This window comes from Shigella sp. FC1544 (assembly GCF_001722145.1).
Taxonomy (GTDB): Bacteria; Pseudomonadota; Gammaproteobacteria; order Enterobacterales; family Enterobacteriaceae; genus Escherichia; species Escherichia coli.
The window spans coordinates 1-57,671 of record NZ_MECT01000333.1; the positions used below are offsets into that span (position 1 = coordinate 1).

Consider the following 57,671-nt stretch of genomic DNA (forward strand, 5'->3'; position numbering starts at 1 on the left):
CTCGCCGTTGTTCTCGACCTGTTCGCAAGAAAACCAGTGGGCTGGGCCATGTCGTTCTCGCCGGACAGCAGGCTCACCATGAAAGCGCTGGAAATGGCATGGGAAACCCGTGGTAAGCCCGGCGGGGTGATGTTCCACAGCGATCAGGGCAGTCATTATACGAGCAGGCAGTTCCGGCAGTTATTGTGGCGATACCAGATCAGACAGAGTATGAGCCGGCGCGGAAACTGCTGGGATAACAGCCCAATGGAACGCTTCTTCAGGAGTCTGAAGAACGAATGGATGCCGGTGGTGGGTTACGTAAGCTTCAGCGAGGCAGCTCACGCCATAACGGACTATATCGTTGGATATTACAGCGCACTAAGACCGCACGAATATAACGGTGGGTTACCCCCAAACGAATCGGAAAATCGATACTGGAAAAACTCTAACTCGGTGGCCAGTTTTTGTTGACCACTTCACACCTCCTTCGGGTTTGCCAGATAGCCAGTGGTATCCCCGGTCGGGCGGCTATTGGCATTGGGTTTGATCACAATATTCGGTTTGGTAAAGTGAGCTCGCGGCAACGGCGCAACGGCCGCCAGATCGCCATGTTTTTTACGCAGCTCGTCGATAGGGCCGAAATCCAGCGCCCGCAGCGGACAAGATTCAACACAGATCGGCTTTTTACCCTCCGCAACACGGTCATAACAACCATCGCATTTGGTCATATGGCCTTTCGTTTCGTTATATTGCGGTGCGCCATACGGGCAAGCCATATGGCAGTAGCGGCAGCCAATGCACACATCTTCATCGACCACAACAAAACCATCTTCACGTTTATGCATCGCACCGCTCGGGCAGACTTTAGTACAAGCCGGATCTTCGCAGTGGTTACATGAAATCGACAGATAGTAGGCAAACACGTTCTGGTGCCAGACACCGTTATCTTCCTGCCAGTCGCCGCCAGCATATTCATAAATGCGGCGGAAGCTGACTTCTGGCGTCAAATCTTTGTAGTCTTTACAGGCCAGCTCGCAGGTTTTGCAACCGGTGCAACGGCTGGAATCAATAAAAAATCCATACTGGGTTGTCATCGGTTACTCCTTACACCTTTTCAACCTGAACAAGGTTTGTATGTGACGGATTCCCCTTAGCGAGAGGAGACGGACGTTGAGTGGTCAGTACGTTGATACAACCGCCCTTATCGACACGTTTTGTATCCGGGTCATACCAGGCACCTTCACCCGGTGCGACCACACCCGGCATCATTCGTGGCGTCACTTTCGCCTCAATATGAACCTCACCACGATCGTTAAAGATCCTGACTTTATCGCCGTTGTTGATACCGCGTTTTTGCGCATCAAGCGGGTTGATCCACATTTCCTGACGGCAAGCTGCTTTCAGCACATCAACGTCGCCGTAAGTTGAGTGAACGCGAGATTTATAGTGGAAACCCGTAAGCTGCAGCGGATACTGTTTGTTCAACGGATCCTGATAACTTTCAAAGCCTGGCGTGTAGATCGGCAGTGGATCGATCACATCGCCTTCTGGCAATTCCCAGGTAGCGGCAATGTCAGCCAGCGCCTGCGAATAAATCTCAATTTTGCCCGATGGCGTGGTCAGTGGATTTGCCTGAGGATCTTCACGGAAAGCTTTATAAGCAACGTGGTGCCCTTGTGGGTCGCGCTTTTTAAAGATCCCCTGCTTGCGGAACTCTTCAAACGTTGGCAGTTCAGGAATCGCTTCCCGCGACTGGGCATACAGATGCCGCATCCACTCTTCCTGTGTACGGCCTTCAGTAAACTGTTGCTCAACGCCAAGACGTTTTGCCAGTTCGCTGGTCATTTCATAGATGGTCTTACATTCAAAGCGCGGTTTAATCACCTGATCGTTGAAAATCACGTAAGACATATTCCCGCAGGATGCATCCAGCGCAAAGTCCATCTGTTCGGAAGCGGTGCAGTCAGGCAGCAGGATGTCAGCATATTTCGCCGATGAGGTCATGTGGCAGTCGATAACCACAATCAGCTCGCACTTCTTATCATCCTGAAGGATTTCATGGGTACGGTTGATTTCAGAATGCTGGTTAATCAGGCAGTTACCGGCATAGTTCCAGATCATTTTGATCGGCACATCCAGCTTATCTTTCCCGCGTACACCATCACGCAGCGCCGTCATTTCCGGGCCACGTTCAATGGCATCGGTCCACATAAACATCGAAATGCTGGTCTGGATCGGGTTTTCCAAGGTCGGCATACGGACAAACGGTAAGCTGTATGAACCTTCACGCGCGCCGCTGTTGCCTCCGTTAATACCAACGTTACCGGTCAGAATCGCCAGCATCGAGATAGCACGGGTTGCGATTTCACCGTTAGCGTGACGCTGCGGGCCCCATCCCTGGCTGATAAACGCCGGTTTGGTACTGCCGATTTCACGAGCCAGTTTGATGATTTTGTCTGCCGGAACACCGGTGATTTGTGAGGCCCATTCCGGTGTTTTAGCCACGCCATCTGGCCCTTCACCCAGAATATAAGCTTTATAGTGGCCATTTTTCGGCGCACTGGCTGGCAGGGTTTTCTCATCGTAGCCAACGCAATATTTATCGAGGAATGCCTGATCCACCAGGTTTTCAGTGATCATGACGTACGCCAGACCGTTAACCAGTGCGGCATCTGTTCCCGGACGAATAGGGATCCACTCATCTTCGCGCCCGGCACCGGTGTCGGTATAGCGCGGATCGATGATGATCATGCGGGCATTAGATTTCTGGCGTGCCTGTTCAAGATAGTAAGTCACCCCACTGCCACTCATTCGCGTTTCGCCAGGGTTATTACCAAACAGCACTACCAGCTTACTGTTTTCGATATCCGACGGGCTGTTGCCATCTGCCCAGCCGCCGTAGGTATAGTTCAAACCTTCCGCAATTTGCGCGGAGGAGTAGTCGCCGTAATGGTTCAGATAGCCGCCGCAGCAGTTCATCAGCCGCGCGACCAGGGTATTTCCCGGCGGCCAGGAGCGGGTCATGGTGCCGCCCAGCGTACCGGTGCCATAGTTCAGATAGATAGACTCGTTGCCGTACTCTTTGATCAGGCGCTGCATATTGGTCGCGATGATGTCGTAGGCTTCTTCCCAGCTAATGCGCTCGAATTTGCCTTCACCGCGCGCCCCGACTCGTTTCATCGGATATTTCAGGCGGTCCGGATTGTAGACACGGCGACGCATGGAACGCCCACGCAGGCAGGCGCGAACCTGGTGCAGGCCGTCGTAATTGTCATCGCCGGTATTGTCCGTTTCGACATATTTGATTTCACCGTCCACGACGTGCATACGTAGCGGGCAGCGACTACCACAGTTAACTGTACAGGCGCTCCAGATAACCTTTTCGTCTGATTTTGTTGGAATGGCGCTATCGACAGCGTGCGCAATCCGACTAAAAGGTAATGTTAATGCGCTGCTGGCCATTGCCAGGCCGCCGATCGCTGTCGTTTTTACCAAACCACGGCGACTCACCTCAGCAGCCAATACCGCATCAGGGATTTTCGTTTTCATAATGGCTCACTCAAGCTTGCTCACGATTGATTCCAGTAACAAACCGTATTGTGTAATTATTTCTATAGCAGCTCGCTATATAGGCTTGTATACATAGAATAATTTGAAAATCAAAGAGATAGGTAGATTTTCACTCGAAAGTAGTATTACGTGTAAGTGAGGAGTAATTATTGTTCGGTATCAAAGGGAGACAAAAAAAGCGCCCGCAGGCGCTTTTTAGATTCAGAAAAATTGGGTATTAGCCAATATATTCCAGTCCGTTCATATACGGACGCAGAACTTCTGGTACTTCAATACGACCATCAGCCTGCTGATAGTTTTCCATTACTGCAACCAGCGTACGACCAACAGCCAGACCAGAACCGTTCAGGGTATGAACCAGACGGGTTTTCTTGTCCGACTTGCTGCGGCAACGTGCCTGCATACGACGTGCCTGGAAATCCCAAACGTTGGAGCAGGAAGAGATCTCACGGTAGGTGTTCTGTGCCGGGATCCATACTTCCAGGTCATAGGTTTTGCAAGCGCCAAAGCCCATGTCGCCGGTACAAAGGATGATTTTACGGTACGGCAGGCCCAGCAGCTGCAGGACTTTTTCTGCATGACCAGTCATCTCTTCCAGCGCCGCCATTGAGTCTTCCGGGCGCACGATCTGCACCATTTCAACTTTGTCGAACTGGTGCATACGGATCAGACCACGGGTGTCACGACCATATGAACCGGCTTCAGAACGGAAGCATGGGGTGTGGGCGGTCATCTTAATTGGCAGATCATCTTCATCGATGATTTCACCGCGCACCAGGTTAGTCAGCGGAACTTCTGCCGTTGGGATCAGCGCATAGTTACTGGTGTCTGCTTCTTCTTCCAGCGGACGAGTATGGAACAGATCGCCAGCAAATTTCGGCAGCTGACCCGTACCGTACAGCGTGTCCTGGTTAACCAGGTACGGAACATAGTTCTCACTGTAGCCATGCTGTTCGGTATGCAGATCCAGCATAAACTGCGACAGTGCGCGGTGCATGCGAGCAATCTGCCCTTTCATTACCACAAAGCGGGAACCAGTCAGCTTAACTGCAGCTGCAAAGTCGAGGCCAGAGTGCATTTCACCCAGCGTCACGTGGTCACGAACTTCAAAGTCAAACTCACGCGGGGTACCCCAGCGGCTGACTTCAACGTTGTCATTTTCGTCTTTACCTACCGGCACTTCATCTGCAGGCAGGTTAGGGATGGTCAGCGCGATATCGCGAATTTCAGCCTGTAAAGCATCCAGCTCGGCTTTTGCTGCATCCAGCTCTTCGCCCAGTTTGTTCACTTCCAGACGTAAAGGCTCGATATCTTCCCCGCGCGCTTTCGCCTGGCCAATGGATTTCGATCGGGAGTTACGCTCCGCTTGCAGGTTTTCCGTTTTGACCTGCAATACTTTACGACGCTCTTCGAGAGCGCCCAGCTTATCTACATCCAGCTTAAAGCCCCGGCGTGCCAGTTTTTCAGCGACTGCGTCTGGCTCATTACGCAGCAGATTGGGATCGAGCATGCTTATCCTGTGCTTATCGAATTAAATGGGAGATGTGGCCACAGCCTGCGACCACAGGGATACAGTAACAACATTACCGCAACGATAACATTAACGGTAGCGTTTTATGGGGCTATTTTGATCCTGTTCAGCCAGCCAGGCGAGCTTTTCGCCAATCTTGCCTTCAAGGCCCCTGTTTGTCGGGAAATAATAGCGTGTTTGTGCTATTTCCCGCGGGAAGTAAACCTCACCGGCAGCATAAGCGTTTGCTTCATCATGAGCGTAACGATATTCCTGCCCGTAGCCCATTTCCTTCATTAATTTCGTCGGCGCATTACGCAAATGAACCGGCACGTCATAATCCGGACGTTCGCGAGCATCCGCCAGCGCAGCTTTAAACGCAGTGTAGACAGCGTTGCTTTTTGGCGCGCAGGCCAGGTAAACAATCGCCTGAGCAATGGCGCGTTCACCTTCCGCCGGGCCAACGCGAGTAAAGCAATCCCAGGCTGCAATTGCCACCTGCATCGCTCGTGGATCAGCATTACCCACATCTTCAGACGCAATCGCCAGACAGCGACGCGCAACATATAACGGATCGCCACCGGCAGTAATAATTCGCGCATACCAGTACAGCGCCGCATCGGGTGCGCTACCACGTACCGATTTATGCAGTGCGGAAATGAGATCGTAAAAGCGATCACCTTTGTTATCAAAGCGGGCACTACGTTCACCTGCGATTTCGGTCAGTAATTCAGGCTTCAGGACCCGCTTACCGCTATCATCGACTTCGGCCATATCCGCCATCATTTCCAGCGTATTTAACGCCCGGCGCGCGTCGCCATTCACCAGTTCAGAAATGGCGCGTCGTGTTTCATCTGGCAGAACAATATCCTGACCACCATAGCCACGGGTTTTGTCTTCCATCGCCTGAGTTAGTACTTGCTCAATATCCTCTGTACTCAGGGATTTCAACAGATAGACACGGGCACGGGAAAGCAGTGCCGAATTAAGCTCAAACGACGGGTTTTCAGTGGTTGCGCCAATAAAAGTGATGGTGCCGTCTTCAATATGTGGCAGAAATGCATCCTGCTGGCTTTTGTTGAAACGGTGAACTTCGTCAACAAAAAGAATAGTGCGGCGACCTGCATTGCGGTTTTGCCGGGCGCGCTCGATCGCCTCGCGAATCTCTTTCACGCCAGAGGTGACGGCAGAAATACGTTCCACATCAGCGTTCGCATAGCGGGCAATCACTTCAGCGAGAGTTGTTTTGCCGGTACCCGGTGGCCCCCAGAGGATCATAGAATGCAGATGCCCGGCTTCGATAGCGCGCGGCAACGGCTTCCCCGCAGCCAGCAAATGTTGCTGGCCGATATACTGTGCTAAATTTTCTGGCCGCATACGCGCGGCCAGAGGTTGAAAAGTATTATCCGAAAAATCGAGCGACAGATTGCTCACTCAGGTGCCTCTACTTACGTTGATCATCTACCGTGACGCCTTGCGGCGGGGTGAAGGTAAATTTCGCTGCATCCACAGCCCCATTTTGCTGGGATTTCAGTTGATAACTGCTGCGCTGATCGTCCTGCTCCACCGCGCTAAACTGATGGATTGTGCCATCACGTCCCACGTTAATGGTGAACTGCTTCAGATTGCCATTGCTGGCTTTCGGCGTCAGGACAAAGTCATCGCCATTCTGTTTGATATTGTACTGCTGCCAGTCGCTGGACTGGTTGCGGGCAATCAGCATAAACGGCGTATTACCGGTGGCATCTTTCAGCCAAGTTGCCGTAGCTTGCTCAACGAACGGGTTATAGAACCACAGTGTTTTACCGTCAGAAACCAGAATGCTTTCATCAGGTTGTGTCATATGCCAGTTGAATAAGTTTGGACGTTTCACCCACAGATCGCCCTGACCTTCCTGCACCGCCGCGCCGCTACCGTCAGTCACTTTTTGTGTGAAGCTGGCGTGGAAGCTGCTGACTTTATCCAGGCGGCTTTTCAGATCGCTTGCGGCATCAGCCCAAACGCTGCTTGCTACTAAGCTTGAGAGTAATGCACAGGTGATGGCAATTTTTTTCATCATTATTCCTCAAATTACGTCACTCCCGATCGGGAGTTCCCTCTACTCTCTATTCCAGGCTAATAATCAGCTTGAGGAAAAAAGAAAATACTGAATTTTCAGTTGATAGAGTGCCGGATGCGACGCTACCGCGCCTTATCCGGCAATGCATTAATTAGTCAAACGGCGGTGGGGCCAGCACTTCACGATTACCGTTGTGCCCCTGTTCGCTGACAATCCCCTGCGCTTCCATCTGTTCGATAATACGCGCTGCACGGTTATAACCAATGCGGAACTGACGCTGTACGCCAGAAATTGACGCTTTGCGTTTTTCAGTGACAAACTGCACCGCCTGATCGAACAACGGATCCAGTTCTTCAGCGCCATCGAAACCGCCCGCGCCACCTTCGCTTTCACTGTCGGAAGTGATGCCATCAACATACTGTGGGCGACCACGCGCTTTCCAGTCCTGCACCACGGCATGAACTTCCTGATCGCGAACAAAAGCACCATGGACACGTACCGGCAACGTGGAGTTCGGCCCAGAGTAGAGCATATCCCCCATCCCCAGCAGTGATTCCGCGCCAGCCTGATCAAGAATGGTACGTGAGTCAATCTTACTGGATACGGTAAAGGCGATACGGGTCGGAATATTCGCTTTAATCAGACCAGTAATAACATCAACCGATGGACGCTGAGTTGCCAGTACGAGGTGGATACCCGCGGCACGGGCTTTTTGCGCCAGACGTGCTATCAGCTCTTCCACTTTTTTACCTACCGTCATCATCAGGTCGGCAAATTCGTCAACCAACACCACAATGTATGGTTCTTTTTTCAGCACCGGATGCTGGGCATCCATACTGTCACCCGGCTTCCAGTACGGGTCTGGAATCGGACGCATCATGCGATCGGCTTCAGCAATTTTTTCGTTATAACCCGCCAGATTACGCACACCCAGCGCAGACATCAGTTTATAACGACGCTCCATCTCGTTAACACACCAGCGCAGCGCGTTGGCGGCATCTTTCATATCAGTAACGACTTCCGTTAACAGATGCGGAATGCCTTCATAAACCGAAAGCTCCAGCATTTTCGGGTCGATCATGATGAAACGCACATCTTCTGGCTGTGCTTTATAAAGCATGCTCAGGATCATCGCGTTCACACCGACAGATTTACCGGAACCGGTAGTCCCCGCAACCAACAAGTGCGGCATTTTCGCCAGATCGGCAACCACCGGCTCACCGGCGATATCTTTACCCAGCACCACGGTTAATGGCGACGGATTATCGCGGAATTTGGCGTTATCCAAAACTTCGCGCAGATAAACGGTTTGTCGTTTTTTATTTGGTAACTCCAGACCTACATAGGGTTTGCCAGGAATAACTTCAACGACACGCACCGCCACCGTCGAAAGTGAACGGGCAAGGTCCCGTGACAAGTTAGAAATGCGCGCCGCTTTTACGCCAGGAGCCAGGTTAAGTTCAAAGCGAGTGATAACCGGCCCCGGAGAGTAATTGACGACATCGGCTTTAATACGGAAATCAGCCAGACGCGCTTCCACCAGGCGAGCCATTTGTTCAAGCGCAAAGGTATCTACCGGCTCCACTTCGCTCGGCGGCGGTGTCAGCAAATCCAGAGAAGGCAGCGGCGTCGTCGGTTTATGCAACGGACGGCTGTCGCCATTACGCATCAACAGCGGATGAAGCAGGGTATCCTGCTGCTGCGGTGCAACCGGTTGTTGCGGCTGCTGATATTGTGGCTGCGGCGCAACCTGCTGTTGTGGCTGCTGATACTGCTGCTGCGGCGCAACCGGCTGTTGCGGCTGCTGATATTGCTGCTGTGGCGCAACCGGCTGTTGTGGCTGCTGATACTGCTGCTGCGGTGCAACCAGTTGTTGCGGCTGCTGTACAGGTTCAACAATTGGCGTAAACAACGGTTCGTGTGGACCATCATCCAGCAACGCTTTCATTGGCGAAAATTCAAAATCATCCAGCGAGAACGGATTCGCCCCAGCCGGTTGTTCGCCGGAATAACGTTGTTGTTGAGTTTGCGCAAACTGACGAGCCAGTTCAGCCTCTGCCGCAGCATCTGCATCTTCTGCGTTTACGGGCACATCATGTTGATACTGTTCGCCATAGCGTTGCTGCTGTGCCTGGGCGAACTGACGTGCCAGTTCATCCTGCTGCATCGCATCGATTTCATCATCGTTATACTGATCGCCAGAATCATACTGATTGCGCCGGGCTTCACGGGCTTTCTCTTCCGCCGCACGCTGTGAGGGCAGCTTAATACCGTAAGACGCCAGTTCACGACGAGTTGGCACGCGGATACGTTTCGGTCGTGGCAACTGCGGGCCAATTCCCTCTTTGACTTGCGGACGCGGTCCACCGCTATTTGCCAGACTGAAGACTGGCGCGGCAACGGTTGCGGCAGCCCCCGTCGCCAGTGTCGCTTTTTTCACGCCAGATGCCAGCGGAGAAACAGCGGCAGCGGCTTCTACTGGAGGTACTGCTGCAACAGAAGGCGCTTTCAACGAAGATTTGATCGGTTCTGGTTCTTTAACCGGTTCTGGAATCGGTTGATACCAGGCCGCAAGTTGTTCACGTTCACGGGCTCGCTTCTCTTCCACTTCTTCAAAATAGTAAAGCGGCGGACGCGCGGGTTTTGTCTCTTCTACAACGGGTTCAGGCTCCACAACAGGCTGCTGTTCAACGGGTTGCGGCTGTTGGTACAACGGCTCCTGAGCGGCTGGCTGCTGATAAGTTTGCTCAGTCTGGTATGTAGACTGTGGAGCAAAAGTGGATTGCTGCTCTTCGGCTTGCCAGGCGTTACCTGCCACCGGTTGTTCTGGCGCAGGGGCATAATACGGCTGTTGCGCAGGCTGTTCCGGCGCAGTTGCGTAATACGGTTGCTGAACAGGTTGTTCCGCCGCAGGAGCGTAGTAAGGTTGTTGCACAGGTTGTTCAGCTGCAGGCGCATAATACGGCTGCTGTGGCTGTACAGGTTGTTGCAGCGGCTCATTATATTGCACTGCAGGCTGCGCATATTGTGGCTGCTGTGGGTAACCTTCCGGTGCAGGAGCAATAACCGGCTCTCCCGTTTGTGGACCCGGTACAGGCTGCCAGGCTACTGTAGGTTGCGAAGGTGGAACATCAACAGAAGTAACAGGCGGCGTCTGGGTCACAGGTTCAACCGGCGCAGCCCAGCTTTGTGTCGCCGTGGTAGCAGCAGCTGCTACAGCAACAGGTTCGGTAATTGGCGCACCGTTTAATAATGGATCGTATTCGTCATATTCTGGCTGCGTTGCACGATTGCCCGAAAATAGGACGTCGTCCGGGTCGGCAGCCACACCGCGTGCAGTGTAGATAATCTCTTCTTCATCATCCATCCGCTTACCGGAGAACAACGCTGCGTCTGTTTGCCGCCCCATCGGATTAATGAATTTTTCCGCCAACCGTTTACGACGCGCTAGCGCGCCGCGAAGAATACGGGCACGGCGTGATTCATGCTGTTTGCCGTGGTTTTCATCTTCATACTCTTCGTCATCTTCATATTCATCTTCATCGACCCAGGTATCATCGCGACGGGTACGATTACTGGCGAAGGTGAGAATGTTTAAAATCCAGCCGCCGAGTTTTTCAGCAATGGTCACCCATGACCAACCGGTGAACAGCGTCAGGCCCGCAGCCCAAACGCAGAGCAGCGCAATAGTTCCCCCGCTACTGTGTAGCAGTGGTTGTAACGTAGTGCTTAGTAAGCTGCCAATGACGCCACCGGAGGCAAAATACCAGATATCGTCAGCGTTGATTGCCGCCAGACCACAGGAGGTAAGGATGAGCGCCAAAACGCCAATGATGCGTAACGAAACGGCAAAATAATCAATGTATTCGTCACTGGACTGATGACGCCAGGCAAACCAACAACCGCCGACAATAATGACGGGAATGGTGTAAGCCATCACGCCAAAAATAAAGAACAGCGTATCTGCCAGCCACGCACCGGGCATCCCACCTAAATTATGGATAGGTTCATGCCAGGCCGTTTGCGACCAGCTGGGGTCCGAAGGGTTAAAGCTTAGTAAGGCAGCCATCAACCAGACGGCAAACAGGACAATAAGGATCAGCAACGCTTCCAGAAGGCGACGGCCGCTACTTAACTTTGTCAATGTGACTTCTTTGTCTTCAGTGTATTCCTGGCTCAAGAAAGGCTCTCCAGGTTACAGGCTTTTCCTGCCCGATGCTAAAACGGACAACAGTACCAGGTTACCCCAGTACTGTTGCTGTATGGATTAACAGGAGTGTAATCAAAATACGCCGATTTTGCACCTGTTCCGTGTTAGCGCGTCTTAATAACCAGACGATTACTCTGCTTGACTTCTTCCATAACAACGTATGTCCGTGTGTCATTGACGCCAGGCAGACGCAGCAGGGTTTCCCCCAGCAACTTACGGTAAGCTGACATATCCGACACGCGTGTTTTCAACAGGTAGTCGAAATCACCAGATACTAAATGACACTCCTGAATTTCTTCAAGTTTTTGTACAGCGGTATTGAATTGTTCAAACACATCCGGTGCGCCACGATTCAGAGTAATCTCAACGAATACCAGAAGTGATGCATCCAGATAATGGGGGTTAAGCAGCGCCGTATAGCCCTGAATAAACCCTTGTCTTTCCAGCCGACGCACACGCTCAAGGCACGGCGTTGGGGAAAGTCCCACACGTTTAGAAAGCTCGACGTTAGAAATACGCCCATCCTTTTGCAACTCATTAAGAATGTTACGATCGATACGGTCGAGATCTTTGCCAGGGCGCTTCTTGCTATCTACCATTATTATTGTCTCTCTGTATTCCTTCCCTACTCCTGTCTGACCCTGAAACATCACTGCTCAGAGTCGCTACCCGTCACGATAGACCGAAATCATGAAGATTCACGGCGCGCAATGCCTGGGTCTACGGTGAGAAGACCGTTGCCTTGTGGCAGCTATCGACATCACGAATGGCGTCTGTCCACGCCATACGTAGATTTCACTAGCACGGTAAACATGGTATTTACATGCATGGTTATGCGCATATAAGAATACTGTTTTTTTTCTTCCTCGAATGTTTTCGCAAAACACTAGGGGATTGTCAAAGCAAAACATCGATTTTTAGTACAACATGCCAGATATTCATTAACAGGGGCGTTTATTCATCATTTAATCAGCTTATAAAGCGGGAAATTTAAGTAGCAGAGGTGATAATGACGGGAGAATTTGACCTGCTTATCGATGCTGCCGATTGCACAAATTGTTAACAAAATCGTCATACTCTTTTTTTACGTCAGTAAATTCCCTACAATCCTGCCCATTGTCTGCCAACAACTATGGGGATCTCATGGGCACGACCAAACACAGTAAACTGCTTATCCTGGGTTCAGGCCCGGCGGGATACACCGCTGCTGTCTATGCGGCGCGCGCCAACCTGCAACCTGTGCTGATTACCGGCATGGAAAAAGGCGGCCAACTGACCACCACCACAGAAGTGGAAAACTGGCCTGGCGATCCAAACGATCTGACCGGTCCGTTATTAATGGAGCGCATGCACGAACATGCCACCAAATTTGAAACTGAAATCATTTTTGATCATATCAACAAGGTGGATCTGCAAAACCGTCCGTTCCGTCTGAATGGCGATAACGGCGAATACACTTGCGACGCGCTGATTATTGCCACCGGAGCTTCTGCACGCTATCTCGGCCTGCCCTCTGAAGAAGCCTTTAAAGGCCGTGGGGTTTCTGCTTGTGCAACCTGCGACGGTTTCTTCTATCGCAACCAGAAAGTTGCGGTCATCGGCGGCGGCAATACCGCGGTTGAAGAGGCGTTGTATCTGTCTAACATCGCTTCGGAAGTACATCTGATTCACCGCCGTGACGGTTTCCGCGCGGAAAAAATCCTCATTAAGCGTCTGATGGATAAAGTGGAGAACGGCAACATCATTCTGCACACCAACCGGACGCTGGAAGAAGTGACCGGCGATCAAATGGGTGTCACTGGCGTTCGTCTGCGCGATACGCAAAACAGCGATAACATCGAATCACTCGACGTTGCCGGTCTGTTTGTTGCTATCGGTCACAGCCCGAATACTGCCATTTTCGAAGGGCAGCTGGAACTGGAAAACGGCTACATCAAAGTACAGTCGGGTATTCATGGTAATGCCACCCAGACCAGCATTCCTGGCGTCTTTGCCGCGGGTGACGTGATGGATCATATTTATCGTCAGGCCATTACTTCGGCCGGTACAGGCTGCATGGCAGCACTTGATGCGGAACGCTACCTCGATGGTTTAGCTGACGCAAAATAATTTTACAAATCAGTAACAAAAGTAAAGAAGGCGACACCTTGCGACTATGGGTCGCCTTTATTTTTTCCCCGTTGTAACATTGCTCTGCAAATAATTCTGATAACTCACCTGCTAAGCGTGCAATGAATAAATCTCGTCAAAAAGAGTTAACCCGCTGGTTAAAACAGCAAAGCGTCATCTCCCAACGTTGGCTGAATATTTCTCGTCTGCTGGGCTTTGTGAGCGGCATATTGATCATTGCCCAGGCCTGGTTCATGGCGCGAATTCTGCAACATATGATTATGGAGAATATTCCCCGTGAAGCCCTGCTGCTTCCCTTTACGTTACTGGTTCTGACCTTTGTACTGCGCGCATGGGTGGTCTGGTTACGCGAACGGGTGGGTTATCACGCCGGGCAGCATATCCGCTTTGCCATCCGCCGGCAGGTTCTCGACCGTCTGCAACAAGCAGGGCCAGCGTGGATTCAGGGTAAACCTGCGGGGAGCTGGGCGACGCTGGTACTCGAGCAAATTGACGATATGCATGATTACTATGCACGCTACCTGCCGCAAATGGCGCTGGCAGTGTCGGTGCCGTTGCTGATTGTGGTGGCAATCTTCCCCTCAAACTGGGCTGCGGCGCTCATTCTGCTGGGCACTGCACCGTTAATTCCGTTGTTTATGGCGCTGGTTGGAATGGGGGCTGCCGATGCTAACCGACGTAACTTTCTCGCTCTTGCTCGCTTAAGTGGGCATTTCCTCGATCGCCTGCGCGGCATGGAAACATTGCGTATTTTTGGTCGTGGTGAAGCTGAAATTGAAAGTATTCGTTCTGCTTCGGAAGATTTCCGCCAACGGACAATGGAAGTGCTACGGCTGGCATTTTTATCCTCCGGCATTCTCGAATTTTTTACCTCGCTGTCAATTGCTCTGGTGGCGGTCTACTTTGGTTTTTCCTATCTCGGCGAGCTGGATTTTGGTCACTACGATACTGGCGTGACGCTGGCTGCGGGTTTTCTGGCCCTGATCCTTGCGCCAGAGTTTTTCCAGCCATTACGCGATCTCGGTACGTTTTATCATGCTAAAGCCCAGGCTGTTGGTGCAGCTGACAGTCTGAAAACGTTTATGGAAACCCCGCTCGCCCATCCGCAGCGTGGCGAGGTGGAATTAGCATCGACCGATCCGGTGACCATTGAGGCCGAGGATCTGTTTATCACGTCGCCGGAAGGTAAAACGCTGGCCGGACCGCTGAACTTTACTTTGCCAGCAGGCCAACGTGCCGTGTTGGTTGGTCGCAGCGGTTCAGGTAAAAGTTCACTGTTGAACGCGCTTTCTGGTTTTCTCTCATATCAGGGATCGCTACGAATCAACGGGATAGAATTACGCGATTTATCACCAGAATCATGGCGTAAACATCTCTCCTGGGTTGGGCAAAATCCACAATTACCGGCAGCAACATTACGGGATAACGTACTACTGGCGCGACCTGATGCCAGCGAACATGAATTACAAGCAGCGCTGGATAACGCCTGGGTCAGCGAGTTTCTACCGCTCCTGCCACAAGGCGTTGATACGCCTGTTGGCGACCAGGCTGCCCGCCTTTCCGTGGGGCAGGCGCAGCGCGTGGCGGTGGCCCGTGCGTTACTAAATCCCTGTTCGCTATTACTGTTGGATGAACCCGCTGCCAGCCTTGATGCTCACAGTGAACAGCGCGTAATGGAGGCGCTGAATGCCGCCTCTCTGCGCCAGACAACGTTAATGGTCACCCACCAGTTAGAAGATCTTGCTGACTGGGATGTCATTTGGGTTATGCAGGATGGCCGGATTATTGAGCAAGGACGTTACGCGGAATTAAGTGTGGCTGGTGGCCCATTCGCCACATTACTGGCCCATCGTCAGGAGGAGATTTAAATGCGCGCTTTGCTACCCTATCTAGCACTGTATAAACGTCATAAATGGATGTTAAGTCTTGGTATTGTGCTGGCAATTGTGACGCTGCTCGCCAGTATCGGACTGTTGACACTTTCCGGCTGGTTCCTCTCGGCCTCAGCGGTTGCGGGGGTTGCCGGACTGTACAGCTTCAACTATATGCTACCCGCTGCGGGCGTGCGTGGTGCCGCAATCACCCGTACTGCCGGGCGTTATTTTGAACGTCTGGTAAGTCACGACGCGACTTTCCGCGTGTTGCAGCATCTGCGCATTTACACCTTCAGCAAATTGTTGCCCCTCTCCCCTGCCGGACTGGCGCGCTATCGTCAGGGCGAATTGCTCAATCGCGTGGTGGCGGATGTTGATACGCTCGATCATCTTTACCTGCGCGTTATCTCGCCGCTGGTGGGCGCTTTTGTGGTGATTATGATGGTGACAATCGGGTTAAGTTTCCTTGATTTCACCCTCGCCTTTACGCTGGGCGGCATTATGTTACTGACGCTTTTCCTGATGCCACCGCTGTTTTATCGTGCGGGAAAAAGCACCGGGCAAAATCTGACTCATCTTCGCGGACAGTATCGCCAACAACTGACGGCCTGGCTGCAAGGGCAAGCTGAGCTGACCATTTTTGGTGCCAGCGATCGTTATCGCACGCAACTAGAGAATACAGAAATTCAATGGCTGGAAGCGCAACGCCGTCAATCTGAACTGACCGCATTGTCGCAAGCGATAATGCTGCTCATTGGCGCGTTAGCGGTGATCCTGATGCTGTGGATGGCGTCTGGCGGCGTTGGCGGCAATGCTCAACCCGGCGCGTTAATTGCCCTGTTTGTCTTCTGCGCGTTAGCCGCGTTTGAAGCACTGGCACCAGTAACGGGTGCATTTCAGCATCTGGGGCAAGTCATTGCCTCTGCCGTTCGGATCACTGATTTAACGGATCAAAAACCGGAAGTCACCTTCCCTGATACCCAAACTCGTGTTGCCGATCGCGTTTCGCTGACATTACGGGATGTTCAGTTCACTTATCCGGAGCAATCCCAACAGGCACTTAAAGGGATTTCTCTTCAGGTAAACGCCGGGGAACATATTGCGATTCTCGGGCGAACCGGATGCGGCAAATCAACACTGTTACAACTGCTGACCCGCGCTTGGGACCCGCAACAGGGCGAGATTTTGCTTAACGATAGCCCCATAGCCAGCCTGAATGAAGCGGCTCTACGACAGACCATCAGCGTTGTTCCTCAGCGAGTGCATCTGTTTAGCGCCACGCTGCGTGATAATCTGTTACTCGCCTCGCCTGGCAGTAGTGATGAGGCTCTGGCGGAGAGCTTGCGTCGCGTTGGTCTGGAGAAGCTGCTCGAGGATGCAGGTCTCAACAGTTGGTTAGGTGAAGGCGGACGCCAGCTCTCCGGTGGTGAACTGCGCCGTCTGGCTATCGCCCGTGCGCTGTTACATGATGCGCCACTGGTGTTGCTGGATGAACCTACCGAAGGCTTAGATGCCACAACCGAAAGCCAGATCCTTGAATTGCTTGCAGAAATGATGCGTGAGAAAACGGTGTTAATGGTCACCCATCGACTTCGCGGACTCTCTCGTTTCCAACAAATAATAGTGATGGACAACGGGCAAATTATTGAGCAAGGTACTCACGCAGAGCTGCTTGCCAGACAGGGGCGTTATTACCAGTTCAAGCAGGGTTTGTAAGCTATTATTGAACGATCCGACTTGCGTGGAGTTTTGCGGTCATGCGCCTGGTTCAGCTTTCTCGCCATTCAATAGCCTTCCCTTCCCCGGAAGGCGCATTACGTGAGCCTAACGGCCTGCTGGCACTTGGGGGCGATCTTAGCCCTGCGCGCCTGTTAATGGCTTACCAGCGTGGTATTTTTCCGTGGTTTTCTCCAGGCGACCCCATCCTCTGGTGGTCGCCCGATCCCCGCGCGGTGCTATGGCCAGAATCACTGCATATCAGCCGTAGTATGAAGCGATTTCATAAACGCTCGCCCTATCGTGTCACGATGAATTACGCTTTTGGTCAGGTCATTGAAGGCTGTGCCAGCGATCGCGAAGAAGGAACCTGGATCACGCGTGGCGTGGTCGAAGCCTACCATCGCCTTCACGAACTCGGCCATGCCCACTCCATTGAAGTCTGGCGTGAAGATGAGCTTGTCGGCGGTATGTACGGCGTGGCCCAGGGAACGCTATTTTGTGGCGAGTCCATGTTCAGCCGGATGGAAAATGCGTCTAAAACGGCGCTTCTGGTATTCTGTGAGGAATTTATCGGTCATGGCGGTAAGCTTATCGACTGCCAGGTCCTTAACGATCACACAGCATCGCTTGGTGCCTGCGAAATTCCCCGCCGGGATTACCTTAATTATCTCAATCAAATGCGCCTCGGACGATTGCCGAATAATTTCTGGGTACCACGATGCTTGTTTTCACCACAAGAATGAATGTTTTCGGCACATTTCTCCCCAGAGTGTTATAATTGCGGTCGCAGAGTTGGTTACGCTCATTACCCCGCTGCCGATAAGGAATTTTTCGCGTCAGGTAACGCCCATCGTTTATCTCACCGCTCCCTTATACGTTGCGCTTTTGGTGCGGCTTAGCCGTGTGTTTTCGGAGTAATGTGCCGAACCTGTTTGTTGCGATTTAGCGCGCAAATCTTTACTTATTTACAGAACTTCGGCATTATCTTGCCGGTTCAAATTACGGTAGTGATACCCCAGAGGATTAGATGGCCAAAGAAGACAATATTGAAATGCAAGGTACCGTTCTTGAAACGTTGCCTAATACCATGTTCCGCGTAGAGTTAGAAAACGGTCACGTGGTTACTGCACACATCTCCGGTAAAATGCGCAAAAACTACATCCGCATCCTGACGGGCGACAAAGTGACTGTTGAACTGACCCCGTACGACCTGAGCAAAGGCCGCATTGTCTTCCGTAGTCGCTGATTGTTTTACCGCCTGATGGGCGAAGAGAAAGAACGAGTAAAAGGTCGGTTTAACCGGCCTTTTTATTTTGTGATATGTATGAAGTACTTTGGAAGTATAAGTCCGTAACTTGTCTCGATGTAGATATACTGCACAACTTGTTTACAGTATGAGCAAACAATAATTATCATTAAAATTCTTCTTGACCGTTTTACTCCAACTCCCTATAGTAGCGCCCCGTTGCCACCCATGAGGTTTGGTAGCAAAACAATTTGGTGAGGTGTCCGAGTGGCTGAAGGAGCACGCCTGGAAAGTGTGTATACGGCAACGTATCGGGGGTTCGAATCCCCCCCTCACCGCCATCTTTAAAGAAGAGCTCGTACGAAAGTGCGAGCTTTTTTTTCGCATTTTATCTGTCTGTACGGCAGTGAACATGGTGGGCGGGTGGAGTATGTTACCTGTGAATTTCTAAGCTGCCTGTACGGCAGTGAACTCAAATACTACACGTTTAGCCCGTTGTTAATAAAGCAAAACCATCCCATTCTCCTGCAGCACCCTTTTTTATCCTTACCTTCCCGCAGCACTAATTATCAACAACTTACCATCATCATTAAAAAAAGGGTCTGAACCTCCTCCACCCCATAAACAAAAAGTCCGTAACCTCTTTCGAGATTACGGACTTGACCAACCTACCTAACAATCAGATTAATGCGCTGCTTCCGCCTTGTGCTTTTGTGCACTCTGGAATCCGTAAGTCAGCTCATTTTTCTCTTTATCCAGCGCGACGGTGACCTGACCGCCGTCCACCAGCGAACCAAACAGCAGTTCGTTGGCGAGCGGTTTTTTCAGGTTGTCCTGGATGACACGCGCCATCGGACGTGCGCCCATTGCCCGGTCGTAACCTTTCTCGGCCAGCCAGTTACGCGCTTCCTGGCTCACTTCCAGAGAAACACCTTTCTGATCCAGCTGAACCTGCAACTCGACGATGAATTTATCCACCACCTGATGGATCACGTCAGTTGACAGATGATCGAACCAGATAATGTTGTCGAGACGGTTACGGAATTCCGGTGTAAAGATCTTCTTGATCTCTTCCATCGCATCGGTGCTGTTATCCTGGTGGATAAGACCAATGGATTTACGCTCAGTTTCACGTACCCCGGCGTTGGTGGTCATCACCAGCACCACGTTACGGAAGTCCGCTTTGCGTCCGTTGTTATCGGTCAGCGTACCGTTGTCCATCACCTGCAACAGAATATTGAACACGTCCGGATGCGCTTTCTCGATTTCGTCCAGCAACAGCACCGCATGTGGATGCTTGATGACCGCATCAGTCAGCAAACCTCCCTGATCAAAACCAACGTATCCCGGAGGCGCACCAATCAGACGGCTGACGGTATGGCGTTCCATATACTCGGACATATCAAAGCGCAGCAGCTCAATGCCCAACGCTTTCGAAAGCTGTACCGTCACCTCTGTTTTCCCGACCCCGGTAGGGCCGGCAAACAGGAACGAACCAACCGGTTTATGTTCGTGACCTAAACCTGCACGCGCCATCTTAATGGCTTCAGTCAGCGCCTCAATGGCTTTATCCTGACCGAAGACCAGCATTTTCAGGCGATCGCCGAGGTTTTTCAGGGTATCGCGGTCACTCTGAGAAACACTCTTCTCTGGAATGCGCGCAATACGGGCCACCACGGACTCAATATCCGCCACATTAACGGTTTTCTTGCGTTTGCTTACCGGCATCAGGCGTGCGCGAGCGCCCGCTTCGTCGATAACGTCAATGGCTTTATCCGGCAGATGACGATCGTTAATGTATTTCACCGCCAGCTCTACCGCTGCACGCACCGCTTTTGCGGTATAACGCACGTCGTGGTGCGCTTCATACTTCGGTTTCAGGCCATTGATGATTTGAACAGTTTCTTCGATCGACGGTTCAGTAATATCAATTTTCTGGAAGCGACGCGCCAGAGCACGGTCTTTCTCGAAAATGTTGCTGAACTCCTGATAGGTTGTCGAACCAATTACGCGAATTTTACCGCTGGAGAGCAACGGTTTGATCAGGTTAGCCGCATCGACCTGGCCACCAGACGCTGCACCCGCACCGATAATGGTGTGGATCTCATCAATAAACAGGATGCTGTTAGTGTCCTGCTCCAGCTGCTTGAGCAACGCTTTAAAACGTTTTTCAAAGTCGCCGCGATATTTAGTGCCCGCTAACAGAGAACCGATATCGAGAGAGTAAATCGTACAGTCAGCCATCACTTCCGGCACATCGCCCTGAACAATTCGCCAGGCAAGACCTTCCGCAATCGCGGTTTTACCGACACCAGATTCCCCCACCAGCAGCGGGTTGTTTTTACGGCGACGGCAGAGAACCTGAATAGCACGCTCCAGCTCCTTCTCACGACCAATCAGTGGGTCGATTCCGCCCACGCGCGCAAGCTGATTCAGGTTCGTCGTGAAATTCTCCATACGTTCCTCCCCACCAGCTTGTTCTTCGCTGTTTGGCTGGCTGCCAGGATCAGAAGACTGTGTCGGCTCGTCTTTACGCGTGCCATGAGAGATAAAGTTCACCACATCGAGACGGCTGACTTCATGTTTACGCAACAGATATGCCGCCTGCGACTCCTGTTCGCTAAAGATAGCGACCAGAACGTTTGCACCGGTTACCTCATTGCGACCGGAGGACTGGACATGGAAGACCGCACGTTGCAGTACACGCTGAAAACTCAGCGTCGGCTGTGTGTCGCGCTCCTCTTCACTGGCAGGCAGAACGGGTGTGGTTTGTTCAATAAAGGCTTCCAGTTCCTGACGGAGCGCAACCAAATCCACAGAACACGCTTCCAGCGCCTCCCGGGCAGATGGGTTACTGAGCAGCGCCAGTAACAAGTGCTCGACGGTCATAAACTCATGACGGTGCTCGCGCGCTCTGGCGAAAGCCATATTTAAACTGAGTTCCAGTTCTTGATTGAGCATAGGCACCTCCCCCAATTTTTATGCCTGCATTCAGGCTTTTTCTAGCGTACACAGCAATGGATGCTCATTCTCCCTCGCGTACTTGTTCACCATCGCCACTTTGGTTTCTGCAACCTCGGCGGTAAAGACTCCGCAAATGGCCTTCCCCTGGTAGTGAACAGCGAGCATCAATTGCGTTGCACGTTCTACATCATAAGAAAAGAATTTTTGTAACACGTCAATAACAAACTCCATCGGAGTGTAATCATCATTGACTAATATCACTTTATACATAGATGGCGGTTTTAGCGCGTCGCGAACTTTTTCTTCCGCCAGTTGATCAAAGTCCAGCCAGTCGTTCGTTTTACCCATTGTCAGTTATCATCTTCGGTTACGGTTATCGGCAGAACGCCCTGCCGCTGACAAGAGCTTATTTGCCTGACCAATCTACTCCACATGATAGATAACTATCATCTATCGTTGGCATCAGCGACATCTGTCACATTCCTGTCAATAGCGTTAACTGCTTCAAATTTTTGATTCATACCTGCCCCCTGGCCCCTGTCAAACGCTTGACGGCTCGCCCTAATTCTCTAAATTGTATTTCTAGAGTTGGCGAGGTTTTGAACAGCCCCCTCTCTGACCCCGGTTTATTCCATCTTACTTGTATAAGATTTGCGAAGGATGTCGAAGCATGGAAAAGGGTACTGTTAAGTGGTTCAACAATGCCAAAGGGTTTGGTTTCATCTGCCCTGAAGGCGGCGGCGAAGATATTTTCGCTCATTATTCCACCATTCAGATGGATGGTTACAGAACGCTAAAAGCTGGACAATCCGTTCAGTTTGATGTCCACCAGGGGCCAAAAGGCAATCACGCCAGTGTTATTGTGCCCGTCGAAGTAGAAGCGGCAGTCGCATAGCTCTTCTGTCTCATTGTGTACATCCTAAAGGCAAAATGCCAGCCCGATCGGCTGGCATTTTTATCTCAAAAATTACTCTCGTGCCAGAGCATCTACTGGATCCAGTCGTGCCGCATTTCGTGCGGGTAACCATCCAAATAAAATCCCGGTGGCCGTCGAGCAGAGAAACGCCAGCAGCAGTGCCAACGGTGAAAAACCAATCTCCCAGCCGGGTAAGAAAAGCTGCAAGGTGAAAGCAATTAACAGTGACAGCGTTATTCCCAACGCGCCACCGACCAGGCAAACCAGTACGGCTTCGATCAGGAACTGTTGCAAAACATCGTTTGCTCGCGCACCTACAGCCATGCGAATGCCAATTTCCCGCGTCCGCTCGGTCACTGACACCAGCATAATATTCATTACACCAATACCGCCCACCACCAGCGAAATCACCGCCACCAGCGTCAGAAACAGTTGTAAAGTACGTGTGGTCTTTTCAACAGTTTTCAAGACGCCGTCCATGTTCCAGGTAAAGAAATCCTTCTTTCCGTGGCGCAGTGAAAGTAAACGCGTGAGTTGCTGTTCCGCCTCGGCGCTGTCAAATCCTTCTTTTACCCTGACAGTAATGGAGTTCAGCCACGACTGGCCCATAACTCGCCCGGACATCGTGCTGTAAGGTAGCCAGACACGCAGCACTTTACTGCTACCAAACATCGACTGTTTTTCTTCCGCCACACCAATGACTCTGGCGGGCATATTGCCGACCAGAATCACCTCGCCAACCACATCTGCTTTATGGGGGAAAAGCTGGCGGCGAGTATTACTGTCGAGAACCACGACCTGCGCACGACCGTTCAGCTGCTCCTGATTAAAGGTGTTTCCTTCACTGAAGGTCATGCCATAGACATTAAAATAATCGCCGCTCACGCCATTGGCACTGGCAGCAACATCAACATTGTTATAACGCAGGCGCAGGTTTTGCGAGACGGCAGGTGTGGCTGAGGCGACCCACGGTTGTTTTTGGATGGCGATTAAGTCGTCGTACTTCAGCGCCTGCTGATATTGCGGATCGTCATCGCCAAAATCTTTCCCGGGATAGACATCAATAGTATTCGTACCAATAGAACGAATATCCGCCAGCACCATTTGTTTGGCGGCGTCACCCACCACGACAATGGAAACCACCGACGCAATACCGATAATAATCCCCAGCATGGTCAGTAAAGTACGCATTTTATTCGCTGCCAGCGCCCGCCATGCCATCGTCAGCGCCTCGTTAAAACCGCTGACAAACTGCCGCCAGCCAGACACCGTGTTGACAACAGGCTCCGTCCCGCCAGCAACATTCACTTTTTCAATGGCGGGAGGATTGCGCACAATTTCGCCGTCGCGAATTTCGATCACCCGCTCGGCCTGAGCAGCGACCTGCGGATCGTGGGTGACGATAATCACCGTATGCCCGCGATCGCGCAGCTGATGCAGGATCGCCATCACCTCTTCGCCAGAATGGCTGTCCAGTGCGCCGGTTGGTTCATCGGCAAGAATTACCTGACCGCCGTTCATCAATGCCCGCGCGATGCTGACGCGCTGTTGCTGACCACCCGAAAGCTGTGCCGGATAATACTCTGTACGGTCTTCCAGCCCCAGTCGTTGCAGTAACTCCTGGGCGCGAAGCAGCCGCTGTTTCCGCTCAAGACCGGCATAGACGGCGGGTACTTCAACGTTCTGCTCGGCGGTTAAATGCGAAAGTAAATGGTAACGCTGGAAAATAAAGCCGAAATGCTCGCGGCGCAGTTGCGCCAGCGCATCGGCGTCCAGTGTGGCAACATCCTGACCGGCGACGCGATAGGTGCCGCTGGTGGCCTTATCCAGACAGCCGAGAATATTCATCAGGGTCGATTTACCGGAACCTGAAGCGCCAACAATCGCTACCATCTCACCGGCATAAATATCGAGGGTGATGCTCTTCAGCACCTCAACCTGCTCATCACCGGCAGGATAGCTGCGACGAATATCCTTTAATTCGAGCAAAGGCGTCATTGTGCAGCTCCTGGTTTGGCCTCACCAATCACCACTTCATCGCCCGCTTCCAGCCCTTTGACAATCTCAACATCGGTATCGTTACGTGCGCCAATCGTCACTTCACGCTCGCGTGTTTCACCATTACGCAACAATTTGACTTTATAACGATTATCGCCAACCGGATCGCCTAACGCCGACAGAGGGATCGTCAGCACATTTTTCACATCGGTGAGCTGAATATGCACTTGCGCAGTCATATCCAGCCGCAGCAAACCATTGGGGTTGGGGACTTCAAAACGGGCGTAATAGAAAATAGCGTCGTTAACCTTTTCCGGCGTCGGTAGTACATCCTTGATTTGCCCCTCGTAGCGCGTCAGTGGATCGCCAAGCACCGTAAACCAAGCTTTTTGCCCCGGCTTCAGGTGGATTACATCCGCTTCAGAAACCTGCGCTTTTACCAGCATGGTGCTCATATCTGCCAGCGTCAGAATGTTCGGTGCTTGTTGTGCGGCAATCACCGTCTGGCCTTGCAGAGTGGTGATTTGCGTGACTTCCCCGGCCATCGGGGCAACGATGCGAGTGTAATCGAGATTGGTTTTAGCCGTATCGAGAGAAGCCTGATTGCGCTTGATTTGCGCGTCAATGGTGCCAATTTGCGCCTGTTTCACAGCCATCTCCGTCGCGGCGGTGTCGAGCTCCTGCTGTGAAACCGCCTGCGTTTGTGCCAGACGTTGCTGACGGGAATACGTCACCCGCGCCAGTTTCAGCTCCGCTTCCGCCTGCTGCCGCTGCGCACGTAGCTCCATCAGCGTTGCTTCGACCTCCTTAATCTGGTTTTCAGCCTGTTCAGGATCAATAACCCCTAAAAGCTGGTCTTTTTTTACTTTATCGCCAATCGCCACCGACAGAGTTTTCAACTGACCGCTGACCTGCGCGCCCACATCAACCTTACGCAGCGCGTCCAGCTTTCCGGTCGCCAGCACGCTTTGCTGTAAATCACCGGGGCGCACAATCAGTGTCTGATAAGTCGGCACGGGTGCGTTAAGAATTCTCCATAACGTAATCAGTCCGGCGATGACTATCACCAGCGCAATAACGTAACGCTTCTTCACGGTTTTCCGCTTTTTCATAAATATTCTGAATACTCCATATGCCAATCCGGGTCATTAACTTCAACGAAATATCAACAAAACCCTAATATTTACGTTAGTAATCACACTATTGATGTTTGGTTAAGATACGCAATGGTGAAATCGACGTCATGTATAACCATTGATTTCATGAATATGTCGCAGCTAACTGAACGGACCTTTACGCCATCTGAATCTCTCAGCAGCCTGTCACTTTTTCTTAGTCTGGCACGTGGACAGTGTCGGCCGGGTAAATTCTGGCATCGCCGTAGTTTTCGCCAGAAATTTTTGCTGCGCTCGTTGATTATGCCGCGTTTAAGCGTTGAGTGGATGAACGAACTTTCCCACTGGCCTAATCTCAATGTGTTGTTAACGCGCCAGCCGCGACTGCCTGTGCGTCTGCATCGCCCTTACCTTGCGGCGAATCTTAGCCGTAAGCAATTGCTGGAGGCGTTACGTTACCATTATGCGTTACTCCGCGGATGTATGTCGGCGGAAGAATTCAGCTTATATTTGAATACCCCCGGGCTGCAACTGGCGAAGCTGGAAGGCAAAAACGGCGAGCAGTTCACGCTTGAGCTGACCATGATGATCTCAATGGATAAAGAAGGTGACAGCACAATCCTGTTTCGCAACAGCGAAGGTATTCCTCTGGCAGAGATCACGTTTACCCTGTGTGAATATCAGGGGAAAAGAACGATGTTTATTGGCGGACTGCAAGGCGCAAAATGGGAAATTCCACATCAGGAAATCCAGAATGCGACGAAAGCCTGCCACGGGCTATTTCCCAAACGCCTCGTGATGGAAGCGGCCTGTCTGTTTGCCCAACGTTTGCAGGTAGAGCAGATTATTGCCGTCAGCAATGAAACGCATATTTACCGCAGCCTGCGTTATCGCGATAAAGAAGGCAAGATCCACGCTGATTACAACGCTTTCTGGGAATCGGTTGGCGGCGTATGTGATGCTGAACGCCATTACCGCCTTCCAGCACAGATAGCACGAAAAGAGATTGCCGAAATCGCCAGTAAAAAACGGGCTGAATACCGTCGGCGCTATGAGATGCTCGACGCTATTCAGCCACAAATGGCCACGATGTTTCGCGGTTAATCCGCGCGACCGCGCGCCAGCCACAGCACGCGTGAGAACATTTTTTTCAGCAGCGTCGGTACGGAGTCCACACCACGACGTCCTGCCTCTATTGCCACTTCAATGGCAAGATCGGGTTTGGAAGAGCGATGGATCGCTTTCGAGATAATTTTGCGTAGATTCATCGGTACATTTTCCGGGATTTGCGCCACGCGGTGGAACACATCGGAAAATCCCTGGCGATACATAAAATGTTCCATATCCAGCGCCGGTAACGCCGTTAAATGTTCTCGTTCGGCTTCCCGATCGTTATTCAACAGGCTGCGTACCGTAGCGGCATATTTCTTCCCTGCTTCATCGCCATCGACCAGTACATGCCATTCAATCCCCATTCGGCGGGCAAATTTAACCAGTGGCTTTAGCCCGGACTGGGCAAACTCAATGACCTTGATCCCTTCGGCATCAAAATGATGTCCGCACTGACGCGCCAGTTCATTGATAACCCAGGTTTCCGTTTCCCCTTCCACCAGCAACCAGCAGCGTGCAAACAGCGATGACGGACGGTTAAAACGAATGTGAAAGGATATGCGTCGGCTATCTTCGGTACTCAAGCCACTCGGCCCCAGACGCCAGGCGGCAACGCGCGAGGACTCACGTACCAGTCGGCAAACATGCTCTACCGGCGTTAACGAAAGCAACTCACCCGAGTTGGTGGTGGCAATGCGCTGCAATGGCAGAAGATTCAACAGATGCCAGGCAACTGAAAGCATAATGGGGTGTAAACGGGTTTCTGGATCTTCGATCAGCAACAATGGACGCGCGTCTTTATCCAGTCTCAATGTGCCTTTTGCCTGCAATAAAGTAGCAAACAGGCCGAGCAAAATAACCCGATACGAGCGCCCTCCAGGTCGGTCAATCATCCGGTTGATGATGTCCAGATAGCGCCAGCTTCGTTGCTCATTGCTGGCCCGCCGCCGCATTAAACGATATCGCGCCTGTCCGGCCCCCTGCTCAGAGAAATAATGCTCAAGCAGCTGTACCATTGCGGAAAGTCCCTGACGAATCTGCCCATCAGAGAGATTTTGCGGATGTGAGGATAACTCACGGGCGAGGAAATCGAGCTGGCGCGCGGTGACTTCCACATTAGGGATATTTGGCACCGTGCCGTTACGAATACGGCGCATAAAACGGGCATCACGCAAGCGCAGCACCGGCATTAAACGCACCAGATGGCGTGCCTGATCGTTAATATCCTCGACATCAATCGGATGTCCGTCTTTATCGAGAAAACTGCGCAGTGTCATCACGCTGCCGTCTTCCGCACTCTCCCCTTCCAGACGATAAAAAATACGGTGATAGCCATCGGTGCATGGCGTCCAGCACGCTTCCAGCGGCCGATAACGGCGAACCCGATGTCGGCCTGGCAGCGATTCGCGGAAGGTCAAAATAATATGCAGATGATGTTCTCGCCCGTTGATATCTCCCGGCGGGAACCAGAAATCGTCGCGCTCAAAATGGTAGAGATCTGATTCTGGCGATAGCAGCAGGGTTAAGGCGTCCAGCAAGCTGGATTTACCCCACGCGTTCTCCCCAATCAGGACGTTGTTTTGTTCCAGCATCAACGACAAACGGTTGATACCGCGAAAACCCACAATTTCAACGCGCTCAAGAATCATATCCCCTCCAGAAATATGTGACTTATCCTTTACGCTGGCAGTATAACGGGAAAGGCCTTGCTAATACGTGATGACATCACATTTAAGCATGGCAAATGTCTGAAAAATGAGCGAATAATCGCGTTATACTCCCTCTTGCTGATAAGTCTGCAAAAACAACAAAATCAAATAATTAGCATGATATATTATTTTTTATTACGCCTAAAGGATTAAATCTTTTGCGTGCACTACACTGTCAATCAGACAAATGACTATATGGGGCAACCCGCTGTTGCCCTAAATCAAATTTACTGGATTTATTTATCTGGTGAATGACTCGCCTTCGTTTTTAAAATAGCCACGCATTATTTCCGTCGTCATTTTTTTACGACGACCCTATAAAACGACCATATTTTTCACAGGGTCAATTTTTAATTGAGGTGGATATGTTCAGAAAATTAGCAGCTGAATGTTTTGGTACTTTCTGGCTTGTTTTTGGTGGCTGTGGTAGTGCTGTACTGGCCGCAGGCTTCCCGGAATTAGGCATTGGTTTTGCCGGCGTGGCGTTGGCGTTCGGTCTGACCGTTCTGACGATGGCCTTTGCTGTTAGTCATATTTCTGGTGGTCATTTTAACCCGGCGGTCACTATTGGTTTATGGGCTGGCGGACGTTTTCCGGCAAAAGAAGTCGTTGGCTACGTAATTGCCCAGGTTGTCGGCGGTATTGTTGCAGCGGCGCTGCTGTATTTAATTGCCAGTGGTAAAACGGGTTTTGACGCGGCAGCCAGCGGTTTTGCTTCTAACGGTTATGGCGAGCATTCACCAGGCGGTTATTCCATGCTTTCCGCGCTGGTAGTTGAACTGGTATTGAGTGCAGGTTTCCTGTTGGTGATCCACGGCGCAACCGCCAAATTCGCGCCGGCAGGTTTTGCGCCGATCGCTATTGGTCTGGCCTTAACCCTGATTCACTTAATTAGTATTCCGGTGACTAACACTTCTGTTAACCCGGCGCGCAGCACCGCGGTTGCTATCTTCCAGGGCGGCTGGGCATTAGAACAACTGTGGTTCTTCTGGGTGGTGCCAATTGTCGGCGGCATTATCGGTGGTCTGATTTACCGGACCCTGCTGGAAAAGCGTGATTAATTAACGCAGAAGGCCTGGCGTAATGTCAGGCCTTTTTTTAAGATGTTGTTATATGTTGATTCATCATCTTGTTGCGCTCCTTTCATGAGCTAAGCCACATATTGCCACTGGCGCAAGGAGCGCGCAGGGGGCGGCCAATCGCCGCCGCCCCCTGCCCCCCCGGGCTCTGGCGAACAAAATCGCCGCTGCGCGGTGCCCTCGACTTATCCCTTACGGCTACCGGGTCGGGCGCGAGGTAACATCCCTGTAAAACGCGCCCTCAGCCCACATCCATGTGGGCTGCCCCGGCCTTCAGGGAACGCCTCGGCGATTTTGACGCCACCAACATCGGTGCAGTTTGTAATTAAAGCGCAAGAATATCTTTAAATGAAAACGAATACTCTACTGCTCCTTATGCATAACATTTCCTTTTAATTGCAACTTTACTCGTCCTTCCGCTTTCAGTAGTGTGTCATCGCGCATTTCGACTTCATCTTTGCAAGGACTGGGTTTTCATGTTTTCTGGGCTGTTAATCATTCTGGTTCCCCTGATTGTGGGTTACCTCATTCCGCTTCGCCAACAAGCTTCGTTAAAAGTTATTAATCAGCTATTAAGCTGGATGGTTTACCTTATTCTCTTTTTTATGGGTATCAGTCTGGCGTTTCTCGATAACCTCGCCAGTAACCTGTTGGCGATTCTGCATTATTCTGCCGTCAGTATTACCGTTATTTTACTGTGTAATATTGCCGCCCTGATGTGGCTGGAGCGAGGCCTGCCGTGGCGCAACCACCATCAGCAAGAAAAACTCCCGTCGCGTATTGCGATGCGCTGGAGTCGCTAAAACTGTGCGGCGTAGTAGTGATTGGTTTTGCCATTGGTCTGAGTGGACTGGCTTTCTTACAACACGCGACCGAAGCCAGTGAATACACGTTAATTTTGCTACTTTTCCTCGTTGGTATTCAGTTGCGCAATAATGGCATGACCTTAAAGCAGATTGTCCTTAATCGCCGGGGAATGATTGTCGCCGTGGTGGTGGTTGTCAGTTCATTAATTGGTGGTTTAATTAACGCCTTTATTCTTGATCTCCCCATCAATACCGCGCTGGCAATGGCCTCCGGTTTCGGCTGGTATTCTCTTTCCGGTATTTTATTGACCGAATCTTTTGGTCCGGTAATCGGGAGCGCGGCGTTTTTTAATGATCTGGCCCGTGAACTGATTGCTATTATGTTGATCCCTGGGCTGATTCGCCGCAGCCGCTCTACTGCACTGGGCTTATGCGGTGCCACATCAATGGATTTCACCCTGCCCGTTCTTCAACGTACTGGCGGGCTGGATATGGTCCCGGCGGCAATTGTTCACGGTTTTATTCTTAGCCTGTTAGTGCCGATCCTCATCGCCTTTTTCTCTGCGTAATACCTCTCTGGCGGTAGATCCCTGCCGCCAAAATTGCGCTAAATCAATCTCCCTTAAAGTTGCATGAAAAATCCCTTTTATCCCCGCGTTAAGCGTCTTAACCTTAAACATGTATATTAAATATAACTTTAAAAGGTGTGATCATGTTTTGTGTGCAATGTGAACAAACTATCCGTACTCCGGCAGGAAACGGCTGCTCATACGCGCAGGGGATGTGTGGTAAAACGGCGGAAACTTCTGACCTTCAGGATTTACTCATCGCGGCGCTGCAAGGGCTTTCTGCCTGGGCGGTAAAAGCGCGTGAATACGGCATCATCAACCACGATGTTGACAGCTTCGCGCCACGTGCCTTTTTCTCAACCCTGACCAACGTTAACTTCGATTCTCCTCGTATTGTCGGCTACGCTCGTGAAGCGATTGCCTTGCGCGAGGCGCTGAAAGCACAATGCCTGGCTGTAGATGCCACGCGCGCGTCGATAACCCGATGGCTGACCTGCAACTGGTGAGCGATGATCTCGGCGAGCTGCAACGTCAGGCAGCAGAATTTACCCCTAACAAAGATAAAGCGGCGATTGGCGAAAACATTCTCGGCCTGCGTCTGCTGTGCCTGTATGGCCTGAAAGGTGCGGCGGCCTATATGGAACACGCGCATGTTCTCGGTCAATACGACAACGATATTTATGCCCAGTACCATAAAATCATGGCGTGGCTGGGGACTTGGCCTGCCGATATGAACGCGCTTCTTGAGTGTTCAATGGAAATCGGCCAGATGAACTTCAAAGTGATGAGCATTCTGGATGCAGGCGAAACCGGTAAATACGGTCACCCGACGCCAACCCAGGTCAACGTCAAAGCGACGGCGGGTAAATGCATTCTGATTTCCGGTCACGATCTCAAAGATCTCTACAACCTGCTGGAACAGACCGAAGGCACGGGCGTTAATGTCTACACCCACGGCGAAATGCTGCCTGCGCATGGCTACCCGGAGCTGCGTAAATTCAAGCATCTGGTCGGTAACTACGGCAGCGGCTGGCAGAATCAGCAAGTGGAGTTCGCTCGTTTCCCTGGCCCCATCGTGATGACCTCGAACTGCATCATCGACCCAACCGTAAGCGCTTATGACGATCGTATCTGGACCCGCAGCATTGTTGGCTGGCCTGGCGTGCGTCATCTGGACGGTGATGATTTCTCTGCGGTTATCACCCAGGCGCAACAGATGGCAGGCTTCCCGTACAGCGAAATTCCGCACCTTATCACCGTGGGTTTTGGTCGCCAGACGCTGCTTGGCGCTGCTGATACGCTGATTGATCTGGTGAGCCGTGAAAAACTGCGTCATATCTTCCTGCTTGGTGGCTGTGACGGCGCACGCGGCGAGCGCCACTACTTCACCGATTTCGCCACCATCGTGCCGGATGACTGCCTGATCCTGACCCTCGCCTGTGGTAAATATCGCTTTAACAAACTTGAGTTTGGCGATATCGAAGGTCTGCCGCGTCTGGTAGATGCAGGTCAATGTAACGATGCTTACTCAGCGATTATTCTGGCTGTCACTCTGGCAGAGAAACTGGGCTGTGGTGTGAACGATCTGCCGCTGTCGCTGGTGCTCTCCTGGTTTGAACAGAAAGCGATCGTCATTCTGCTGACGCTGCTTTCTCTGGGCGTGAAAAATATCGTCACCGGCCCGACTGCACCTGGTTTCCTGACACCAGACCTGCTGGCGGTGCTGAACGAGAAATTCGGCCTGCGTTCTATCACCACTGTTGAAGAAGACATGAAGCAACTGTTGAGCGCGTAAGGAGTTTGTCGATGACGATGCCAACGAATCAATGCCCGTGGCGGATGCAGGTTCATCACATTACGCAAGAAACGCCGGATGTGTGGACGATTTCCCTGATTTGCCACGATTACTACCCATATCGCGCCGGGCAATATGCACTGGTCAGCGTGCGAAACTCAGCGGAAACGCTGCGTGCTTACACCATTTCCTCCACGCCAGGCGTGAGTGAATATATCACCCTGACCGTGCGGCGGATTGATGACGGTGTCGGCTCCCAGTGGCTGACGCGCGATGTAAAACGCGGTGATTATCTCTGGCTTTCGGACGCGATGGGGGAATTTACCTGCGACGATAAAGCAGAAGATAAATTCCTGTTACTGGCGGCAGGCTGCGGCGTCACGCCGATTATGTCGATGCGTCGCTGGCTTGCGAAGAACCGTCCACAGGCCGATGTGCGGGTGATCTACAACGTGCGTACGCCGCAGGATGTTATTTTCGCCGATGAGTGGCGTAACTATCCGGTAACGCTGGTGGCAGAAAATAACGTTACCGAAGGCTTTATCGCTGGTCGTCTCACTCGCGAACTGCTGGCAGGTGTACCTGACTTAGCTTCACGTACCGTGATGACCTGCGGCCCGGCTCCGTATATGGATTGGGTAGAGCAGGAAGTGAAAGCGCTCGGCGTGACGCGTTTCTTTAAAGAGAAATTCTTCACCCCAGTAGCAGAAGCGGCGACCAGCGGTCTGAAATTCACCAAACTGCAACCGGCACGAGAATTTTACGCCCCGGTTGGCACCACGCTACTGGAGGCGCTGGAAAGCAATAACGTTCCGGTTGTCGCTGCCTGCCGTGCGGGTGTTTGCGGCTGCTGTAAGACAAAAGTGGTTTCCGGTGAATATACGGTGAGCAGTACAATGACGCTGACCGACGCCGAAATCGCTGAAGGTTACGTACTGGCCTGCTCCTGCCATCCGCAGGGGGATTTGGTTCTCGCATAATCGCCTTATGCCCGATGATATTCCTTTCATCGGGCTATTTAACCGTTAGTGCCTCCTTTCTCTCCCATCCCTTCCCCCTCCGTCAGATGAACTAAACTTGTTACCGTTATCACATTCAGGAGATGGAGAACCATGAAACAAACGGTTGCAGCTTATATCGCCAAAACACTCGAATCGGCAGGGGTGAAACGCATCTGGGGAGTCACAGGCGACTCTCTGAATGGTCTTAGTGACAGTCTTAATCGCATGGGCACCATCGAGTGGATGTCCACCCGCCACGAAGAAGTGGCGGCCTTTGCCGCTGGCGCTGAAGCACAACTTAGCGGAGAACTGGCGGTCTGCGCCGGATCGTGCGGCCCCGGCAACCTGCACTTAATCAACGGCCTGTTTGATTGCCACCGCAATCACGTTCCGGTACTGGCGATTGCCGCTCATATTCCCTCCAGCGAAATTGGCAGCGGCTATTTCCAGGAAACCCACCCACAAGAGCTATTCCGCGAATGTAGTCACTATTGCGAGCTGGTTTCCAGCCCGGAGCAGATCCCACAAGTACTGGCGATTGCCATGCGCAAAGCGGTGCTTAACCGTGGCGTTTCGGTTGTCGTGTTACCAGGCGACGTGGCGTTAAAACCTGCGCCAGAAGGGGCAACCACGCACTGGTATCATGCGCCACAACCAGTCGTGACGCCGGAAGAAGAAGAGTTACGCAAACTGGCGCAACTGCTGCGTTATTCCAGCAATATCGCCCTGATGTGTGGCAGCGGCTGCGCGGGGGCGCATAAAGAGTTAGTTGAGTTTGCCGGGAAAATTAAAGCGCCTATTGTTCATGCCCTGCGCGGTAAAGAACATGTCGAATACGATAATCCGTATGATGTTGGAATGACCGGGTTAATCGGCTTCTCGTCAGGTTTCCATACCATGATGAACGCCGACACGTTAGTGCTACTCGGCACGCAATTTCCCTACCGCGCCTTCTACCCGACCGATGCCAAAATCATTCAGATTGATATCAACCCAGCCAGCATCGGCGCTCACAGCAAGGTGGATATGGCACTGGTCGGCGATATCAAGTCGACTCTGCGTGCATTGCTTCCATTGGTGGAAGAAAAAGCCGATCGCAAGTTTCTGGATAAAGCGCTGGAAGATTACCGCGACGCCCGCAAAGGGCTGGACGATTTAGCTAAACCAAGCGAGAAAGCCATTCACCCGCAATATCTGGCGCAGCAAATTAGTCATTTTGCCGCCGATGACGCTATTTTCACCTGTGACGTTGGTACGCCAACGGTGTGGGCGGCACGTTATCTAAAAATGAACGGCAAGCGTCGCCTGTTAGGTTCGTTTAACCACGGTTCGATGGCTAACGCCATGCCGCAGGCGCTGGGTGCGCAGGCGACAGAGCCAGAACGTCAGGTGGTCGCCATGTGCGGCGATGGCGGTTTTAGCATGTTGATGGGCGATTTCCTCTCAGTAGTGCAGATGAAACTGCCAGTGAAAATTGTCGTCTTTAACAACAGCGTGCTGGGCTTTGTGGCGATGGAGATGAAAGCTGGTGGCTATTTGACTGACGGCACCGAACTACACGACACAAACTTTGCCCGCATTGCCGAAGCGTGCGGCATTACGGGTATCCGTGTAGAAAAAGCGTCTGAAGTTGATGAAGCCCTGCAACGCGCCTTCTCCATCGACGGTCCGGTGCTGGTGGATGTGGTGGTCGCCAAAGAAGAGTTAGCCATTCCACCGCAGATCAAACTCGAACAGGCCAAAGGATTTAGCTTGTATATGTTGCGCGCAATCATCAGCGGACGCGGCGATGAAGTGATCGAACTGGCGAAAACGAACTGGCTAAGGTAAAAAGGGTGGCATTTCCCGTCATAATAAGGACATGCCATGATTGATTTACGCAGTGATACCGTTACCCGACCGAGCCGCGCCATGCTCGAAGCGATGATGGCCGCCCCGGTTGGGGACGACGTTTACGGAGACGACCCTACCGTTAATGCTCTGCAGGACTATGCAGCAGAGCTTTCCGGTAAAGAAGCCGCCATTTTTCTGCCTACCGGCACTCAGGCCAACCTGGTCGCTCTGCTCAGTCACTGCGAACGTGGCGAAGAGTATATTGTCGGTCAGGCCGCGCATAACTATCTGTTTGAAGCCGGTGGCGCAGCGGTGCTGGGCAGTATTCAGCCGCAACCCATCGACGCGGCTGCCGACGGCACGCTACCGCTGGATAAAGTGGCGATGAAAATCAAACCCGACGATATCCATTTCGCCCGCACCAAATTACTCAGTCTGGAAAACACCCACAACGGCAAAGTGCTGCCGCGTGAATACCTGAAAGAAGCATGGGAATTTACCCGCGAGCGCAATCTGGCGCTGCATGTTGACGGTGCGCGCATCTTTAATGCCGTGGTGGCTTACGGCTGCGAACTGAAAGAGATCACGCAATATTGTGATTCGTTCACCATTTGCCTGTCGAAAGGTCTTGGGACGCCAGTCGGTTCATTACTCGTCGGTAATCGTGATTACATTAAACGTGCCATCCGCTGGCGGAAAATGGCCGGTGGCGGGATGCGTCAGTCCGGGATTCTGGCTGCCGCCGGGATGTATGCCCTGAAAAATAACGTCGCACGGTTGCAGGAAGATCACGACAACGCCGCCTGGATGGCGGAGCAACTGCGTGAAGCAGGCGCGGATGTGATGCGTCAGGACACTAATATGCTGTTTGTTCGCGTCGGGGAAGAAAATGCTGCCGCGTTAGGCGAATACATGAAAGTGAGAAACGTGCTGATTAACGCCTCGCCGATTGTCCGCCTGGTGACGCATCTTGACGTCTCGCGCGAACAACTGGCGGAAGTCGCCGCCCACTGGCGCGCATTCCTGGCGCGTTAAGGAGAGAGACGTGCCGCAACGCATTTTAGTTCTCGGTGCCAGTGGCTACATTGGTCAGCATCTGGTGCGCACACTCAGCCAGCAAGGGCATCAGATCCTGGCGGCAGCACGTCATGTCGACAGGCTTGCAAAGCTGCAACTGGCAAACGTCAGTTGCCATAAAGTCGATCTCAGCTGGCCGGATAACCTTCCGGCCCTGTTGCAGGATATCGATACCGTCTATTTTCTGGTGCACAGCATGGGCGAAGGCGGCGATTTTATCGCTCAGGAGCGCCAGGTGGCTCTCAACGTCCGCGATGCGCTACGTGAAGTACCAGTTAAGCAATTAATCTTTCTCAGTTCGTTGCAGGCCCCGCCACATGAGCAGTCGGATCATCTGCGTGCTCGTCAGGCTACGGCGGACATTCTTCGTGAAGCGAATGTACCTGTGACCGAACTTCGGGCCGGAATTATCGTTGGCGCAGGTTCAGCGGCGTTCGAAGTCATGCGCGATATGGTCTACAACCTGCCAGTGTTAACGCCGCCACGCTGGGTACGTTCACGCACCACGCCCATCGCGCTGGAAAACTTGCTGCACTATCTGGTGGCGTTGTTAGATCATCCGGCCAGCGAACACCGCATCTTCGAAGCCGCCGGACCAGAGGTGCTCAGTTATCAGCAACAGTTTGAACATTTTATGGCGGTGAGCGGTAAGCGCCGCTGGTTGATCCCCATCCCCCTCCCCACCCGCTGGATTTCGGTGTGGTTTCTCAATGTGATTACTTCCGTACCGCCCACCACCGCCAGGGCGTTGATTCAGGGGCTGAAACACGATCTGCTGGCGGATGATACCGCGCTACGTGCACTCATCCCACAACGGCTGATCGCTTTCGATGACGCGGTACGTAGCACGTTGAAAGAGGAGGAAAAACTGGTCAACTCCAGCGACTGGGGCTACGACGCTCAGGCCTTTGCCCGCTGGCGACCGGAGTACGGTTATTTTGCCAAACAGGCGGGGTTTACCGTTAAAACGTCCGCCAGCCTTGCTGCTTTATGGCAGGTAGTGAACCAAATCGGCGGTAAAGAGCGTTATTTCTTTGGCAATATTTTGTGGCAGACACGGGCGTTGATGGACCGCGCGATCGGTCATAAGCTGGCGAAAGGCCGCCCGGAGCGCGAATATTTACAGACTGGCGATGCGGTAGATAGCTGGAAAGTGATTGTCGTTGAACCGGAAAAACAACTTACGTTGTTATTTGGCATGAAAGCGCCGGGGCTGGGACGACTGTGTTTTAGCCTGGAAGATAAAGGCGACTATCGTACTATCGATGTCCGCGCTTTCTGGCATCCGCACGGTATGCCGGGGCTGTTTTACTGGTTATTGATGATCCCCGCGCATCTGTTTATTTTTCGCGGAATGGCAAAACAAATCGCCAGACTGGCAGAACAAAGCACAGATTAATCGACAAAACCTGCGTTATTCTTTCATGTTTCCCATTGCATCATGGGGGAAATCACGGAAGAATGCGCACGTTATTTTCTCAACAACAGTGGATTGATATGAAGGTACTGGTTACCGGCACCACCAGCGGCTTAGGTCGAAACGCGGTAGAGTTTTTATGCCAGAAAGGCATCAGCGTGCGAGCGACCGGTCGCAACGAGGCAATGGGCAAATTGCTGGAAAAAATGGGCGCAGAGTTTGTTCCGGCGGATCTGACCGAGCTGGTTTCATCACAAGCTAAAGTGATGCTCGCGGGCATTGATACGCTGTGGCACTGCTCCAGCTTTACCTCACCCTGGGGGACACAACAGGCTTTCGATCTGGCTAACGTTCGCGCCACTCGCCGCCTGGGTGAATGGGCTGTCGCCTGGGGTGTGCGTAACTTTATTCATATCTCTTCCCCCTCCCTGTACTTCGATTATCACCACCATCGCGATATTAAAGAAGATTTTCGCCCTCACCGCTTCGCCAACGAGTTTGCCCGCAGCAAAGCAGCCAGCGAAGAAGTGATCAATATGTTTTCGCAGGCGAATCCACAAACGCGCTTTACTATTCTGCGCCCACAAAGTCTGTTCGGACCGCACGATAAAGTCTTTATTCCCCGTCTGGCGCATATGATGCACCACTACGGCAGTATTCTGTTACCGCATGGCGGCAGTGCGCTGGTCGATATGACCTACTATGAAAATGCCGTGCACGCAATGTGGCTGGCAAGCCAGGAAGCCTGCGATAAGCTACCTTCCGGGCGTGTGTACAACATCACCAACGGCGAGCATCGCACACTGTGCAGCATCGTGCAGAAGCTGATCGACGAGTTGAATATTGACTGTCGTATTCGTTCCGTCCCCTACCCGATGCTGGATATGATCGCCCGCAGCATGGAGCGTTTAGGCCGCAAGTCAGCAAAAGAGCCGCCGCTGACCCACTACGGCGTCTCCAAGTTGAATTTTGACTTTACGCTGGATATTACGCGTGCGCAGGAAGAGTTAGGTTATCAGCCGGTCATCACCCTGGATGAAGGTATCGAGAAAACTGCCGCCTGGCTACGCGACCACGGAAAACTGCCGCGCTAATCCTGCCCGTATTTCTCCAGCAATGCTTCGGCAATCGCCTGAGTTTCTGCATCCGCTTCGCCGTTATATAACGTCGGGCGGAAATGCATCTGGAATGCCATAATCACGCGCCGCTGCTCGCGCGGTGTCATATCAGGTTTAACGTCATAACCGTAGCGCGCCAAAAGCTCCAGCAATGACGCGGTATCTACCGGTGTGTGCGGCGCGCGCCCGGCAAGGTAAAAGTTAACCCGCTGCGCATCCGGCCAAGCACCAATCCCCTGCTGCGCCAGTTGCTGCCAGGGAAATAATGGCCCCGGATCGTCTTTGCGCTGCGGTGCGATATCCGCATGTGCCACTACGTTTTCCGGCTTGATGTGATAACGGGCAATAATATCTTTCGCCAGTGGAATAAGCGCCTGAATCTGTGCCGGTTCAAACGGGGCAAAATATTTCACTCCGGCCGATTTTTGCCAGCCACGGTTTTCCAGCTCAATGCCAATAGAGGTGTCGTTAAGGCGCGTTGCCCCGCGCCAGGCGCTAATCCCCGCATGCCAGGCCAGTTCTTGTTCCGGCACCAGTTGCCAGATGCGCGGTTTACCGTTGTATCGCGGTGGTACCGCAGGGACCAGATAATGCGAGCTGACCTGCTTATCGGTCAGTGTCGCCAGCGAGCTATCAAAATCATCTGCGGTGTAGTGGATCACCAGCACTTTAATGCGCGGATACGCCGCCTGCGCCTGGCGTCGGGTATCAAGCTGATATCCCTCTTTCTCGACAATGCCTTTTTCGCCTGCACACCCTGCCAATAACAGAGCGGCAGCGACCAGCCAGAAGACTCTTCTCATCGACGCGTTTTCACCGCCGTACCGCTGACGCTAACCATCAGCATACTGCCGTTTTGCCCGACCGTTTCGTAGTCGATATCAATACCGACGACGGCATCGGCCCCCAGCGCCCGCGCCTGGGAGCCTAATTCCTCAAAGGCGATCTCCCGTGCTTTACGCAGTTCTTTTTCATACGCACCGGAACGTCCGCCAACGATATCGCGGATACCGGCAAAGAAATCACGGAAAATATTGGCACCTAAAATCGCTTCGCCGGTCACCACACCGCAATATTCAACGATGGTCTGGCCTTCCAGAGTTGGGGTTGTAGAAAATTGCATGATCGATCTCCTTGTTTGCTAAGCCTTCGATCTCAAAAGCATTATCAGACTGATACGCTATTATTGAAAGGATATCATTATTATCGTAGAACGCTTTCAGAGCGATCGCTTATAAGGAAATCATTATGCGCTACAGCAAATTGACAATGCTTATCCCCTGCGCACTGCTCCTCAGTGCCTGCACCACAGTCACTCCAGCTTATAAAGATAACGGCACACGCAGTGGTCCTTGCGTTGAAGGAGGCCCGGGTAACGTGGCCCAGCAATTTTATGACTACCGCATTTTGCACCGCAGCAACGACATCACCGCCTTGCGCCCTTATCTGAGCGACAAACTGGCGACACTGCTTAGCGATGCCTCCCGGGATAATAACCATCGGGAACTACTGACCAACGATCCATTCTCCAGTCGCACAACCTTGCCAGAGAGCGCCCGTGTTGCCAGTGCCTCAACAATCCCGAATCGTGATGCGCGAAATATTCCTCTGCGTGTGGATCTAAAACAGGGTGATCAGAGCTGGCAGGATGAAGTGTTAATGATTCAGGAAGGCCAGTGTTGGGTGATCGACGATGTACGCTACTTAGGCGGCAGCGTTCATGCCACGGCGGGTACGCTCCGTCAGTCCATCGAGAATCGCTAACGCCTTGAACAACCAATAAACCCCGTAAATTGTCCGGCATTTCGTGAGGAATGCCGACATTTATGCTCGCCGACCACCGCCCCCGTTATTTTGTGCTATGTTTATTGAATAATGCGCTTTGCTTTTAACTTTTAAAGCAGAAATATTGCATAATTATTCTGTCAACGGTACTATCTTCGACCTCAATAGCTATCAGACTGCCAGTATACGAGTGTCAATGAGTATTCAATTAAACGGCATTAATTGCTTCTACGGCGCGCATCAGGCGCTGTTCGATATCACGCTGGATTGCCCACAGGGCGAAACGCTGGTGTTACTTGGCCCCAGCGGCGCGGGTAAAAGCTCGCTGCTGCGTGTACTCAATCTGCTTGAGATGCCGCGCTCCGGTACGCTCAACATTGCAGGCAACCATTTCGATTTCACCAAAACACCCTCTGACAAAGCGATTCGCGATTTGCGTCGTAACGTTGGCATGGTGTTTCAGCAATACAACCTGTGGCCGCATCTGACCGTGCAGCAAAACCTGATTGAAGCGCCCTGCCGTGTACTGGGGTTGAGTAAAGATCAGGCGCTGGCCCGTGCAGAAAAACTGCTGGAACGTCTGCGTCTCAAACCTTATAGCGATCGTTACCCGCTGCATCTTTCTGGTGGTCAGCAGCAGCGTGTTGCTATTGCCCGTGCGTTGATGATGGAACCGCAGGTACTGCTGTTCGATGAACCGACCGCCGCACTGGACCCGGAAATTACGGCACAAATCGTCAGCATCATTCGTGAGCTGGCAGAAACGAATATTACCCAGGTGATCGTCACCCACGAAGTTGAAGTGGCGCGTAAAACCGCCAGCCGAGTGGTGTATATGGAAAATGGTCATATCGTAGAACAAGGCGACGCGAGCTGCTTTACCGAGCCGCAAACCGAAGCATTTAAAAACTATCTCTCTCACTAAGATTCGGGATAACAACAATGAAAAAAGTTCTGATTGCCGCGTTAATTGCAGGTTTTAGTCTTTCCGCCACAGCTGCCGAAACCATTCGTTTTGCTACCGAAGCATCCTATCCTCCGTTTGAATCGATTGATGCAAACAACCAGATCGTTGGTTTTGACGTCGACCTGGCACAAGCGCTGTGTAAAGAGATTGATGCAACCTGCACTTTCTCTAACCAGGCGTTTGACAGCCTGATCCCAAGCCTGAAATTCCGTCGCGTAGAAGCCGTGATGGCGGGCATGGATATCACTCCGGAGCGTGAAAAGCAGGTGCTGTTTACCACCCCGTACTATGACAACTCTGCCCTGTTTGTGGGTCAGCAAGGCAAATACACCAGTGTTGATCAGCTGAAAGGCAAAAAAGTCGGCGTACAGAACGGGACGACACACCAGAAATTCATTATGGATAAGCACCCGGAAATCACCACCGTTCCGTATGACAGCTACCAGAACGCAAAACTGGATCTGCAAAACGGGCGTATCGACGGCGTCTTCGGTGACACCGCAGTGGTCACTGAGTGGCTGAAAGATAACCCGAAACTGGCGGCGGTGGGCGACAAAGTGACCGATAAAGATTACTTCGGCACTGGCCTCGGCATCGCGGTACGTCAGGGCAACACTGAGCTGCAGCAGAAACTCAACACTGCGCTGGAAAAAGTGAAGAAAGATGGCACTTACGAAACCATCTACAACAAATGGTTCCAGAAGTAATTCCTGATGAATGAATTTTTTCCTTTAGCAAGCGCGCCGGGATGACCGTCGGCCTTGCCGTTTGTGCATTGATTGTCGGGCTGGCGCTGGCGATGTTCTTTGCGGTATGGGAGTCGGAAAAATGGCGTCCTGTCGCGTGGGCAGGTTCAGCGCTGGTAACCATTCTGCGTGGCCTGCCAGAAATTCTGGTGGTGCTGTTTATCTATTTTGGCTCCTCGCAGCTGCTGCTGACGCTTTCGGATGGCTTCACTATCAATCTTGGGTTCGTGCAGATCCCAGTGCAGATGGACATTGAGAACTTCGACGTTAGCCCGTTCCTTTGTGGTGTCATCGCTCTGTCACTGCTGTATGCCGCCTATGCCTCGCAAACGCTTCGGGGCGCGTTGAAAGCGGTGCCGGTGGGTCAGTGGGAGTCTGGTCAGGCGCTGGGGCTGTCGAAATCGGCTATCTTTTTCCGTCTGGTGATGCCGCAGATGTGGCGTCATGCGCTGCCTGGCCTCGGTAACCAGTGGCTGGTGCTGCTGAAAGATACCGCGCTGGTCAGTTTGATTAGTGTGAATGATTTAATGCTGCAAACAAAAAGCATCGCTACTCGTACCCAGGAACCATTTACCTGGTACATTGTGGCGGCGGCGATTTACCTGGTGATCACCCTGCTCAGTCAGTACATTCTCAAACGCATTGACCTGCGCGCGACACGTTTTGAGCGGAGGCCCAGCTAATGTTTGAGTATTTACCCGAACTGATGAAAGGGCTACACACCAGCCTGACGCTAACCGTTGCCTCGCTGATTGTGGCACTGATTCTGGCATTGATTTTTACCATCATCCTGACGCTGAAAACGCCGGTGCTGGTGTGGCTGGTGCGGGGTTATATCACGCTGTTTACCGGTACGCCGCTGCTGGTGCAGATCTTCCTGATTTATTACGGGCCGGGCCAGTTTCCGACTTTGCAGGAGTATCCGGCACTGTGGCATTTGTTGTCAGAACCGTGGTTATGTGCGCTGATTGCGTTATCGCTGAACAGTGCGGCGTATACCACGCAGCTGTTTTACGGTGCAATTCGTGCGATCCCAGAAGGTCAGTGGCAGTCCTGTAGCGCCCTGGGAATGAGCAAAAAAGATACGCTGGCGATCCTGCTGCCGTATGCCTTTAAACGCTCGCTCTCTTCTTATTCCAACGAAGTGGTGCTGGTGTTCAAAAGTACCTCTCTGGCTTACACCATTACGCTGATGGAAGTGATGGGATACAGCCAGTTGTTGTACGGACGCACCTACGATGTAATGGTGTTCGGTGCGGCAGGGATTATTTACCTGGTCGTCAACGGCCTGCTGACGCTGATGATGCGTCTGATCGAGCGCAAAGCACTGGCATTCGAACGGCGGAATTAATGTAGCTGCGTACATTCGCCGGGGGGTTTGTAGGTCTGATAAGACGCGCCAGCGTCGCATCAGACATCAGCACGGTGCCTGTGCCGGATGCGGCGTGGACGCCTTATCCGGCCTACATAGTGCATAAATTCTTATAATGAAGACGGACAACTCACTAAGTTATCCGTCTTTTTTTATTTCATTTAAATTATTTAATCATATTTATTGCATATAAATTCACTTGATGACATTATTATCCCATGCCGCAGACACGGCCAAAAATCATAAGATTGACAGACGGGAGTTCCATCATGAAAAAGTTAGTTCTTGCCGCTTTACTTGCTTCCTTTACTTTCGGTGCTTCTGCCGCAGAGAAAATCAATTTTGGCGTTTCAGCCACCTATCCACCCTTTGAATCTATAGGTGCTAATAATGAGATTGTCGGCTTTGATATCGATCTGGCAAAAGCCTTGTGCAAACAAATGCAGGCAGAATGTACTTTTACTAATCACGCGTTCGACAGCCTGATCCCGTCACTGAAATTCAGAAAATATGACGCCGTAATCTCCGGTATGGATATCACGCCCGAGCGTAGCAAGCAGGTATCTTTTACCACGCCCTACTATGAAAACTCAGCCGTCGTGATTGCAAACAAAAGACTACCTACAAACGTTTGCCAATCTGAAAGGCAAACGTATTGGGATGGAAAACGGCACCACGCACCAGAAATATATTCAGGATCAGCACCCCGAAGTGAAAACTGTCTCCTATGACAGTTATCAGAATGCCTTTATCGATCTGAAAAATGGTCGTATTGATGGGGTATTTGGTGACACAGCGGTGGTAAACGAATGGCTGAAAACCAATCCGCAACTGGGCGTTGCTACTGAAAAAGTGACCGATCCGCAATACTTCGGCACCGGTCTGGGCATCGCTGTACGTCCGGATAACAAAGCTCTGCTGGAAAAACTGAATAACGCGCTGGCAGCAATTAAAGCTGACGGTACATATCAGAAAATCAATGACCAGTGGTTCCCGCAGTAATTGAGACTGATGACAAAAGTAAGATTGCCTGATGCGCTGCGCTTATCTGGCCCACATCAACTCTGCAATGTATTGATTTAGCATGATTTTGTAGGCCGGATAAGGCGTACACGCCGCATCCGGCATGAACAAAGCGCACCTGATCAGCAATCTGAAGCCGCACCTGCGGCTTTTTTATTGCTTCACCAGCAGCGTCAGCACTTCATAGTGCGCGGTGTGCGGGAACATATCAAAAAGCTGTACCCGTTCGATGCGAAACCCAGGCAGTTCGCGGATATCTTTCGCCATAGTTTGGGCGTTACAGCTGGAGTAGATGATAAAACGCGGTGCCATCGTTGAGAGATAATCACACAGCGGTTTACCAATGCCGCGGCGCGGCGGGTTAACCAGCACCAGCTCCGGCACCTCCCCCTGAGCAGTGGCAAACTGAGTGGAGTCCAGCGCCTGAAATTGTAAACGAGTTAAGCCCAGTTCAGCGGCTGACTGCTTTGCACAGGCAATGGCCTCTGGCGCAATTTCGATCCCGGTTAACTGCATGTCAGGCGTCGCGCAGTGTAAACCAAAGCCCCCCACACCGCAGAACAGATCCCACATATGTTTAACTGGCAGCTGCGTACCCAGTCGCGCGCGGTAGCGTACAGCTGGCTGGCGACCGCCGGATTAGTCTGGAAGAAACTTTGCGGACGGATCCACAGCGGTACGTCATTAAAACGCTCTGCCAGCGCCTGTTGTTCAGTCAGGTAGATCTCCGTCTCCCCTTCCATAATCGCCATATGTACCGGCTGAATATTGACGGTAATAACTTTCAGTTGCGGTAGTTGTTCCTGTAACCACGGCAGCGCCTTACGCAGTTGTGCCAGTTTGGTTTCAGAACGCAGTACAAAGCGCAGCATCATGCCGCCATCGCTCTGGCTTTCAGTCAGCAGAATGTATTTCAGTTCGCCACGCTTACGCGCCACGTTGTAGGGCGTTAACCCCGCACAGGCGATAAACGGTTTTAGCGCCGCAAAAACGGGCGCAAAAGAGGCAGGATAAAGCGGGCAGTCACAAAGGTCTTCCGGCGTGCCATCGCGATGCAGCATACCGAGCAGTGGTTTTTCAACGCTACCACTCACCACCATTTTGGCTTTATTACGAAACCCTTGTTCCGGGCCTGACACCGGCGCGCACCATTCCTCAACCGGAAAATCGGCGAGCAGATTTTTAAGATCGGCGGTTTTAGCGGAGAGTTGCTCTGGAATCGGCTGCGTTATCCACTGACAGGAACGACAGCGACCCGCGTCGTAAAGTGCGCACTGCATACATTGACCTTCACATCATCAGGGGCGACGATTATACACATTATTGCAACTGGAAGAACCGCCGACTGGTCGAGGGAACGAACAGCAGCATCAGGATGAGCATATCCGGCAGCTTCTGCAGCATCAGGCTATGGAAGATTTCACGTTTTGATTCACCGGGAATGCTGAACAGCTCCGGATAACCATACCCCAGCGAAGCCGCCCACAAGTAACTTGCGGCGGTGATTTGTGTCAGCAGATATAGCCAGCGCGCCCAGCGACGCCCTTTCACCAGTGAAAACGCACACCAGATCTCGATAAAAACCAGCACCAGACTGCTTAAAAATACCAGCGTTAAGCTCCAGGTTTGTACGCTGCGATGAATGAACTCGCCAATACCGCGCACGCCCAGCGTATTGAAAATCATCAGCACGTCGAGGCCACGGATCATAATAATGGCGAGCGCCGCTACCTGCACCAGCGCAGGCACATTCAGGCGAGCATGAGATGAAGATGTTTTCTTAAAAAATCCCAACGTTTCGTCTTCCATGAAAACAATGCCGCGGCATGCGCGGCATTATGTAGCCAGGTTGGCAAATTTTAGTGTCTTCAGCCATGTCTTGCACGCTGGATATCGCGTATCCGCTGTTTTTCTGCGCGAGCCATCAGATACCAGGCGATAAATCCGACAATTCCGACCGCACCGAGAATTAACGTTGCAAGGGCGTTGATTTCCGGATTCACCCCCATCCGCACGCTGGAAAAGACCAGCATCGGTAACGTGGTGGCTCCCGGCCCGGAAACAAAGCTGGCGATCACCAGATCATCAAGCGACAAAGTAAAAGCCAGTAACCAGCCAGAAATGATCGCAGGCATGATCATCGGTAGCGTAATGACGAAAAACACTTTCAGCGGCATCGCACCGAGATCCATCGCTGCTTCTTCTATCGAGCGATCCAGTTCCCGCAGACGCGACGAAATAACGACCGCCACATAAGCCGTACAGAAAGTGACATGCGCCAGCCAGATGGTAAGCATACCGCGGTCCGCAGGCCAGCCAATGGCATGAGCAAGCGCGACGAATAATAACAACAGCGACAAGCCCGTGATGACATCTGGCATTACCAGCGGCGCGGTGATCATAAAGGCAAAGCCATTTGATCCGCGAAACCTGCCAAAGCGCACCAGCACCACCGCCGCAATAGTCCCGAGGATCGCCGCCGCCGTTGCCGCACAGGCAGCAATTGTCAGGCTTAAACCAACCGCACTCATCATCGCGTCATCGCGCAATAACTCACCATACCAGCGCGTTGACCAGCCGGCCCACACCGTCACCAGCTTCGAGCTGTTAAACGAATAGATAACCAGCATCAGCATTGGCGCGTAGAGAAAGGTAAAGCCCAGCAGCAAAATCACAATCCGCCAGGGCGAACGAACTACCGGTAAATTATTCATCCGTGTTCTCCCACGCTTTTTTGCTGGTGTTTGTGGAACCACATTATCGGCACAATTAGCAGCAGCAACATGATGATCGCTACCGCCGCGGCCACCGGCCAGTCGCGGTTATTGAAAAACTCTTGCCATAGCACGCGCCCGATCATGATGCTGTCCGGGCCACCGAGCAGTTCCGGGATCACAAACTCGCCCACAGCCGGGATAAACACCAGCATCGATCCGGCAATAATCCCACCTTTAGTCAGCGGCACGATCACAGTAAAGAACGTTTTCAGCGGTCGTGCACCGAGATCCAGCGCTGCTTCCACTAGCGAATAATCAATACGAATCAACGCGGTATAAATCGGCAGCACCATAAACGGCACGTAGGCGTAAACAATGCCAATATAAACTGCCAGATTGGTATGAAGAATGGTCAGCGGTTGATCGATAACCCCCAGCCACAGCAGAAAATTATTCAGCACACCGTTGTTTTTTAATATTCCCATCCAGGCATAAACGCGGATCAGAAACGAGGTCCACGACGGCAGGATCACCAGTAGTAATAAAATATTACGGGTCGAAGGCTTACTGTGCGCCACCGCCCACGCCAGCGGATAGCCGATCAGTAAACAGCAAAATGTCTAAATCGCAGCCACCTGTAGCGACTGGAGATAAGCATCGAAATAGAGCGGATCGTCGGTCAGTTGCAGAAAATTACCGAGATTAAGAGTGATGGACAGTTGCCCGTCAGCCCACTCCATCAGTTCGGTATAAGGTGGAATAGCGCGCGCCATCTCCGCCAGGCTTATTTTAAAGACAATCAGAAATGGCAGCAGAAACAGCAAGATCAACCAGATATATGGCAACGCAATGACCAGTTTGCGCCCATGCTTCATTTGCAGCTGCGACAACCACAGCTTAAATCCGCCCGGCGGTTTCGACTGGGCAGCAGGTTCAAGTGTATTCATCTTTGCTCCTTAAACCGTCAGCACCACACAGCTGTCCACTTCCCAGCACAAACGCACTTCGTCGCCCCAGGTCGGTAACCCTTTACGATGACGATGGGCGTTTTGTAGCTGGGCGCTAATCATCTGCCCACTTTTCAGACGAACGTGATACACCGAAAGATCGCCGAGATAGGCAATGTGTATCACCTCCCCCACCGCGAAGTTACAACCATTGGCGGGCGGCTCTTCGCAAAGCATGATTTTTTCCGGCGCAGCGCCACATGTACCGGCACGTTATCGACCACCGAGGCATCCGCGTCGACTTTCAGTGGATGCACCAGCCCAGGCGAATAAAGCACAAGCCCATCCTCATGACGCTCTTTGAGTACACCTTCAAAGACATTAACCGAACCGATAAATTCAGCACTGTAGCGGGTGGTTGGATGTTCGTAGATCTCTTCTGGCTCGCCAATCTGGACAAATTTCCCGCGATTCATAATGGCGATACGTCCCGCCATCGTCATCGCCTCTTCCTGATCGTGAGTGACCATCACACAGGTCACGCCGACACGCTCCAGAATATCCACCACTTCAAGCTGCATCCGGTCACGCAGCTTTTTATCCAGCGCGCCCATCGGCTCGTCGAGCAGTAATAGTTTCGGGCGCTTGGCAAGGCTTCGGGCCAGCGCCACACGCTGTCGCTGACCACCGGAAAGCTGATGCGGTTTGCGTTTGGCGAACTCCTGCATGTGCACCAGGCCGAGCATCTCATGGACCCGACTGGCAATTTCCGCTTTCGGTAGTTTGTCCTGTTTCAGGCCAAAAGCGATGTTCTGTTCCACGGTCATATGCGGAAACAGCGCGTAAGACTGAAACATCATATTGATGGGGCGCAGGTAAGGCGGCACCTGTGACAAATCGACGCCATCGAGCATTATCTGCCCGGCAGAAGGTTGTTCAAAACCTGCCAGCATACGCAGCAGCGTGGACTTGCCACAGCCGGAAGCGCCCAGCAGCGCGAAGATTTCACCTTTGTAGATGGTCAGGCTGACATCATCGACCGCATGCTGACCATCGTAGGATTTGGTGAGGTTGCGGATTTCTAATAGCGGCGTCAGCGCCTTACGGGTTTTCGCCTGCGGGCGAGGGATAGCGTCATTCACGGCTGCTCTCCGGCATTGAATGTGTGCAAGCGCACCATGATGGTGCGAATTGCCGGCGGGTGTGGTGCGCCCGCCCGGCATCTAAGGCTGCGGATTATTTTCCGCTCTTCACTTTGGTCCACGCGCGGGTGCGCACACGGTCGATTTTCGGATCCTGTACTTTCAGAGTGAATAGCTTCGCACGAACGTCCGCCGGAGGATAAATACCCGGGTTCTCACGGACTTCCGCACTCACCAGCGGCGTGGCTGCTTTATTGGCGTTGGCATAGAACACATGGTCGGAAATATGCGCTACTACATCCGGGCGCAGCAGGTAATTCAGGAACTGATAGGCTTCGTCTTTGTTTTTGGCATCCGCAGGCATGGCGAATACATCAAAGAACGCCATCGCCCCTTCTTTTGGAATCGAGAACGAGACATTCACTCCATTCTTCGCTTCCTTCGCGCGGTTTGACGCCTGCCAGACATCACCTGCCCAGCCGATAGCGACGCAAATATCGCCGTTTGCCAGGTCGTTAATGTATTGAGATGAATGGAAATAACGAATGTTCGGGCGCAGCTTTAACAGCAGATCGGTTGCCGGTCCGGTGTAATCATCCGCTTTAGTGCTGTTGGGATCTTTGCCGAGATAATTCAACACGGTAGCAAAAACTTCTTCTGGCGCATCCAGGAAAGAGACACCGCAGCTTTTCAGTTTTTCCAGATTTTCAGGTTTGAGGATCAAGTCCCAGCTATCGACGGGCGCGTTTTCGCCCAGCACAGCTTTAACTTTATCAACGTTATAGCCAATCCCGGTCGTCGCCCACATATAGGGCATAGCAAATTTATTGTCGGGATCGTGTTTGGCGACCAGCTTCAGCAGCTCCGGGTCGAGATTCTTCCACTCCGGCAATTTGCTTTTGTCCAGCGGCTGGAAAACTCCCGCAGTCAACTGGCGTTCAAGAAAGCTGGCAGATGGAACCACCAAGTCAAAGCCGGTGCTACCCGCCATTAATTTGCCTTCCAGTACTTCGTTAGAGTCGAAAACATCGTAGACGACTTTAATACCGGTTTCTTTTTCAAAATTGGCCACCGTGTCAGGGGCGATATAATCAGACCAGTTATAAATGTGGAGTGTTTTTTGTTCAGCCGCGAGCGTGCCGACAGAGACGGCCATCAGAGCACCCGCAACCAGACCCGAAAGCCATTTTTTATTTAAGGCGGTCATATCTCTTTCCTTCTGAAAGTTCGTTAACAAACGAACAAAAGTTGTCATACTAAAAGATATGCAATAAACGTGCATATTTTTTATCGGCGCGGTGTAAGAAAAGAGAACTCTCTCCCGGCCAGCACTGCTCGCTATATAAAAGCATCGCAAGAATAACTTTAGCCAGGGTTTGAGACTATAGCTCGGATTAAAAAACGGTATTTAACAAATTGTTATGCGTATTTGCTCTATGTGATAAAGCCAAATCGGCACAAGAAAAGTGAAATAATCTTTAAGAAAAGGTTAAAAACAGCAGATAATTTTGCAGTGCGCAGTCACTGCACCAGCGACTGCGTGCTCGAAAGGAGTTATCAGTGGAGGAAATAGTTTTCGGTAACGTTGTTTTGCCCTTCATCGTCAGTCGGTAACAGCAGTTGATGGGCATTAGCTTCAAGAATGACCATCGAAATCTGCTCTTCGCTCTGACGCACGAACCATGCAAACTGCTCGTAGGTTACGCCCTGCATAACGGATAAAGACTGGCAAACCACCAGCTTTGGCAGATTATCATCCTGCATATCAAGAAATGCTTTCACGGTCAGCGAACTGGCATTGATGGCAGATAAATCCGCCGCCAGCGGCAATACGGCTGAAGGTCGGACTTCCGCCATGGCAGAAAACAGGATCGTGTTATCGATCAGATCGATTTTGGCATCAAAGACACCGTCGAAATTCTGCATATGGGGCAGATGCAGAGCCTGACAGTTATCACATTCAAAAAAACTCATCCCCAGGTCATCGAGCCATTGACGCAGCGTATCCAGACCAGGAACGACCAGCGATGTCATAATTTTGTACAACCTCTTTCGATAAAAAGACCGGCACAGCTTACGCAAAAAGCGCAGGCAAAACCATGATCAGTAATGTGATTGCGACTAACCACCCGTTTTCAGGCAATATTCTGTCGTAGCGTAGCGTTCGATCCAGCGGATCATTTTACCCGCGATGTCGATACCAGTGGTTTTTTCTATTCCTTCCAGCCCCGGCGACGCATTCACTTCCATCACCAACGGCCCGCGATTAGCACGCAGAATATCCACACCAGCAACGTCCAGCGCCATCGTTCGCGCGGCTTTTATCGCGATTTCACGCTCCTGTGGTGTGATACTGGCGACGCTTGCCGCGCCGCCACGATGCAAATTGGAACGAAAATCGCCCTCTTTCGCCCGCCGTTCAATCGCAGCGACCACTTCATCGCCAACAACCAGACAGCGGATATCGCACCCTTGCGCCTCTTTGATATATTCCTGCACCAGAATATGCGCGTTCAGACCGCGGAAAGCGTCAATCACGCTTTCCGCCGCCTGACGCGTCTCCGCCAGCACGACGCCAATTCCCTGCGTGCCTTCAACCAACTTGACCACCAGCGGCGCACCACCGACCATGTCGATTAAATCGCTGGTATCATCCGGCGAATGCGCAATGCCCGTGACAGGCAGGTCGATGCCCTGACGCGTCAGCAGTTGCATGGAACGCAATTTGTCACGCGCCCGGGCAATGGCGACCGACTCATTGAGCGGATAGCTCCCCAGCATCTCGAACTGGCGCAGTGCCGCCGTCCCATAAAAGGTAATGGCGGTGCCAATACGCGGGATCACTGCGTCAAAATGGGGTAACTTGCGGCCTTTGTAGTGAATAGAAGACGCCGCAGGATTTATGTTCATGTAGCAAGAAAGCGGATCAAGAATTTCAACCAGGTGACCGCGCTGTATAGCGGCTTCACGCAGCCGCTTACACGAATAGAGCGTTCCATCCCGGGACAATATGGCAATTTTCACCCTGCACCTCTCTGTCAGACCAGGTCAAAAGCCCGCGTATCATACATCGACGTGGCGGTTTTAGCGCGTCGCCCAACCCTGTTTGTGCAAATAATCCAGAATAAATGGGCGGCTTTCTTTAATGATTGTTCGGCGGATATGATCGCTCCAGGTATCCCGGCGATTATTGCTGCCACGGGTGAGGTAATATTCCGCCAGTTGCTCGTCATACTGCGCCAGTGCGTCTTTATCCAGCGGTTGATAGCTGTTTTCATGCACCAAAATGGAGGCCGGTAAACGCGGCTTGAGATCCGGATTATCCGCAGGCCAGCCAAGGCACAGCCCAAACAGCGGCAGAACATGCTGCGGTAATTTCAGCAGTTTCGTCACCGCTTCAATATTATTGCGCAGGCCGCCGATATATACCCCGCCCAATCCCAGCGATTCCGCTGCGGTTAATGCATTCTGCGCCATCATTGCCGTATCAACGACACCGAGCAACAGTTGTTCCGCCAGGCCGAGCTGAGCATCCGGACAGATCTGTAAATGGCGGTTAAAGTCGGCACAGAACACCCAGAACTCCGCCGCTTGCGCTACGTGTTTTTGCCCGCCGGTCAGCGTTACCAGTTCTTCACGTAATGCTTTGTCGGTAATGCGAATAATGCTACTACACTGCAAAAAACTGGAACTGGACGTCGCACGGGCGCTGTTAATAATCGCCTCACACTGCGCTTCGGAAATGGGTTCATCAGTGAAATGGCGAATGGAGCGATGGCCACCAATAAGTTCAATGGTTGGCGTCATTATCTTTTTCTCTTTCTGAACGTGAATATTGCGGTGGACGGTTCATCAGCTGTGGGGCAAGACGTTTTGCCACCTGAAGAATAACCACCACCGCAGCGGGAAGCATGAGCAAAACACCGAGAAAAATCATCAGAATCTGCACTTCTGGCCGAGAAAATGGCTCAGGCAGCGACAGGGAGTCGCTTACCGACAGCAGCGCCACCGCCAGTAGCATCATTCCGATAAATTCCAGTATCAACACGCCTTTAGGCAATTTACCGATCGCGCGCATACGCTTCCCTCTGCAAAGTGAGCCTTCAGTCTAAAACTTTTCACTGTATTGTGTTTAACAGTTATAGCTTTTAGCAATTAATGCAACAGGTTAAACCTACTTTCAGCGAATACATTTTAGCGTGATCATTACAGGCATAAATCTATGAGGAGAGAAATAATGCAAACCGTTATTTTTGGTCGTTCGGGTTGCCCTTACTGTGTGCGTGCAAAAGATCTGGCTGAGAAATTGAGCAATGAACGCGATGATTTTCAGTATCAGTATGTAGATATTCGTGCGGAAGGGATCACTAAAGAAGATCTACCACAAAAGGCAGGTAAACCCGTAGAAACCGTGCCGCAGATTTTTGTCGATCAGCAACATATCGGCGGCTATACCGATTTTGCTGCATGGGTGAAAGAAAATCTGGACGCCTGATCGTCTGACAAGCCCTCGCGTTGAGGGCTTTACTGATTTTTTCTGTGCTGTGGTTTAAACAAACTACTGATAAATAAGAAACACAGTGCCCCCAGCGCACACCAGAACACCGCGCTTAGTAACCATGCCAGCTCTTGCCAGAATGAGCGCGTCGGTGAAAAAAACAGCCGCATAATGAGCATTGAACAGGGTGCCGCCAGCATTGCGCCAAATAGAGGTTTCAGGACTTCTCTACGCTGTGAAAAGAAACTGGCAACTGCTCCAGGAAGAATGAAAAACAGCAAGCCGATTTCAGGATGCCCGGCAGCCCGAAAAGCGCCTTTCATGTACGTCGCCAGAAAAAGGCACACCACAATGAAGAGGACAAAACAGCAGATTGCCCCTGCCCAACGTTGTTTATGTTTCACTCGTTCCTCCTGACACTGCGTCTATCGAACACATTTTTCGCCAGTGTGGCGTTCAGTAAGATAAAGCCGCTTCGCATTCCATGCTAATATAGGCCAACGCAATTCATATAGCCGTTGATACCTAATGTGATTACACTAGTAAAATACATTGTTACTTTACTATCGTTTAGGTGCGCTGAATGAATCTGCGCCCTGAATTCTGGTAAAAAACATTATCGTAAATTACCATTTCTTTCAACAGCTTACTAGTAAACAAGAAGTTAGCCTCCGTGAATATAAACGTCGCCGAATTGTTAAATGGGAATTACATTCTGTTATTATTTGTGGTCCTCGCGCTTGGGCTATGTCTCGGAAAGTTACGACTTGGTTCGATCCAACTGGGTAATTCCATTGGCGTTTTAGTCGTATCGCTGTTATTAGGCCAACAACATTTCAGCATTAACACCGATGCGCTTAATCTTGGCTTTATGCTGTTTATTTTCTGCGTCGGGGTCGAAGCCGGACCGAACTTTTTTTCCATTTTTTTTCGCGATGGGAAAAATTACCTAATGTTAGCACTGGTGATGGTTGGCAGTGCGCTGGTGATCGCCTTAGGGTTAGGTAAGCTGTTTGGCTGGGATATTGGCCTGACGGCCGGTATGTTAGCAGGCTCTATGACGTCGACACCGGTTCTGGTCGGTGCTGGCGATACACTGCGTCATTCCGGCATGGAAAGCAGGCAGCTCTCACTGGCACTGGATAATCTGAGCCTCGGGTATGCCTTAACCTATTTAATCGGTCTGGTGAGTTTGATTGTTGGTGCGCGTTACTTGCCGAAATTGCAGCATCAGGACTTACAGACCAGCGCCCAGCAAATCGCCCGCGAACGTGGCCTGGACACTGATGCCAACCGTAAGGTTTATTTACCGGTGATCCGCGCCTATCGCGTCGGCCCGGAGCTGGTGGCCTGGACCGACGGCAAAAATCTGCGTGAACTGGGTATTTATCGACAAACCGGCTGCTACATTGAACGTATTCGACGTAACGGGATTCTGGCAAATCCAGACGGTGATGCCGTGCTACAAATGGGCGATGAAATAGCGTTGGTAGGCTATCCCGACGCCCATGCCCGACTCGATCCCAGCTTCCGTAACGGTAAAGAAGTTTTCGATCGTGACCTTCTCGACATGCGTATCGTCACTGAAGAAGTGGTCGTTAAAAACCATAACGCTGTAGGTAAACGTCTCGCACAACTGAAGTTGACCGATCACGGTTGCTTCCTTAACCGCGTCATTCGTAGCCAGATTGAGATGCCGATAGATGACAACGTCGTGCTTAACAAAGGTGACGTTTTACAAGTCAGCGGTGATGCCCGTCGCGTAAAAACCATTGCCGATCGCATCGGCTTTATCTCGATTCACAGCCAGGTCACTGACCTGCTGGCATTTTGCGCCTTCTTTGTTATTGGGCTGATGATCGGGATGATCACCTTCCAGTTCAGCACATTCAGTTTCGGCATGGGGAACGCTGCCGGGTTGTTATTCGCCGGAATTATGCTGGGCTTTATGCGTGCTAACCACCCGACCTTCGGTTACATTCCGCAAGGTGCATTAAGCATGGTGAAAGAGTTCGGCTTGATGGTGTTTATGGCAGGCGTTGGTCTGAGCGCCGGTAGCGGTATTAATAACGGCCTGGCCGCGATTGGCGGTCAGATGTTGATTGCCGGATTAATTGTCAGTCTTGTGCCCGTGGTTATCTGTTTCTTGTTCGGTGCTTATGTATTGCGAATGAACCGCGCACTGTTGTTCGGCGCAATGATGGGCGCACGCACCTGCGCGCCGGCAATGGAGATCATCAGTGATACAGCTCGCAGTAACATCCCTGCGCTGGGCTATGCGGGCACCTACGCAATCGCCAACGTCCTGCTGACGCTGGCAGGGACAATCATCGTCATGGTATGGCCAGGATTAGGATAAAACTGAAGTTGCCCTGAAAATGAAATTTTTTTGCACAACCGCAGAACTTTTCCGCAGGGCATCAGTCTTAATTAGTGCCACTGCTTTTCTTTGATGTCCCCATTTTGTGGAGCCCATCAACCCCGCCATTTCGGTTCAAGGTTGATGGGTTTTTTGTTGTCTGAAATTTATGCCTTTTAAAATCATGATGTTAGAAGCACTGTTTTTTAACGATGGCGACAAAATGGCGGCAGCGTCAAAGAGAGAGCGCCACCTGTCCTGATTTCATTGGATGCGGCTGAACCGGATTTGACTCTTTTGGCGTTGCAATCGAACGAACAAAAGTTTCATGGGTAACAAAAGTATGGCTGCAGTTAATGTTCTGGCACTGGTTGTAACGCTCTTTGGTCAATGAAGATACCTGAAAACTGCTGCGAGTATGGGCGGCACTTCCACACAGTGGGCAAATCATCATTTTTCGAGTTCTCCCCATTTTTGCTAAATTCACAATAATGATACCGCATTATTCCATTTTGCAAACTTAAAAGTTCTCCATTGCGAAGAATCATTCCATTTCGAAATCATCAATCCTCACTTCAAGCTCCAGACTGGTCGTAAAACCGTTATCCGGGCTGACAGTATGCGTCAGAGTCGTAATGGTCCATTCCGCATCATCTATCGGCTGTTTAAAGCCACTGACCTTCACAGGCATTTCTGTGTAGAGATCTGCCCGCCCTTCCGCCAGTTGTAGCGAGAATGATGCAACGCCGCGTTGCAGGCGTTCCCACTGCATTTTCGCTGCCCGTTCGGCGTTGCTCCGGTTGGCATAAGTGCGATTAAGTACCAGCACGTTTTCATCCGTACCCACCAGGTAATCGCCCTGCTTCGCTTCCGGCTCTTTCTTCTGCTTCTTAGTCCTGCGCTTACGCTTCACAGTGGTGCTTTCTTTCTTCGCGGGTTCGCGGGTATGCAACCAGCTGGCAATGACGCCCGTGTAAGCTCCGCGATCTGCCAGGGTAAAGCGGTGACTGTCGCCGTCCTTGCGTGTGATAGTGATCACCGGTAGTGGTTTACCGCTGGCGCTTTTACCCTGCCCCTGCCGGATGAATAACAGATTGCCATTTTTCACCGACGCAATAGCACCGTACTGGCGCGCCAGCCGCATCAAAAAACTGCCGTCACTCTCATTAGTCTGGTCTATATGCTCCACGAGTTTATCCGACAAGTCTTCACCCAATGCCATCTTCAGTTTGTGCCGCGCAGCTATTTCCTTCACCACTTCCCCAACGGTGGTCTTGTGCCACGACTTTTCACGGCGGGTATTCAGCG

At 51.8% G+C, this 57,671-nt stretch carries 45 protein-coding genes, 1 tRNA gene and 7 pseudogenes (1 of these 53 running past the window's edge); 25 read left to right on the forward strand and 28 right to left on the reverse strand.

Annotation, left to right across the window (positions count from 1 at the left end):
- The coding region (locus BGK49_RS15520) for an IS3 family transposase (protein WP_000641288.1) at positions 1–453 on the forward strand (453 nt) is incomplete at its 5' end.
- Between the two features lie 5 nt (positions 454–458).
- Here the strand turns inward: BGK49_RS15520 and dmsB are convergent.
- The 7 genes from dmsB to lrp all read right to left on the reverse strand — a co-directional run bounded on the left by dmsB (position 459) and on the right by lrp (position 11,930).
- Positions 459–1,076, reverse strand: coding sequence for a dimethylsulfoxide reductase iron-sulfur subunit DmsB (gene dmsB, locus BGK49_RS15525; protein WP_000213098.1), 618 nt, complete (start codon positions 1,074–1,076; stop codon positions 459–461).
- Positions 1,077–1,086: 10 nt separating this feature from the next.
- Positions 1,087–3,531, reverse strand: coding sequence for a dimethylsulfoxide reductase subunit A (gene dmsA / locus BGK49_RS15530; protein ID WP_046891701.1), 2,445 nt, complete (start codon positions 3,529–3,531; stop codon positions 1,087–1,089).
- Positions 3,532–3,769: 238 nt separating this feature from the next.
- Positions 3,770–5,062, reverse strand: a complete 1,293-nt coding sequence (gene serS, locus BGK49_RS15535) for a serine--tRNA ligase (RefSeq protein ID WP_000886683.1) — start codon at positions 5,060–5,062, stop codon at positions 3,770–3,772.
- A 90-nt stretch (positions 5,063–5,152) separates the two neighbouring features.
- The gene (gene rarA / locus BGK49_RS15540; protein ID WP_000067768.1) at positions 5,153–6,496 is read right to left on the reverse strand and encodes a replication-associated recombination protein RarA; all 1,344 of its coding nucleotides are present in this window, start codon (positions 6,494–6,496) and stop codon (positions 5,153–5,155) included.
- 10 nt (positions 6,497–6,506) lie between these two features.
- Entirely contained in the window at positions 6,507–7,118 is a 612-nt protein-coding gene (gene lolA, locus BGK49_RS15545) for an outer membrane lipoprotein chaperone LolA (protein ID WP_001295343.1), read from the reverse strand.
- Between the two features lie 154 nt (positions 7,119–7,272).
- Entirely contained in the window at positions 7,273–11,301 is a 4,029-nt protein-coding gene (locus BGK49_RS15550; protein ID WP_000077089.1) for a DNA translocase FtsK, read from the reverse strand.
- A 134-nt stretch (positions 11,302–11,435) separates the two neighbouring features.
- Complete coding sequence (gene lrp / locus BGK49_RS15555; RefSeq protein ID WP_000228475.1) at positions 11,436–11,930, reverse strand: leucine-responsive transcriptional regulator Lrp; 495 nt, start codon at positions 11,928–11,930, stop codon at positions 11,436–11,438.
- 544 nt (positions 11,931–12,474) lie between these two features.
- On the opposite strand from lrp, the gene trxB reads away from it, so the two are divergent.
- The 6 genes from trxB to BGK49_RS15585 all read left to right on the forward strand — a co-directional run bounded on the left by trxB (position 12,475) and on the right by BGK49_RS15585 (position 18,641).
- A complete protein-coding gene (gene trxB, locus BGK49_RS15560; RefSeq protein ID WP_000537418.1) occupies positions 12,475–13,440 on the forward strand; it encodes a thioredoxin-disulfide reductase in 966 nt (321 codons plus the stop codon).
- A gap of 122 nt (positions 13,441–13,562) precedes the next feature.
- Positions 13,563–15,329, forward strand: coding sequence for a heme ABC transporter permease/ATP-binding protein CydD (gene cydD / locus BGK49_RS15565; RefSeq protein ID WP_001043614.1), 1,767 nt, complete (start codon positions 13,563–13,565; stop codon positions 15,327–15,329).
- Positions 15,330–17,051, forward strand: a complete 1,722-nt coding sequence (cydC, locus tag BGK49_RS15570) for a heme ABC transporter ATP-binding protein/permease CydC (RefSeq protein ID WP_001202167.1) — start codon at positions 15,330–15,332, stop codon at positions 17,049–17,051.
- A 41-nt stretch (positions 17,052–17,092) separates the two neighbouring features.
- Positions 17,093–17,797: a leucyl/phenylalanyl-tRNA--protein transferase gene (gene aat, locus BGK49_RS15575; protein WP_001241678.1), complete on the forward strand. Its 705-nt coding sequence runs from the start codon at positions 17,093–17,095 to the stop codon at positions 17,795–17,797.
- 284 nt (positions 17,798–18,081) lie between these two features.
- Entirely contained in the window at positions 18,082–18,300 is a 219-nt protein-coding gene (gene infA / locus BGK49_RS15580) for a translation initiation factor IF-1 (protein ID WP_001040187.1), read from the forward strand.
- A 253-nt stretch (positions 18,301–18,553) separates the two neighbouring features.
- Positions 18,554–18,641, forward strand: a tRNA-Ser gene (locus BGK49_RS15585).
- Positions 18,642–18,984: 343 nt separating this feature from the next.
- Here the strand turns inward: BGK49_RS15585 and clpA are convergent.
- The 3 genes from clpA to yljB all read right to left on the reverse strand — a co-directional run bounded on the left by clpA (position 18,985) and on the right by yljB (position 21,785).
- Positions 18,985–21,261: an ATP-dependent Clp protease ATP-binding subunit ClpA gene (gene clpA, locus BGK49_RS15590; RefSeq protein WP_000934041.1), complete on the reverse strand. Its 2,277-nt coding sequence runs from the start codon at positions 21,259–21,261 to the stop codon at positions 18,985–18,987.
- Positions 21,262–21,291: 30 nt separating this feature from the next.
- Complete coding sequence (clpS, locus tag BGK49_RS15595) at positions 21,292–21,612, reverse strand: ATP-dependent Clp protease adapter ClpS (RefSeq protein WP_000520781.1); 321 nt, start codon at positions 21,610–21,612, stop codon at positions 21,292–21,294.
- Positions 21,613–21,710: 98 nt separating this feature from the next.
- Positions 21,711–21,785, reverse strand: a complete 75-nt coding sequence (gene yljB, locus BGK49_RS31140; RefSeq protein ID WP_001406719.1) for a protein YljB — start codon at positions 21,783–21,785, stop codon at positions 21,711–21,713.
- A 149-nt stretch (positions 21,786–21,934) separates the two neighbouring features.
- Between yljB and cspD the strand changes: the two genes are divergently transcribed.
- Positions 21,935–22,159 (forward strand): cold shock-like protein CspD, encoded by a 225-nt coding sequence (gene cspD / locus BGK49_RS15600; protein WP_000410785.1) that lies wholly within the window; start codon positions 21,935–21,937, stop codon positions 22,157–22,159.
- A 72-nt stretch (positions 22,160–22,231) separates the two neighbouring features.
- Here cspD and macB read toward each other — a convergent pair whose 3' ends face one another.
- Together macB and macA are read right to left on the reverse strand one after the other, a co-directional pair.
- Positions 22,232–24,178, reverse strand: coding sequence for a macrolide ABC transporter ATP-binding protein/permease MacB (gene macB, locus BGK49_RS15605; RefSeq protein WP_069375772.1), 1,947 nt, complete (start codon positions 24,176–24,178; stop codon positions 22,232–22,234).
- Entirely contained in the window at positions 24,175–25,290 is a 1,116-nt protein-coding gene (gene macA / locus BGK49_RS15610) for a macrolide transporter subunit MacA (RefSeq protein WP_000746468.1), read from the reverse strand. Before macA ends, macB begins: the two co-directional genes overlap by 4 nt.
- A 150-nt stretch (positions 25,291–25,440) precedes the next feature.
- On the opposite strand from macA, the gene BGK49_RS15615 reads away from it, so the two are divergent.
- Positions 25,441–26,397, forward strand: coding sequence for a VirK/YbjX family protein (locus tag BGK49_RS15615; RefSeq protein ID WP_001355621.1), 957 nt, complete (start codon positions 25,441–25,443; stop codon positions 26,395–26,397).
- Here BGK49_RS15615 and BGK49_RS15620 read toward each other — a convergent pair.
- Entirely contained in the window at positions 26,394–28,052 is a 1,659-nt protein-coding gene (locus BGK49_RS15620; RefSeq protein WP_000599794.1) for an ATP-dependent endonuclease, read from the reverse strand. The genes BGK49_RS15615 and BGK49_RS15620 overlap by 4 nt on opposite strands.
- Before the next feature lie 425 nt (positions 28,053–28,477).
- Here BGK49_RS15620 and aqpZ point away from each other — a divergent pair, with 425 nt between their 5' ends.
- The 8 genes and pseudogenes from aqpZ (at position 28,478) to BGK49_RS15665 (ending at position 38,783) form a co-directional block, all read left to right on the forward strand.
- A complete protein-coding gene (gene aqpZ, locus BGK49_RS15630) occupies positions 28,478–29,173 on the forward strand; it encodes an aquaporin Z (protein WP_005028000.1) in 696 nt (231 codons plus the stop codon).
- Positions 29,174–29,667: 494 nt separating this feature from the next.
- Positions 29,668–30,566 (forward strand): annotated as a pseudogene (lysO, locus tag BGK49_RS15635) (L-lysine exporter LysO).
- 143 nt (positions 30,567–30,709) lie between these two features.
- Positions 30,710–32,361: pseudogene (gene hcp, locus BGK49_RS15640) on the forward strand (hydroxylamine reductase).
- Between the two features lie 11 nt (positions 32,362–32,372).
- Positions 32,373–33,341, forward strand: coding sequence for an NADH oxidoreductase (gene hcr, locus BGK49_RS15645; RefSeq protein WP_000178677.1), 969 nt, complete (start codon positions 32,373–32,375; stop codon positions 33,339–33,341).
- Between the two features lie 132 nt (positions 33,342–33,473).
- Positions 33,474–35,192, forward strand: coding sequence for a ubiquinone-dependent pyruvate dehydrogenase (poxB, locus tag BGK49_RS15650; RefSeq protein ID WP_000815362.1), 1,719 nt, complete (start codon positions 33,474–33,476; stop codon positions 35,190–35,192).
- Between the two features lie 36 nt (positions 35,193–35,228).
- On the forward strand, positions 35,229–36,230 hold the full coding sequence (ltaE, locus tag BGK49_RS15655; protein ID WP_000566373.1) for a low-specificity L-threonine aldolase: 1,002 nt from the start codon (positions 35,229–35,231) through the stop codon (positions 36,228–36,230).
- 10 nt (positions 36,231–36,240) lie between these two features.
- Entirely contained in the window at positions 36,241–37,671 is a 1,431-nt protein-coding gene (locus BGK49_RS15660; RefSeq protein WP_001136554.1) for an SDR family oxidoreductase, read from the forward strand.
- A 98-nt stretch (positions 37,672–37,769) separates the two neighbouring features.
- Positions 37,770–38,783, forward strand: a complete 1,014-nt coding sequence (locus BGK49_RS15665) for an NAD-dependent epimerase/dehydratase family protein (RefSeq protein WP_005043094.1) — start codon at positions 37,770–37,772, stop codon at positions 38,781–38,783.
- Here the strand turns inward: BGK49_RS15665 and amiD are convergent.
- Both amiD and BGK49_RS15675 read right to left on the reverse strand, forming a co-directional pair.
- Positions 38,780–39,610, reverse strand: a complete 831-nt coding sequence (amiD, locus tag BGK49_RS15670) for an N-acetylmuramoyl-L-alanine amidase AmiD (RefSeq protein WP_001255167.1) — start codon at positions 39,608–39,610, stop codon at positions 38,780–38,782. The two genes, BGK49_RS15665 and amiD, sit on opposite strands and share 4 nt — an antisense overlap.
- The gene (locus BGK49_RS15675; RefSeq protein WP_001160737.1) at positions 39,607–39,930 is read right to left on the reverse strand and encodes a heavy metal-binding domain-containing protein; all 324 of its coding nucleotides are present in this window, start codon (positions 39,928–39,930) and stop codon (positions 39,607–39,609) included. Before BGK49_RS15675 ends, amiD begins: the two co-directional genes overlap by 4 nt.
- Before the next feature lie 125 nt (positions 39,931–40,055).
- Between BGK49_RS15675 and BGK49_RS15680 the strand changes: the two genes are divergently transcribed.
- From BGK49_RS15680 to artJ, 6 genes and pseudogenes are all read left to right on the forward strand, one after another.
- Positions 40,056–40,571, forward strand: coding sequence for a lipoprotein (locus tag BGK49_RS15680; RefSeq protein ID WP_001270744.1), 516 nt, complete (start codon positions 40,056–40,058; stop codon positions 40,569–40,571).
- A gap of 217 nt (positions 40,572–40,788) precedes the next feature.
- Positions 40,789–41,517: an arginine ABC transporter ATP-binding protein ArtP gene (artP, locus tag BGK49_RS15685; RefSeq protein WP_000027205.1), complete on the forward strand. Its 729-nt coding sequence runs from the start codon at positions 40,789–40,791 to the stop codon at positions 41,515–41,517.
- Positions 41,518–41,534: 17 nt separating this feature from the next.
- Entirely contained in the window at positions 41,535–42,266 is a 732-nt protein-coding gene (gene artI / locus BGK49_RS15690; protein ID WP_000756569.1) for an arginine ABC transporter substrate-binding protein ArtI, read from the forward strand.
- Positions 42,267–42,272: 6 nt separating this feature from the next.
- Positions 42,273–42,988: pseudogene (gene artQ, locus BGK49_RS15695) on the forward strand (arginine ABC transporter permease ArtQ).
- Positions 42,988–43,656 carry an arginine ABC transporter permease ArtM gene (gene artM / locus BGK49_RS15700; RefSeq protein ID WP_000464491.1) on the forward strand — a complete coding sequence of 223 codons (669 nt, stop codon included), beginning with the start codon at positions 42,988–42,990 and terminating at the stop codon, positions 43,654–43,656. The pseudogene artQ and the gene artM overlap by 1 nt, the downstream one beginning before the upstream one ends.
- 290 nt (positions 43,657–43,946) lie before the next feature.
- Positions 43,947–44,679 (forward strand): annotated as a pseudogene (gene artJ / locus BGK49_RS15705) (arginine ABC transporter substrate-binding protein ArtJ).
- Between the two features lie 174 nt (positions 44,680–44,853).
- Here the strand turns inward: artJ and rlmC are convergent.
- From rlmC to BGK49_RS15760, 10 genes and pseudogenes are all read right to left on the reverse strand, one after another.
- A pseudogene (gene rlmC, locus BGK49_RS15710) lies at positions 44,854–45,980 on the reverse strand (23S rRNA (uracil(747)-C(5))-methyltransferase RlmC).
- Between the two features lie 40 nt (positions 45,981–46,020).
- Positions 46,021–46,509 carry a YbjO family protein gene (locus BGK49_RS15715; protein ID WP_000389260.1) on the reverse strand — a complete coding sequence of 163 codons (489 nt, stop codon included), beginning with the start codon at positions 46,507–46,509 and terminating at the stop codon, positions 46,021–46,023.
- 59 nt (positions 46,510–46,568) lie between these two features.
- A complete protein-coding gene (gene potI, locus BGK49_RS15720) occupies positions 46,569–47,414 on the reverse strand; it encodes a putrescine ABC transporter permease PotI (RefSeq protein WP_001061649.1) in 846 nt (281 codons plus the stop codon).
- Positions 47,411–48,364: pseudogene (gene potH, locus BGK49_RS15725) on the reverse strand (putrescine ABC transporter permease PotH). Before potH ends, potI begins: the two are co-directional and overlap by 4 nt.
- A 9-nt stretch (positions 48,365–48,373) precedes the next feature.
- Positions 48,374–49,506 (reverse strand): annotated as a pseudogene (gene potG / locus BGK49_RS15730) (putrescine ABC transporter ATP-binding subunit PotG).
- 94 nt (positions 49,507–49,600) lie between these two features.
- Positions 49,601–50,713, reverse strand: a complete 1,113-nt coding sequence (potF, locus tag BGK49_RS15735; protein ID WP_000126072.1) for a spermidine/putrescine ABC transporter substrate-binding protein PotF — start codon at positions 50,711–50,713, stop codon at positions 49,601–49,603.
- A gap of 350 nt (positions 50,714–51,063) precedes the next feature.
- On the reverse strand, positions 51,064–51,540 hold the full coding sequence (locus BGK49_RS15745) for a type III secretion system chaperone family protein (protein WP_000203025.1): 477 nt from the start codon (positions 51,538–51,540) through the stop codon (positions 51,064–51,066).
- 87 nt (positions 51,541–51,627) lie between these two features.
- Complete coding sequence (gene rimK, locus BGK49_RS15750; RefSeq protein WP_000684347.1) at positions 51,628–52,530, reverse strand: 30S ribosomal protein S6--L-glutamate ligase; 903 nt, start codon at positions 52,528–52,530, stop codon at positions 51,628–51,630.
- 60 nt (positions 52,531–52,590) lie between these two features.
- Positions 52,591–53,313 carry a nitroreductase NfsA gene (gene nfsA / locus BGK49_RS15755; RefSeq protein ID WP_000189183.1) on the reverse strand — a complete coding sequence of 241 codons (723 nt, stop codon included), beginning with the start codon at positions 53,311–53,313 and terminating at the stop codon, positions 52,591–52,593.
- Positions 53,297–53,584 carry a DUF1418 family protein gene (locus BGK49_RS15760; RefSeq protein WP_001201560.1) on the reverse strand — a complete coding sequence of 96 codons (288 nt, stop codon included), beginning with the start codon at positions 53,582–53,584 and terminating at the stop codon, positions 53,297–53,299. The genes nfsA and BGK49_RS15760 overlap by 17 nt, the downstream gene beginning before the upstream one ends.
- A 159-nt stretch (positions 53,585–53,743) precedes the next feature.
- Between BGK49_RS15760 and grxA the strand changes: the two genes are divergently transcribed.
- Entirely contained in the window at positions 53,744–54,001 is a 258-nt protein-coding gene (grxA, locus tag BGK49_RS15765; protein WP_001195239.1) for a glutaredoxin 1, read from the forward strand.
- Between the two features lie 29 nt (positions 54,002–54,030).
- Here grxA and BGK49_RS15770 read toward each other — a convergent pair whose 3' ends face one another.
- Complete coding sequence (locus BGK49_RS15770; RefSeq protein WP_000681113.1) at positions 54,031–54,408, reverse strand: inner membrane protein YbjM; 378 nt, start codon at positions 54,406–54,408, stop codon at positions 54,031–54,033.
- A gap of 269 nt (positions 54,409–54,677) precedes the next feature.
- Here BGK49_RS15770 and BGK49_RS15775 point away from each other — a divergent pair, with 269 nt between their 5' ends.
- Positions 54,678–56,363 carry an aspartate:alanine antiporter gene (locus tag BGK49_RS15775; RefSeq protein ID WP_001024873.1) on the forward strand — a complete coding sequence of 562 codons (1,686 nt, stop codon included), beginning with the start codon at positions 54,678–54,680 and terminating at the stop codon, positions 56,361–56,363.
- A 235-nt stretch (positions 56,364–56,598) separates the two neighbouring features.
- On the opposite strand, the gene BGK49_RS15780 is transcribed toward BGK49_RS15775, so the two are convergent.
- Positions 56,599–56,817, reverse strand: coding sequence for an ogr/Delta-like zinc finger family protein (locus tag BGK49_RS15780; protein WP_000972391.1), 219 nt, complete (start codon positions 56,815–56,817; stop codon positions 56,599–56,601).
- A gap of 90 nt (positions 56,818–56,907) precedes the next feature.
- Positions 56,908–57,671, reverse strand: partial view of a phage late control D family protein gene (locus tag BGK49_RS15785; RefSeq protein WP_001011770.1) — the 3' portion only. The gene runs 337 nt beyond the window's last position; the window shows 764 of its 1,101 coding nt (coding positions 338–1,101); the start codon falls outside the window, past its right edge; the stop codon is at positions 56,908–56,910.

Excerpts from the sequence above, each read along its gene's own strand:
- dmsA (WP_046891701.1), bottom strand. The coding sequence starts at position 3,531 with ATGAAAACGAAAATCCCTGATGCGGTATTGGCTGCTGAGGTGAGTCGC.
- hcr (WP_000178677.1), top strand. The coding sequence starts at position 32,373 with ATGACGATGCCAACGAATCAATGCCCGTGGCGGATGCAGGTTCATCAC.
- BGK49_RS15760 (WP_001201560.1), bottom strand. The coding sequence starts at position 53,584 with ATGCGCGCGATCGGTAAATTGCCTAAAGGCGTGTTGATACTGGAATTT.
- potI (WP_001061649.1), bottom strand. The coding sequence starts at position 47,414 with ATGAATAATTTACCGGTAGTTCGTTCGCCCTGGCGGATTGTGATTTTG.
- BGK49_RS15745 (WP_000203025.1), bottom strand. The coding sequence starts at position 51,540 with ATGACATCGCTGGTCGTTCCTGGTCTGGATACGCTGCGTCAATGGCTC.
- ltaE (WP_000566373.1), top strand. The coding sequence starts at position 35,229 with ATGATTGATTTACGCAGTGATACCGTTACCCGACCGAGCCGCGCCATG.
- macB (WP_069375772.1), bottom strand. The coding sequence starts at position 24,178 with ATGACGCCTTTGCTCGAATTAAAGGATATTCGTCGCAGCTATCCTGCC.
- BGK49_RS15780 (WP_000972391.1), bottom strand. The coding sequence starts at position 56,817 with ATGATGATTTGCCCACTGTGTGGAAGTGCCGCCCATACTCGCAGCAGT.
- BGK49_RS15665 (WP_005043094.1), top strand. The coding sequence starts at position 37,770 with ATGAAGGTACTGGTTACCGGCACCACCAGCGGCTTAGGTCGAAACGCG.
- trxB (WP_000537418.1), top strand. The coding sequence starts at position 12,475 with ATGGGCACGACCAAACACAGTAAACTGCTTATCCTGGGTTCAGGCCCG.
- cspD (WP_000410785.1), top strand. The coding sequence starts at position 21,935 with ATGGAAAAGGGTACTGTTAAGTGGTTCAACAATGCCAAAGGGTTTGGT.
- clpS (WP_000520781.1), bottom strand. The coding sequence starts at position 21,612 with ATGGGTAAAACGAACGACTGGCTGGACTTTGATCAACTGGCGGAAGAA.
- grxA (WP_001195239.1), top strand. The coding sequence starts at position 53,744 with ATGCAAACCGTTATTTTTGGTCGTTCGGGTTGCCCTTACTGTGTGCGT.
- infA (WP_001040187.1), top strand. The coding sequence starts at position 18,082 with ATGGCCAAAGAAGACAATATTGAAATGCAAGGTACCGTTCTTGAAACG.
- lrp (WP_000228475.1), bottom strand. The coding sequence starts at position 11,930 with ATGGTAGATAGCAAGAAGCGCCCTGGCAAAGATCTCGACCGTATCGAT.
- macA (WP_000746468.1), bottom strand. The coding sequence starts at position 25,290 with ATGAAAAAGCGGAAAACCGTGAAGAAGCGTTACGTTATTGCGCTGGTG.
- cydD (WP_001043614.1), top strand. The coding sequence starts at position 13,563 with ATGAATAAATCTCGTCAAAAAGAGTTAACCCGCTGGTTAAAACAGCAA.
- BGK49_RS15680 (WP_001270744.1), top strand. The coding sequence starts at position 40,056 with ATGCGCTACAGCAAATTGACAATGCTTATCCCCTGCGCACTGCTCCTC.
- BGK49_RS15615 (WP_001355621.1), top strand. The coding sequence starts at position 25,441 with ATGAATATGTCGCAGCTAACTGAACGGACCTTTACGCCATCTGAATCT.
- poxB (WP_000815362.1), top strand. The coding sequence starts at position 33,474 with ATGAAACAAACGGTTGCAGCTTATATCGCCAAAACACTCGAATCGGCA.
- amiD (WP_001255167.1), bottom strand. The coding sequence starts at position 39,610 with ATGAGAAGAGTCTTCTGGCTGGTCGCTGCCGCTCTGTTATTGGCAGGG.
- lolA (WP_001295343.1), bottom strand. The coding sequence starts at position 7,118 with ATGAAAAAAATTGCCATCACCTGTGCATTACTCTCAAGCTTAGTAGCA.
- artI (WP_000756569.1), top strand. The coding sequence starts at position 41,535 with ATGAAAAAAGTTCTGATTGCCGCGTTAATTGCAGGTTTTAGTCTTTCC.
- artM (WP_000464491.1), top strand. The coding sequence starts at position 42,988 with ATGTTTGAGTATTTACCCGAACTGATGAAAGGGCTACACACCAGCCTG.
- aat (WP_001241678.1), top strand. The coding sequence starts at position 17,093 with ATGCGCCTGGTTCAGCTTTCTCGCCATTCAATAGCCTTCCCTTCCCCG.
- BGK49_RS15620 (WP_000599794.1), bottom strand. The coding sequence starts at position 28,052 with ATGATTCTTGAGCGCGTTGAAATTGTGGGTTTTCGCGGTATCAACCGT.
- serS (WP_000886683.1), bottom strand. The coding sequence starts at position 5,062 with ATGCTCGATCCCAATCTGCTGCGTAATGAGCCAGACGCAGTCGCTGAA.
- dmsB (WP_000213098.1), bottom strand. The coding sequence starts at position 1,076 with ATGACAACCCAGTATGGATTTTTTATTGATTCCAGCCGTTGCACCGGT.
- nfsA (WP_000189183.1), bottom strand. The coding sequence starts at position 53,313 with ATGACGCCAACCATTGAACTTATTGGTGGCCATCGCTCCATTCGCCAT.
- potF (WP_000126072.1), bottom strand. The coding sequence starts at position 50,713 with ATGACCGCCTTAAATAAAAAATGGCTTTCGGGTCTGGTTGCGGGTGCT.
- BGK49_RS15715 (WP_000389260.1), bottom strand. The coding sequence starts at position 46,509 with ATGGAAGACGAAACGTTGGGATTTTTTAAGAAAACATCTTCATCTCAT.
- clpA (WP_000934041.1), bottom strand. The coding sequence starts at position 21,261 with ATGCTCAATCAAGAACTGGAACTCAGTTTAAATATGGCTTTCGCCAGA.
- aqpZ (WP_005028000.1), top strand. The coding sequence starts at position 28,478 with ATGTTCAGAAAATTAGCAGCTGAATGTTTTGGTACTTTCTGGCTTGTT.
- cydC (WP_001202167.1), top strand. The coding sequence starts at position 15,330 with ATGCGCGCTTTGCTACCCTATCTAGCACTGTATAAACGTCATAAATGG.
- artP (WP_000027205.1), top strand. The coding sequence starts at position 40,789 with ATGAGTATTCAATTAAACGGCATTAATTGCTTCTACGGCGCGCATCAG.
- BGK49_RS15675 (WP_001160737.1), bottom strand. The coding sequence starts at position 39,930 with ATGCAATTTTCTACAACCCCAACTCTGGAAGGCCAGACCATCGTTGAA.